47 protein-coding genes, 2 tRNA genes, 5 pseudogenes and 1 riboswitch (1 of these 55 only partly in view) are annotated in these 57,671 nt (G+C 33.2%); of the genes and pseudogenes, 24 read left to right on the forward strand and 30 right to left on the reverse strand.

The window, feature by feature from the left end; genetic code table 11:
- A pseudogene (locus tag SBL15_RS07755) lies at positions 1-35 on the forward strand (nucleoside recognition domain-containing protein); it begins 1,308 nt to the left of the window's first position.
- 11 nt (positions 36-46) lie between these two features.
- A complete protein-coding gene (locus tag SBL15_RS07760; RefSeq protein ID WP_107611659.1) occupies positions 47-919 on the forward strand; it encodes a CobW family GTP-binding protein in 873 nt (290 codons plus the stop codon).
- A gap of 176 nt (positions 920-1,095) precedes the next feature.
- Here the strand turns inward: SBL15_RS07760 and SBL15_RS07765 are convergent, their stop codons facing one another.
- Complete coding sequence (locus SBL15_RS07765) at positions 1,096-3,096, reverse strand: catalase (protein WP_053016929.1); 2,001 nt, start codon at positions 3,094-3,096, stop codon at positions 1,096-1,098.
- A gap of 438 nt (positions 3,097-3,534) precedes the next feature.
- On the opposite strand from SBL15_RS07765, the gene SBL15_RS07770 reads away from it, so the two are divergent.
- Entirely contained in the window at positions 3,535-5,016 is a 1,482-nt protein-coding gene (locus SBL15_RS07770) for an MFS transporter (protein ID WP_053016928.1), read from the forward strand.
- A gap of 75 nt (positions 5,017-5,091) precedes the next feature.
- Here the strand turns inward: SBL15_RS07770 and SBL15_RS07775 are convergent, their stop codons facing one another.
- Positions 5,092-5,805 carry a PLP-dependent aminotransferase family protein gene (locus SBL15_RS07775; protein ID WP_107525795.1) on the reverse strand — a complete coding sequence of 238 codons (714 nt, stop codon included), beginning with the start codon at positions 5,803-5,805 and terminating at the stop codon, positions 5,092-5,094.
- Here SBL15_RS07775 and ccrB (SBL15_RS07780) point away from each other — a divergent pair.
- From ccrB (SBL15_RS07780) to SBL15_RS07790, 3 genes and pseudogenes are all read left to right on the forward strand, one after another.
- A pseudogene (gene ccrB, locus SBL15_RS07780) lies at positions 5,804-7,195 on the forward strand (cassette chromosome recombinase CcrB); the annotation flags it as partial. The gene SBL15_RS07775 and the pseudogene ccrB (SBL15_RS07780) overlap by 2 nt on opposite strands.
- A gap of 473 nt (positions 7,196-7,668) precedes the next feature.
- Positions 7,669-8,007, forward strand: coding sequence for an SAUGI family uracil-DNA glycosylase inhibitor (locus SBL15_RS07785; RefSeq protein WP_053016926.1), 339 nt, complete (start codon positions 7,669-7,671; stop codon positions 8,005-8,007).
- A gap of 95 nt (positions 8,008-8,102) precedes the next feature.
- Positions 8,103-8,345 (forward strand): annotated as a pseudogene (locus SBL15_RS07790) (DUF960 family protein); the annotation flags it as partial.
- A 486-nt stretch (positions 8,346-8,831) separates the two neighbouring features.
- Here the strand turns inward: SBL15_RS07790 and SBL15_RS07795 are convergent.
- The 4 genes and pseudogenes from SBL15_RS07795 to SBL15_RS07810 form a co-directional block, all read right to left on the reverse strand.
- The gene (locus SBL15_RS07795) at positions 8,832-8,960 is read right to left on the reverse strand and encodes a hypothetical protein (protein ID WP_002449516.1); all 129 of its coding nucleotides are present in this window, start codon (positions 8,958-8,960) and stop codon (positions 8,832-8,834) included.
- A gap of 13 nt (positions 8,961-8,973) precedes the next feature.
- Positions 8,974-9,858: pseudogene (locus SBL15_RS07800) on the reverse strand (permease).
- An 87-nt stretch (positions 9,859-9,945) separates the two neighbouring features.
- Entirely contained in the window at positions 9,946-10,266 is a 321-nt protein-coding gene (locus tag SBL15_RS07805; RefSeq protein ID WP_002449352.1) for an ArsR/SmtB family transcription factor, read from the reverse strand.
- 45 nt (positions 10,267-10,311) lie between these two features.
- Positions 10,312-10,506 (reverse strand): hypothetical protein, encoded by a 195-nt coding sequence (locus SBL15_RS07810; protein WP_002441924.1) that lies wholly within the window; start codon positions 10,504-10,506, stop codon positions 10,312-10,314.
- A gap of 282 nt (positions 10,507-10,788) precedes the next feature.
- Here SBL15_RS07810 and arsD point away from each other — a divergent pair, with 282 nt between their 5' ends.
- The 17 genes and pseudogenes from arsD to SBL15_RS07895 all read left to right on the forward strand — a co-directional run bounded on the left by arsD (position 10,789) and on the right by SBL15_RS07895 (position 26,673).
- The gene (gene arsD / locus SBL15_RS07815; protein WP_317953490.1) at positions 10,789-11,136 is read left to right on the forward strand and encodes an arsenite efflux transporter metallochaperone ArsD; all 348 of its coding nucleotides are present in this window, start codon (positions 10,789-10,791) and stop codon (positions 11,134-11,136) included.
- Positions 11,123-12,847 (forward strand): arsenical pump-driving ATPase, encoded by a 1,725-nt coding sequence (gene arsA, locus SBL15_RS07820; protein WP_317953595.1) that lies wholly within the window; start codon positions 11,123-11,125, stop codon positions 12,845-12,847. The genes arsD and arsA overlap by 14 nt, the downstream gene beginning before the upstream one ends.
- 137 nt (positions 12,848-12,984) lie before the next feature.
- Positions 12,985-13,299 carry an ArsR/SmtB family transcription factor gene (locus SBL15_RS07825; protein ID WP_039984126.1) on the forward strand — a complete coding sequence of 105 codons (315 nt, stop codon included), beginning with the start codon at positions 12,985-12,987 and terminating at the stop codon, positions 13,297-13,299.
- 2 nt (positions 13,300-13,301) lie between these two features.
- Positions 13,302-14,591, forward strand: coding sequence for an arsenite efflux transporter membrane subunit ArsB (gene arsB / locus SBL15_RS07830; protein ID WP_317955667.1), 1,290 nt, complete (start codon positions 13,302-13,304; stop codon positions 14,589-14,591).
- A 16-nt stretch (positions 14,592-14,607) separates the two neighbouring features.
- A complete protein-coding gene (gene arsC / locus SBL15_RS07835) occupies positions 14,608-15,003 on the forward strand; it encodes an arsenate reductase (thioredoxin) (protein WP_002484920.1) in 396 nt (131 codons plus the stop codon).
- 146 nt (positions 15,004-15,149) lie between these two features.
- A complete protein-coding gene (locus SBL15_RS07840; RefSeq protein WP_317955670.1) occupies positions 15,150-15,425 on the forward strand; it encodes a hypothetical protein in 276 nt (91 codons plus the stop codon).
- Complete coding sequence (locus SBL15_RS07845; protein ID WP_317955672.1) at positions 15,426-16,703, forward strand: hypothetical protein; 1,278 nt, start codon at positions 15,426-15,428, stop codon at positions 16,701-16,703.
- Between the two features lie 265 nt (positions 16,704-16,968).
- Positions 16,969-17,277 (forward strand): cassette chromosome ssDNA-binding protein, encoded by a 309-nt coding sequence (gene ssb / locus SBL15_RS07850; RefSeq protein ID WP_317955674.1) that lies wholly within the window; start codon positions 16,969-16,971, stop codon positions 17,275-17,277.
- Positions 17,277-19,046: a cassette chromosome replicative helicase gene (gene cch1, locus SBL15_RS07855; RefSeq protein WP_317955676.1), complete on the forward strand. Its 1,770-nt coding sequence runs from the start codon at positions 17,277-17,279 to the stop codon at positions 19,044-19,046. Before ssb ends, cch1 begins: the two co-directional genes overlap by 1 nt.
- 186 nt (positions 19,047-19,232) lie before the next feature.
- The gene (ccrA, locus tag SBL15_RS07860) at positions 19,233-20,570 is read left to right on the forward strand and encodes a cassette chromosome recombinase CcrA (protein ID WP_317955678.1); all 1,338 of its coding nucleotides are present in this window, start codon (positions 19,233-19,235) and stop codon (positions 20,568-20,570) included.
- A gap of 33 nt (positions 20,571-20,603) precedes the next feature.
- Positions 20,604-22,229 carry a cassette chromosome recombinase CcrB gene (gene ccrB / locus SBL15_RS07865; protein WP_053031119.1) on the forward strand — a complete coding sequence of 542 codons (1,626 nt, stop codon included), beginning with the start codon at positions 20,604-20,606 and terminating at the stop codon, positions 22,227-22,229.
- A 520-nt stretch (positions 22,230-22,749) separates the two neighbouring features.
- The gene (locus SBL15_RS07870) at positions 22,750-23,100 is read left to right on the forward strand and encodes an SAUGI family uracil-DNA glycosylase inhibitor (protein WP_002505019.1); all 351 of its coding nucleotides are present in this window, start codon (positions 22,750-22,752) and stop codon (positions 23,098-23,100) included.
- A gap of 86 nt (positions 23,101-23,186) precedes the next feature.
- Positions 23,187-23,498: a DUF960 family protein gene (locus tag SBL15_RS07875; RefSeq protein ID WP_069824492.1), complete on the forward strand. Its 312-nt coding sequence runs from the start codon at positions 23,187-23,189 to the stop codon at positions 23,496-23,498.
- A 17-nt stretch (positions 23,499-23,515) separates the two neighbouring features.
- Positions 23,516-24,019, forward strand: a complete 504-nt coding sequence (locus SBL15_RS07880) for a DUF1643 domain-containing protein (protein ID WP_053031250.1) — start codon at positions 23,516-23,518, stop codon at positions 24,017-24,019.
- Positions 24,020-24,036: 17 nt separating this feature from the next.
- Positions 24,037-24,258, forward strand: coding sequence for a hypothetical protein (locus SBL15_RS07885; RefSeq protein ID WP_115289041.1), 222 nt, complete (start codon positions 24,037-24,039; stop codon positions 24,256-24,258).
- Positions 24,259-24,638: 380 nt separating this feature from the next.
- Positions 24,639-25,029 (forward strand): annotated as a pseudogene (locus SBL15_RS07890) (DUF1643 domain-containing protein); the annotation flags it as partial.
- Positions 25,030-25,590: 561 nt separating this feature from the next.
- Positions 25,591-26,673 (forward strand): site-specific DNA-methyltransferase, encoded by a 1,083-nt coding sequence (locus SBL15_RS07895; protein ID WP_135377692.1) that lies wholly within the window; start codon positions 25,591-25,593, stop codon positions 26,671-26,673.
- Between the two features lie 15 nt (positions 26,674-26,688).
- On the opposite strand, the gene SBL15_RS07900 is transcribed toward SBL15_RS07895, so the two are convergent.
- From SBL15_RS07900 to serS, 18 genes are all read right to left on the reverse strand, one after another.
- Positions 26,689-27,603: an HpyAIV family type II restriction enzyme gene (locus tag SBL15_RS07900; protein WP_317955693.1), complete on the reverse strand. Its 915-nt coding sequence runs from the start codon at positions 27,601-27,603 to the stop codon at positions 26,689-26,691.
- A 105-nt stretch (positions 27,604-27,708) separates the two neighbouring features.
- A complete protein-coding gene (gene rlmH, locus SBL15_RS07905) occupies positions 27,709-28,188 on the reverse strand; it encodes a 23S rRNA (pseudouridine(1915)-N(3))-methyltransferase RlmH (RefSeq protein WP_037552500.1) in 480 nt (159 codons plus the stop codon).
- 404 nt (positions 28,189-28,592) lie between these two features.
- On the reverse strand, positions 28,593-29,393 hold the full coding sequence (locus SBL15_RS07910; RefSeq protein ID WP_011274380.1) for an MBL fold metallo-hydrolase: 801 nt from the start codon (positions 29,391-29,393) through the stop codon (positions 28,593-28,595).
- A gap of 733 nt (positions 29,394-30,126) precedes the next feature.
- Entirely contained in the window at positions 30,127-30,918 is a 792-nt protein-coding gene (locus SBL15_RS07915; protein ID WP_011274378.1) for a two-component system regulatory protein YycI, read from the reverse strand.
- Entirely contained in the window at positions 30,919-32,250 is a 1,332-nt protein-coding gene (locus SBL15_RS07920) for a YycH family regulatory protein (RefSeq protein ID WP_107611656.1), read from the reverse strand.
- On the reverse strand, positions 32,240-34,066 hold the full coding sequence (gene walK / locus SBL15_RS07925; protein ID WP_053024884.1) for a cell wall metabolism sensor histidine kinase WalK: 1,827 nt from the start codon (positions 34,064-34,066) through the stop codon (positions 32,240-32,242). The genes SBL15_RS07920 and walK overlap by 11 nt, the downstream gene beginning before the upstream one ends.
- A 12-nt stretch (positions 34,067-34,078) precedes the next feature.
- Positions 34,079-34,780 carry a response regulator YycF gene (gene yycF, locus SBL15_RS07930; RefSeq protein WP_011274375.1) on the reverse strand — a complete coding sequence of 234 codons (702 nt, stop codon included), beginning with the start codon at positions 34,778-34,780 and terminating at the stop codon, positions 34,079-34,081.
- Between the two features lie 519 nt (positions 34,781-35,299).
- Positions 35,300-35,372, reverse strand: a tRNA-Asp gene (locus tag SBL15_RS07935).
- Positions 35,373-35,379: 7 nt separating this feature from the next.
- Positions 35,380-35,454 (reverse strand) — tRNA-Glu (locus SBL15_RS07940).
- A gap of 354 nt (positions 35,455-35,808) precedes the next feature.
- A complete protein-coding gene (locus tag SBL15_RS07945; RefSeq protein ID WP_048667871.1) occupies positions 35,809-37,092 on the reverse strand; it encodes an adenylosuccinate synthase in 1,284 nt (427 codons plus the stop codon).
- Between the two features lie 278 nt (positions 37,093-37,370).
- Positions 37,371-38,771 (reverse strand): replicative DNA helicase, encoded by a 1,401-nt coding sequence (gene dnaB / locus SBL15_RS07950; protein WP_107611654.1) that lies wholly within the window; start codon positions 38,769-38,771, stop codon positions 37,371-37,373.
- A gap of 196 nt (positions 38,772-38,967) precedes the next feature.
- Complete coding sequence (gene rplI, locus SBL15_RS07955; protein WP_107611653.1) at positions 38,968-39,414, reverse strand: 50S ribosomal protein L9; 447 nt, start codon at positions 39,412-39,414, stop codon at positions 38,968-38,970.
- Entirely contained in the window at positions 39,411-41,378 is a 1,968-nt protein-coding gene (locus SBL15_RS07960; RefSeq protein WP_317955696.1) for a DHH family phosphoesterase, read from the reverse strand. The genes rplI and SBL15_RS07960 overlap by 4 nt, the downstream gene beginning before the upstream one ends.
- 27 nt (positions 41,379-41,405) lie before the next feature.
- Positions 41,406-42,332: a YybS family protein gene (locus SBL15_RS07965; protein WP_223197227.1), complete on the reverse strand. Its 927-nt coding sequence runs from the start codon at positions 42,330-42,332 to the stop codon at positions 41,406-41,408.
- 123 nt (positions 42,333-42,455) lie between these two features.
- Positions 42,456-43,424: a homoserine O-acetyltransferase MetX gene (gene metX, locus SBL15_RS07970; RefSeq protein WP_107611651.1), complete on the reverse strand. Its 969-nt coding sequence runs from the start codon at positions 43,422-43,424 to the stop codon at positions 42,456-42,458.
- Between the two features lie 71 nt (positions 43,425-43,495).
- Positions 43,496-43,597: riboswitch (SAM riboswitch) on the reverse strand.
- Positions 43,598-43,721: 124 nt separating this feature from the next.
- Positions 43,722-44,051: an AzlD domain-containing protein gene (locus tag SBL15_RS07975; RefSeq protein ID WP_011274368.1), complete on the reverse strand. Its 330-nt coding sequence runs from the start codon at positions 44,049-44,051 to the stop codon at positions 43,722-43,724.
- On the reverse strand, positions 44,048-44,743 hold the full coding sequence (locus SBL15_RS07980) for an AzlC family ABC transporter permease (RefSeq protein WP_016930926.1): 696 nt from the start codon (positions 44,741-44,743) through the stop codon (positions 44,048-44,050). The genes SBL15_RS07975 and SBL15_RS07980 overlap by 4 nt, the downstream gene beginning before the upstream one ends.
- A 450-nt stretch (positions 44,744-45,193) precedes the next feature.
- Positions 45,194-46,480, reverse strand: a complete 1,287-nt coding sequence (serS, locus tag SBL15_RS07985; RefSeq protein WP_107611650.1) for a serine--tRNA ligase — start codon at positions 46,478-46,480, stop codon at positions 45,194-45,196.
- A gap of 655 nt (positions 46,481-47,135) precedes the next feature.
- On the opposite strand from serS, the gene SBL15_RS07990 reads away from it, so the two are divergent.
- Positions 47,136-47,948, forward strand: coding sequence for an NAD(P)H-hydrate dehydratase (locus SBL15_RS07990; RefSeq protein ID WP_317955698.1), 813 nt, complete (start codon positions 47,136-47,138; stop codon positions 47,946-47,948).
- A 102-nt stretch (positions 47,949-48,050) separates the two neighbouring features.
- Here SBL15_RS07990 and gyrA read toward each other — a convergent pair whose 3' ends face one another.
- The 6 genes from gyrA to dnaA form a co-directional block, all read right to left on the reverse strand.
- A complete protein-coding gene (gene gyrA, locus SBL15_RS07995; RefSeq protein ID WP_317955700.1) occupies positions 48,051-50,750 on the reverse strand; it encodes a DNA gyrase subunit A in 2,700 nt (899 codons plus the stop codon).
- A 97-nt stretch (positions 50,751-50,847) separates the two neighbouring features.
- Positions 50,848-52,782 (reverse strand): DNA topoisomerase (ATP-hydrolyzing) subunit B, encoded by a 1,935-nt coding sequence (gyrB, locus tag SBL15_RS08000; protein WP_317955702.1) that lies wholly within the window; start codon positions 52,780-52,782, stop codon positions 50,848-50,850.
- Positions 52,783-52,791: 9 nt separating this feature from the next.
- Positions 52,792-53,907: a DNA replication/repair protein RecF gene (gene recF, locus SBL15_RS08005; RefSeq protein ID WP_053018861.1), complete on the reverse strand. Its 1,116-nt coding sequence runs from the start codon at positions 53,905-53,907 to the stop codon at positions 52,792-52,794.
- Positions 53,904-54,146, reverse strand: coding sequence for a S4 domain-containing protein YaaA (gene yaaA / locus SBL15_RS08010; protein ID WP_172458781.1), 243 nt, complete (start codon positions 54,144-54,146; stop codon positions 53,904-53,906). Before yaaA ends, recF begins: the two co-directional genes overlap by 4 nt.
- A gap of 371 nt (positions 54,147-54,517) precedes the next feature.
- Positions 54,518-55,651, reverse strand: a complete 1,134-nt coding sequence (dnaN, locus tag SBL15_RS08015; RefSeq protein ID WP_317955704.1) for a DNA polymerase III subunit beta — start codon at positions 55,649-55,651, stop codon at positions 54,518-54,520.
- Positions 55,652-55,951: 300 nt separating this feature from the next.
- The gene (dnaA, locus tag SBL15_RS08020) at positions 55,952-57,307 is read right to left on the reverse strand and encodes a chromosomal replication initiator protein DnaA (protein ID WP_107611648.1); all 1,356 of its coding nucleotides are present in this window, start codon (positions 57,305-57,307) and stop codon (positions 55,952-55,954) included.
- Between the last annotated feature and the right edge of the window lie 364 nt (positions 57,308-57,671).

A 57,671-nucleotide genomic window follows, 5' to 3' on the forward strand; every position in this document is an offset into this window, starting at 1 on the left:
TCGTTACTATAGCCGTTAACTTGATGATTAGATAAGGAGGTTAACTATGCAAATTGTTATTATTGGAGGCTTTTTAAGCGGTGGAAAAACAACTACATTAAATCACTTAATTACCGACGCACTTGATAATAACTTGAAACCTGCCGTATTAATGAATGAATTTGGAAAAATGAGCGTCGATGGCCAGTTGATTAAACAAGACGTACCCATGGAAGAAATAGTAGATGGTTGTATCTGTTGTGCAATGAAAGCCGACGTCTCTGAACAATTACATCAACTGTATTTAGATTATCAACCTGATATCGTCTTTATTGAATGTAGTGGCGTAGCCGAACCATTAGCTGTTGTCGATGCATGCTTAACACCTGTCTTAGCACCTATTATTCAAATTAGAAGCATTGTAGGCATTGTTGATGCGACGATATATGAGCGATTTGATGCCTACCCTGAAGATATTCAGAAATTATTTCTAGAACAACTTCGTCATTGTTCGACACTTAATAAAATAGATTTGGTGGCCGTAGATAGTACGGCGGAACTTTTAAGAAAGCTTGAATCGATGAATAGCAATGCCAATATCCTGGTAGGTAGTTACGGTTCACTCTCTTTAAAATCATTGTTAGAAGTTATAAATGTTGGAGGTCACAAGAGTAAAATATTACATGGTGACATTGGGCATTGCTATATAGAACGTCCTCAGATGAAATCTAAATCTGAGTTTATTGATGAATTAAGTGCCTTACCTAACGACGTCTATCGCGTTAAAGGTTTTATACGTTTCATAGATGAACAACATATCTATCTCGTCCAATACGCTCAAGGAGAAATCGAACTCTCCCCCATCCAATTAACAGCAGACGTGCCTTTATATCTAGTAATTATTGGTAAAAACTTAGACAACATCGATATCCCATTGTAGTTTCATATTATAACTTAGTATTGTAAGGAGAAGACTCCTAAAAGAATCGGTGGAGCACCAAACCTAGAGCCGCATTAATATGAAAAAGCACTTTCTATTTTGAAATTTCAATAGAAAGTGCTTTTTATTTGCTAGAAAAGGTTATATTTTAGACTGCCTTCCCACTACTTTTATCTTTATCTGTTCCAATATCTGAAGCGTTCGAATGCATCTACAATCGCATCTGGTTTATCCGAAACAATCACACCTGGTGCATCAAATTGAATCTTACTATGATTTAATAATTTAGACGCTACTTCAGATACTACAACTGGTTTTTTATGTTTATAACTTAATTCAGCAAAATCAATCGCTTCTTCTAATAATTCATTGCCATCTGATAAGATAACCACACTATCAAAGATAGTTGAACTTGCTGTACTGTATGTTTCAGTAATACCCACTTCTTCAGTTAAATCTTTCGCATGCTGTCCTACGAAAGCGAAGTTCAGACGATTGTTTGAGAAGACTTCGGCATAGTCTTTCAATGTTTTTGCATCGATGTCACCATTAATTAATACGGCTACAGAGTGACCTAATAATGGGATATCGAATTTTTCTAATGTTAATTGGCTATCACTAGCGTCAGATTGTACTTCTTCATTATTTTCAGGAACATCAACACCAACGTTTTGGGCAACATATTCGGCTAATTGACGATCGACTTTGTTTAATTGATTGACGGCGTTTTGTTTTACCATCACTGATTTACATTTACCAATTTCAAATGAGAACCCATCAGCCATATGTTGTTGTTCCGCTTCAGTTAAGCTATTTTTATAAAGCTTAGCTTGAGAATAATAGTCTTTGAAACTTTCACTACGTTGACGTACTTTATGACCTTCAACTTTTTCTTGATAATGTTCATAGCCACCTTCTTCTTTAGGTGTGGTATGAGGTTCATTATTATTCAGACCATTTTTATGATAAGACGTTTGACCTTGGTGGATACTCATTTGATGCATCGCGTCACGTTGGTTATTGTGTACACCACTAACTGGTCTATTAATTGGAATTTGGTTAAAGTTTGGTCCACCCAATCTTGAAATTTGTGTATCTGTATATGAGAATAAACGACCTTGTAATAATGGGTCATTTGTAAAATCAATACCAGGTACGACATGTCCTGTATGGAAGGCTACTTGTTCAGTTTCCGCAAAGACATTATCCACGTTACGGTTTAACGTCATTTTACCTACACGTTTGACTGGAATTTGGTCTTCTGGCCAAATTTTCGTAGGATCTAAAATATCGAAATCAAAGTCAAATTCTTGATCAGGCGTAATCATTTGGAAACCTAATTCCCATTCAGGATAATCGCCTTTTTCAATTGATTCGTATAAATCTTTTCTATGGAAGTCGACATCTTTACCATGTAAGATTTGGGCTTCGTCCCATACTAAACTTTCTAAACCATGCAATGGCTTCCAGTGGAATTTAACAAAGTAAGATTGACCTTCTTTATTTACCAATCTAAATGTATGCACACCGAAACCTTCCATTTGACGATAGTTCTTTGGAATACCTCTATCGCTCATAGCCCAGAATACTGCGTGGGTAGATTCAGGATTTTGCACAAAGAAGTCCCAAAATGTGTCATGTGCTGAACCACCTTGGGGCATTTCATTATGAGGTTCTGGTTTTAATGCATGCACGAAGTCAGGGAATTTAATCGCATCTTGAATAAAGAATACTGGAGCATTATTACCCACTAAATCGAAATTACCTTCATCAGTGTAGAATTTAGTTGCGAAACCACGGATATCTCTTACTGTATCAGGAGATCCTTTTGATCCTTGTACTGTAGAGAAACGAACGAATACTGGCGTTGTCTTTTCAGGGTGAGTTAAAAAGTCTGCTTGTGTATACTCGCTCATATCTTCATATACTTTAAATTCACCATGTGCACCAAATCCACGCGCATGTACGACACGCTCAGGAATACGCTCATGGTCGAAGTGCATCATTTTTTCACGAAAATGGAAATCCTCTAGAAGTGTTGGACCTCTATCGCCCGCTGTAAGAGAATTCTCGTCTTCACTTACTTTCACACCATGGTTAGTTGTGATTGCTTGATTATCATTATTTTTCTTTTGTTCTTCTAATTGTTCAAGCTTTTTATTATTTGATTCTGTCATCTTTATCTCCCCCGATAAAATTATATTTTCCTGTGTCATCATTAAGTTTTTGCGTATGCCCTACGATTACTATCAAACATTTATACTATTCCCTTTACTCATTTTTTTAATCACACTTTAAACTTTATAATTTTAATATATTTTTTATTCGTATTTTTTGTTTTGTAAATTAATTTTCCTGAAAAGTGGATTACATATAGGTTAGCGAGGGAGATATTACGAATGCATGTCAGAAAAATGTAGTATATAATAGAGGTATCTTTAAAAAATAATAAAGCTACTAACTTGTATAGATAGACTCTTCTGTGAGCATTTCTCACTGTTACTTACATCCACAACGTTACACTGCATCATTATTTTTTTATCCAGTTTCACCGGTTCATATTAAACCCCTTATTACTATCGTCATATGAAATATAAAGAAAGGGATGAACGACTTTGAGTTTTTTATGGACTAAAAGAGTCAAACTGTTAGAGTTATTCGTGTTAAGCGTCTTAACCGTTTTAGGTATTGGCTCACAGTTTTTCTCCAATTTAGCATATAGTCTTAATCAAGGACTATTACAGACTGCATTTGGCTTAGGTTCCAAGCAGCTCATTATACCCTCTATTATAGGGAATTTTTCTTTTGCCCTAGGCATACCGTTGGGCCATGTCTTTACCCATAAGTTGGGTACCAAAAAGACATTTATCTTTTTCACCTCATGCTTCTTAGTAAGCTCGATTATCGGAATTGTCTCATTTGATATTTATTCACTATCTATTTCGAAAACAATCCAAGGATTTAGTACAGGAATCTTATTCTTTACGTTATTACCTAAACTATTCCAAGCATTTCCTAAACGCTATAAGAATGTATTCTTATTATTAGTTATAGTGGGATTATTTGGTGCGAATGCATTAGGTGGCATATCAGGTAGCTACTCATTAGAATTAGATAGATGGAAATGGATATTTGTCATTAACATTGTTTCAAGTATCTTATGTCTTATTCTTGGCCCAAGATTCTTAAATAATGCGGATAAAGCACCGGAGAAAGAAGAAAAAGGTATACCTTGGCATATCGTATTTTTAGTGCTAACTACAATCACCATTAGCGTACCGATGATTATGTTAACACAACAAAGCCATATCACGTTTCTAAGTTATATTTTCTTATTAATTGCCGTATTGTTTTTCGTTAATTTCGTGTACTTGAATATGAAATCTGATGCACCAATTATGTATTTTTCAACGCTATTTAAGAAGAAACCTATTGTCGGTTCAGTCATGGCAATTTCATCTCATTTAACACTCTTAGTGGGTATTGCCGGCATTAATGTTTTCCTTTTAAAAGCATTAAAATTACCGTTCGAAGTAACAGAGAAATTCTATCTTTACTTCTTTATCGGGGTTATCGTCACAGGATTTATTAAAATGTTGTTCTACAGTTCCATAGGTGCCGGTATATTAGGTACAGTCGGTGCTACTTCATTGATGTATGTCAGCATACACTGGATTGTATTAGAACATTCAGTCAACGTTAATCTACTCTACCTACACGGTTTCTTATTGGGCTTTGGGACAAGCATGACGTTACTTAGTGGCGCCATGGCAACGTTACTTGATGGCGATTTAAAATACGCCTCAAACCGTTCCGTGACGATGCATAGCATTAGAAACTTTTTATCAGCGTTATTAGTGCCAATCGTGACGTATATTTTAAAAGATGATATCCAAAAAGGCCTGCAAACATTGTATTCAGGTTATACCACACACATCACGAACAAGTTCGTCTTAACGCAAAAAATTCAAGACGTCATTATCCATTCGAATCAGAAGATATTTACGTTAATGCTTATTTTTAACATCGTAATGTTAATCTCATCTATCATTCAAATCTTCTTAGGAAAAGGACGCAGAATCACACCTAAATCTTAGAGAAGAATTAAAAATGGCACCATAACTTATATCAAAAGACCTTTATCGAGAGCAATATACTCTCCATAAAGGTCTTTATTTTAATTCTATACTTGCATAATGTTGAATTTTTTGTAGGGCATACTTAATATTTTCTTTATTTTCAAATGCGTATGATAGTCGAACGGTGTTAGCTTTACCCCCATAAATAAAACCTGGATTAAGCAATATTTTTTCTTTATTAATCAGTTCAGCAAAGAGCTTTTTAATATTAATATCTCCTCTAAAAGTTACCCAGATAAAGAAACCACCTTTAGGTATATCCCATGTCACAATATCGCTAAAAGTGTCATTTAAAATGCTTAACATATAATCACGCTTATCTTTTAAAATTGTCCTTAGTCTACTTACATGATCATCATACTCTCCAGACGTTAGTAATTCATAAACTACCATTTGCGATAATATGCTAGAACCATAATCAATTTGCATTCTAATGTCGGCTAATTGTTCAATTACTTTTTCAGAAGCAATCAACCATCCAATCCTAATAGCTGGAGCAATTGACTTTGAAAAACTACTTATATGAAGGACATTACCCGTGTTATCTAGAGATTTAATCGGTTTAAGGGGCGGTTCATCAAACCAGATGTCTCTATAAATATCATCTTCAATAATTGGCATATTATGTCGTCTACTATAAGTAATAATCTCTTCTCTACTTCTACGTGACAACGATTGACCAGTTGGGTTATTAAACGTTGGATCGATATAGAACGCTTTTTCTTTATTACTGATAGCTTGATTCATGGTATATAATACTACTCGTTTAGCTAGAAATACCTCAGATTTATTAAATATTGTCGAAGAATTGTATGAGATTAATGTTGAATTTTTTAGTCTAACTGAAAAAATAGAAATTGCGAGCTCCACAGGTAAGTTGATGCTCCAAATCTTAGCGAGTTTCGCAGAATTTGAAAGAAACGTTATTGTAGAAAACGTGTTCAATGGCCAAAGACAACGTGCTATTGAAGGTTATTACCAGGGTAATTTACCTTTAGGCTATGATAAAGTACCTGACAGTAAAAAAGAGCTCATGATCAATTAACATGAAGCGAATATTGTTAAATATATTTTTGAGTCATACGCTAAAGGTCATGGTTATCGTAAGATTGCGAACGCATTAAATCATAAAGGTTATGTGACTAAGAAAGGGAAACCGTTTAGTATTTCGTCCATTACTTATATCATCTCAAACCCTTTTTACATTGGAAAGATACAGTTTGCGAAGTATAGACACTGGAGCGATAAGAGGCGAAAAGGACTCAATGAGGAACCAATTATCGCTGATGGTAAGCATGCACCTATTATTGATAGAAACTTATGGGATAAAGTGCAATTTAAACGCAAAGAGAGTCGTAAAAAACCACAAGTTCACGGTAAAGGGACAAACCTACTGACTGGCATTGTAAAATGTCCGAAATGTGGCGCAGCAATGGCCGCAAGTAATACAACCAATACGTTAAAAGATGGCACTAAGAAAAGAATCAGATATTACTCATGTAGTAATTTTAGAAACAAAGGTTCAAAAGTTTGTTCTGCGAATAGTGTTAGAGCCGATGTCATTGAAAAATATGTTATGGACCAAATACTTGAAATTGTCAAAAGCGATAAAATTCTCAAACAAGTTGTCGAACGTGTTAATCAAGATAGTCAAATTGATATGGCTGCACTTAACCATGATATTGCTTATAAACAACAACAATTTGATGAAATTAACACTAAACTTAAAAATCTAATTCAAACCATCGAAGACAATCCAGACTTAACATCTGCACTCAAACCAACCATTCATCAATATGAAACACAACTCAATGACATTACAAACCAAATGAATCAACTCAAGCAGCAACAAAACCAAGAAAAACCATCTTACGATACGAAGCAAATATCCAACATCTTACGTCATATATTTCAAAACATAGAATCAATGGATAAAGCACAACTCAAAGCATTATACCTTACGGTCATTGAACGTATTGATATTCGTAAAGATGGAAGTCATAAAAAACAATTCTTTGTCACACTCAAGCTCAATAATGAGATTATTAACCAACTTTTCAATAATACCTCTCTCGACGAAGTGCTCATCAGCACTTCGTCTTTATTTTTGCCTCAAACACTTTTTCTTCAAATCTAATAACTATGTACTGTCCTTTCGTCATTCAATAACACTCATCTAACAAATATCTTCAACATGATACCAAGTCATGGTTCAATGTGAAGCTTATATTGATATGACGAAAGAACATCCCAAAATAAAATATGGGTGGGATAGTAAAGGGATTGGATAACTTCATGTAGGAGAAGGATTACGCAAGCGTAATCCCGAAATCCCATTATTATTTATAAATAAATAATATAAAAAGAAAAAATAAGTCGTAATTACATCTACATATCCAAATGATCTATAAATATATAGCTATATTTCTCGAAAAATGAGTGGGATAATGGGATTTCCTTGTCATACCAACAATTGTGACGACTTTCGATTGGGATACTTTCTATATTTCGGTGGGATTTCTAAGCGAAACAAATGGTATTTCAAACTTATATTATCAATAAGATGTATCACATGCACACATCCATCAAATACATTAGGAGGTCATAATAATGACACTAGAACAACAACTCAAGCACTATATAACCAACTTATTCAACCTGCCAAAGGACGAAGTGTGGCACTGCGAATCTATCGAGGAAATCGCTGATGATATCTTACCCAATCAATATGTAAGACTTGGCCCACTCAGTAACAAAATACTTCAGACTAATACCTACTACTCTGACACACTTGACGAAAGTAATATCTATCCTTTCATTCTCTACTATCAGAAACAACTCATAGCCATCGGTTATATCGACGAAAATCACGATATGGATTTCTTATACCTACACAACACTATCATGCCTCTTTTGGATCAACGATACTTACTAACAGGAGGACAATAAAATGCATAAATATATCAAACTAACACAATTAGTCATCACTATCCTAAGCGAAATCATTACATGGATGAAAGAATCAGAACGAAAGGAAAACGCTTATGAATAAATATATAACACGGGGGATTGCCAATAGATTACCTATCTCCTTACAAAAACAATTATGGCAACTCGTCTCTGAACGTGAAAACGAACAGTCCAAGGAACTAGAAGCAATAGATTACTTTCATATCTTCCAGTTCAACATGCATAATGATCAATTATATATCAAACACAAACAAGAACGTCCTGAGTACATCAAAACACATAAAGCTAATTATTCAAAAGCTATCAATTTATCTAAAAATGTTTTTAGTTAAACTTTTATATAGATTAATTATAAATGCACACTTTTGATTACAACAGAAACAATTCAGTAAAACAGTATATATAAGCTATAATTTTAAAGTTTCATATCCATTTCTAAGTGTTCTATTTTTATTTTTTACATAATTAAATTTTTAAAATATCATATTAGCCTGATGTAATTTATTAAAAAGCATCACTATGATAAAAATATAACTTTACTTCTTATCAATCTCATATAGTATGAGATGTTCAAAATTCCTTTAAGTAGCGGCTGAAAAACCGCATCATTTATGATACGCTTCTGCGTATCGGTTAATGATGCGGTTTTTAATTAACGTCTTTTTGTTATAAGTCTTAAAGAATATTAAATAAACAACATCATTTTTCTTAACTGAAACGAAAGAACGACAAATTCCATACTATTACATTGGAATTTGTCGTTCATTTATTTATTAGAAGCATATATTTTACAGACTTCTAAATTAATTGTTACAACAACAATTATTATCCTGTTGCTCTTTTTCATTTTTCTCTTTTTTTTCTTCAATTTCTACAGAACAACAAGATTGTTCCTGAGGTTTTAATTTTTTTAATACGTCTTTGACTCCCATTATCTCACCTCCTTTAAATAACGATGTTCACCATCAAACCTGTAGAAATAGCTACAACTAAAATGGCGATAACGAATGAGATTACAAATTTTTTCTTGAATAGTTTCGATAATAATACAACTTCTGGAATACTTGCACCAGCACCACCAATGATCAAAGCAACAACTGTCCCAAGCGACATTCCTTTTGAAGCTAATGCTTCAGCTATAGGTAACATTGTTTCAGGTCTAATATACATAGGAATACCTATAATAGAAGCAATAAATACGGATATAATGCCACCACCACTCGCATATTTAGTAATATATGTTTCGGGTACAAAGCCATATATAAAAGCACCAATAAATACACCGATAAATAAGTAAGGAATCATTGGATATAAGAATGCTCAAGCATCATTTAATGCTTGTTTAAAACGAGATCCATTTTTATTAGCAAAAAACCCATCGCCTTTAACATTTACACCTTTATAACTTTTAGATAAATTCATTTTTGAAAATACTAGACCCGTTAAGACACTAAAGATTGCTAGTACAATAAAATAAACAACAGCAACTTTCCAACCTAATAAGGCCCATAACATAAATATCATTAATGGATTCATTAAAGGTGACGCAATTAAAAAACTCATTGCTGGACCAAAAGGTACTTTAGAATTTAATAGACCTGCAAGTATTGGAATAGTTGAACAAGAACAAAATGGTGTCATCGCACCAAAAGCCATTCCCAAAATATAATTAATAGCTTGATTAGGTTTACTTAAAAAGTATTTTATTTTTTCTTCTGAAACTATCTGTTGGATGATACTTACAATAAAGCTCACGATGATAAATAGTATGAATAGTTCAAAAAACAACATCACAAATGTTTTTATAAATTCCATAATTGAATCTAACATGAGTATAATGCCTCCAAATTTAATTAATCAATATTTCTTGATGTATTAATCAAAAAAAATTGATTAATACATCATTAAAAAAGATACTTAAAGTATCTTACAACAAGTATCTTCATTTAAAACAACCTGTATTTGCTGCTCATTAATTTTATAATAATTCCATGTGCCATGCTTTTCAGCAATAAGAACATTTGCATCTACTAATTTTTTTAAATGATAAGAAAGTTTAGATTGTTTTATATCTAATAACTCTTCTAAATCACATACACATAATGATTTATTGAAGCTTTGGCTAATTTGATTTAGTATTTTTAATCTGATTTTATCGGCAAGTGCATTAAACATATTTTCATAAAAGTCAAATTGTTGATCTTCACTCATATCAGTCTTTGCTTTAATAACTTCCATAAAAGATCATCCTTTTTATAATATTTCATTGAGTTTATATTATCTTTATTTCAATTCTTGAATTGCTTGTTTATAGTTATTTTTTGTTGATTCGCCATACTGATTAATGTTCCCTTTAAAGAACTCCTTTTCCATATATATTGTAGCTTCTTTTAAATTGATTTCTCTTGATAGCATAACAAGATTTAAATAACTTACAAAATAACCAACAGTTAAAGTACTTGCATGGTTTACTCGCAATCAAGCACGCCTCCTTATTGTCAACGTAGTTTTATATCATTTAATACATCAATTTTTTTTGATGTATTAAATATAAATCAATATCCATATTATCGCAAGAAAAAAACTATAATTTTTACATAAACTTAGGTATTGCTCACAGAAATATTAAAATAATTTTTTTATAAATTATATTATTAAGAATTAAATTTAATGAAGTTTTTAAAGCTCAAATAAGAACATAGACATTAATCTATATAGATGTTAATCTATAATCGTAAATTAATTAATGAGGTGAGTATAATGTTAAATATTGAAATATACGAAGAAGCTATGTGCTGTTCTACTGGCGTATGTGGTCCAGAACCGGATGAAACACTAATAAAAGCGAACCAAATCAATGAATATTTAAAACAAAATCAAATAGAAGTTCAACGTTATAATATGAACAATAATCCGAATGAATTTATTAAAAATAAAGAAGTTATTCATTTAATTCAAGAAAAAGGTAATGAAGTTTTACCAATCACTTTTATAGAAGGAAATATAGCTAAAACGGGCGCTTATATTACTCAAGAAGAAGCAGATGAAATTATTACAGTTAATCAAATGAGAAATGGAGAATGCTGTGGTGGAGATGGATGCTGTTAAATACTTAAATAAATTGAACTTAGATAACATTGAGTTAACAAAATATTTGTTTTTTACTGGTAAAGGCGGCGTAGGCAAAACGACGATATCAAGTTTTATTGCTTTAAACTTAGCAGAGAATGGAAAAAAAGTAGCTTTAGTAAGTACTGATCCAGCTAGTAATTTACAAGATGTATTTCAAATGGAATTATCTAATAAATTAACTAAATATCAACCTATACCTAATCTCTCTATAGCCAATTTTGATCCGATTGTTGCTGCAGACAATTATAAAGCACAATCTATAGAACCTTATGAGGGTATTCTACCAGAAGATGTGCTTTCTGAGATGAAAGAACAGTTAAGTGGTTCGTGTACAGTTGAAGTAGCAGCATTTAATGAATTTACAAATTTTTTATCTGATAAAACTTTAGAACAAGAATTTGATTTCATTATATTTGATACAGCTCCAACAGGTCACACCTTGAGAATGCTTGAATTACCTTCTGCATGGACAGATTATTTAAATACAACGAGTAATGACGCTTCTTGCCTAGGGCAATTATCAGGATTGGATGAAAATAGAGATAAGTATAACTTAGCATTGGAAAAATTACGCAATCCAAAAGATACGACAATGATGTTAATTGCTAGACCTAGTCACTCTTCTATATATGAAATTCAAAGAGCGCAAAAAGAATTACAACAACTGTCAATTTCTAAATTCAAAGTAATCATTAACAACTATATAGAAGAAAGTTACGGTTTAATTTCAAGTCAGATGAAATTAGAACAAGATAAAAATATTAATCATTTTACTGAATGGTTAAATAACAATCATGCTTATTACGTTCCATATAAAAAGCAGAAAGAAGAAGGTATAGAAAGTTTAACTAATCTATTAAATGATGATAACTTAATTGAAAATGATGACTTTATTGTTGAAGATCATCCGCAATTCAATAAATTAATCGATGAAATTGAAAATAGTAAAGTTCAATATTTATTTACAATGGGAAAAGGTGGCGTTGGTAAAACGACAGTAGCAACGCAATTAGCTACAACGTTATCTAATAAAGGATATCGTGTTCTTTTAGCAACTACTGACCCTACTAAAGAAATTAATGTTGAAACTACAAGTAATTTAAATACTGCTTATATTGATGAAGAACAAGCATTAGAAAAGTATAAAAAAGAAGTACTAGCCACAGTGAATGATGATACACCACAAGACGATATCGATTATATTATGGAAGATTTAAAATCACCTTGTACAGAAGAAATAGCATTTTTCAAAGCCTTTAGTGACATTATGGAGAATCAAGACGACATGGATTACGTCATTGTAGATACAGCTCCTACAGGCCATACCTTGCTGTTACTTGATTCTAGTGAAAATCATCATAGAGAATTAAAGAAAAAATCAACTCAAACTACCAGTAATGTTGAAACATTATTACCTAAGATTCAAAATAAAAATTTAACACAGATGATAATCGTAACACTAGCAGAAAAAACACCTTATTTAGAATCTAAACGTTTAGTAGAAGATTTAAATAGAGCTAATATAGGCCATAATTGGTGGGTCGTTAATCAATCGTTAGTTACGCTAAATCAACGTGATGACCTTTTTAGTAACAAAAAAGAAGATGAATCATTTTGGATAAACAAAATTAAAAATGAAAGTTTTGATAATTACTTTGTCATACCTTATCGAATATCAGAATATTAATGTTATTGATTATAATAAGACCTAGAGTCTACTTTAAACCAGTTAATAATTTAGGAGTTAAGCAAGTATATAATTTATCAAGTGACAATAAAAATTATTAACGAAATAAAAGATTTCAAGTAGAAAGGGAGAAAAAATTGAATTATAGTGAAATATCGCAATACTTGAAAGTGATGGCTGATAGTAGCCGTCTTGAAATATTAGATTTGTTATCTTGTGGTGAATTATGCGCTTGTGATTTATTAGAGCATTTTTCTTTTTCTCAACCCACATTAAGTCATCATATGAAAGTATTAAAAGACAATAATTTAATTACATCCAGAAAAGATGGTAATAAAATTTTATACAAATTGAATCATGACGTATTGGATAACGTTACATCACGACTCACTCTATTGAGTTCCTGTACTGTCCCATGTATATGTGAAACAGTAGAGAAAGGTGAGTGTTAACAATGACGATATTAGCAATCACTATTTTTATATTAACGTTAATTTTTATCATATGGCAACCTAAAGGTTTGGATATTGGAGTTACAGCTTTAATCGGTGCTGTTATTGCTATCATTACAGGTGTCGTTAGCTTTTCAGACGTACTAGAAGTTACTGGAATTGTTTGGAATGCGACGTTAACCTTTGTCGCTGTTATACTCATTTCATTAATTTTAGATGAAATTGGATTTTTCGAATGGGCGGCTATACATATGGTCAGAGCTTCAAATGGTCATGGCTTTAAGATGTTTGTCTACATTATGTTGTTAGGCGCTATTGTAGCAGCTTTCTTTGCGAATGATGGAGCTGCATTAATTCTCACTCCAATCGTGCTCGCTATGGTAAGAAATCTTGGGTTTAATCAAAAAGTCATTTTTCCTTTTATCATTGCAAGTGGATTTATTGCAGATACTACATCTCTCCCATTAATTGTAAGTAATTTAGTAAATATTGTTTCTGCTGACTACTTCAATATTGGATTTATTGAATATGTAAGTCGTATGATTATTCCAAATATATTCTCTTTAATAGCAAGTATTGTGGTATTATGGTTATATTTCAGAAAAGTTATTCCTAACCATTTTGAAATTAAAAATCTTAAAACACCTAATCAAGCCATTAAAGATCCAAAATTATTTAAGTTTTCGTGGATTGTTTTGTCAATCTTACTCATTGGTTATATAATTAGTGAATTTATTCAAATTCCAGTATCGTTAATTGCTTGTTTGATTGCATTTATATTTACTGTATTGGCCTATCAATCGAGAGTAGTAAATACGAAACAAGTGATTAAAGGCGCACCTTGGAATATTGTGCTTTTTTCTATAGGAATGTATTTAGTTGTATTTGGTCTAAAAAATGTTGGTATTACTGCACTATTAGCTAATATGCTATCAAGCATATCAAACTATGGATTGTTTAGTAGTGTGATGGGTATGGGTTTCATATCCGCATTCCTTTCAGCCATTATGAATAATATGCCTACCGTATTAATTGATGCAATTGCTATTGGACAATCTGCAACTACTGGTTTAATCAAAGAAGGCATGATTTATGCCAATATCATTGGCGCAGATTTAGGACCTAAAATCACACCTATCGGCTCCTTAGCAACACTACTATGGCTACACGTTTTAACACAAAAGGGAGTAAAAATTTCGTGGGGCACATATTTTAAAACGGGTATTGTTATCACGATTCCTGTTCTTTTTATCACATTAGTTGGTTTATACGTTACACTTATTATATTTTAAAAAAGAGGTGTCAATGATGACAAAGAAAATAATTTATTTTATATGTACAGGTAATTCATGCCGTAGCCAAATGGCTGAAGGCTGGGGTAAAAAAATCTTAGGAGATGAATGGCAAGTATATTCTGGAGGTATTGAGGCACACGGTGTAAATCCAAAAGCAATCGAAGCTATGAAAGAAGTTGGAATTGATATATCAAATCATACTTCTAATTTAATTGACAAAAATATACTAAACCAATCCGATTTAGTAGTAACTTTATGTAGTGATGCTGACAATAATTGTCCTATATTGCCGCCGAATGTAAAAAAAGAACATTGGGGATTTGATGATCCAGCAGGCAAACCTTGGTCAGAATTCCAACGTGTTAGAGATGAAATCAAAACCGCCATTGAATCATTTAAAACTAGATAAACTTTAAGCGTCTCAATATAATTGGGACGCTTTTTTATTATTAATTATTTTATACTTTTTGATTTATCTCCAGGATTAGTCATTTTTCTTATCTATTTATTTATAGTTTATTGTATATTTAGAGAAAAATAGAAAGGAATTTAAGAATGTTTAAAGTTAATAAAGATGAAAAGCAGCTAGTTAAAGCAATAGTTCAATTACTTAATATAGCTTCTGAAAATTTAGAATTTAACGAAGAAGTATTCATTAGCTCAAACCAAATGCTAAGTGAGCCATTTATCACTAATAAAATATGCATTGAAATAAAAGATGATTTCAAACATGTTATCAATCAATATGGCGCACACGCTGGTTCTGTCTTAATACTTAACCGATTATTCGACGCTTTATATCAATTTTTAAAATATAATTACGATCAATAAATGCTAGATGAACAATTCGAACAGGTAAAAGAAGAAATCGTATCATATTTTATTGATAAAGAAAGCGTTACTCGTTACTTAGAATATTGCTTACTACAAGATAACTTAATTAATTTAAGTGATAAAGAAATAAAAAATATAAAGATAGCCATTACTTTTGGTGGATCAAAGGAATTTTTAAACCATCGATTTCATTTAACTCCTATTGTAAATAATATTGAATCTGTTGTTGCAAGATTAAAACAACTCCCCCAATCTAATAAGAAAAACGCAAAAACTTACAGCCAATATGAAAATATTCGATTAAGCAAATTAACTAAATATTTAGCTGATACTAGTGAATTCAATTCAAATGGTCATTTCTATAGCGATACTAAGCTTAAACGAAAAGATATTCAAATAAGCTATTATGCGACGATGAAAAGTTATATTAGCTCAACCTCATCAATAGAAATGCCTACTAAGAAAGACCTGGATAAGGATATTGATAATTTAATGAAGCATGTTGCTAAAGAACAAGATAATGACTTTACTAAAGCATTTTATACATTTAATGATACTTTACTAATAATAACCAATTGTATGGTCAATAGGTTATTACCTTCTAACACGTATTGGCAATTATTAAATCACAATAAAACGCTTTTATCTAAGTATGACAATTCTAAAGCATCACTCAATCATACTTTATCAGAAACATTTATTGACACATTACTTACTTCTAATAACTCTAAAGAACTACTCAATAAAGATTTTTCTAAAGTAGTTGAGCTACTCTCAAATGTAATACCTAAGCATTTAATTATTTTAATAAATAGTGCTACTTATAGTTTAGAGGAGCTTTTAGATGAAGATTTTCTTGATAATTATAATCATAATTTAATATTTCATTTCAAAAAGAGACCCTCTTACTATCCTTTACATCAAGTGTTTAAAGATTTTTATATTTATTACTTTAAAGGATTCAATGATTTAAGAACATTAGCAAATTACACTCGAATTTTAATAAAGGAGGAAATGTACAACAGTTATACTAGAAACAAGTGCTTTGATATATTTGAATTTAATGATTATTTACATACTAAAATTAACAACTTTAATTTCAAAGATATAAAATCTAATAGTAGTAAAGATAATACTTCTCAATCTCTAAGTATTAATCAGGATAAGCTATTTACGAGTTTAAAGCATATACATTCTAAGAGCACATTTTCATTATTTGATGACGTTAATTTTTTAAACATCTATAAATCAAAACTAATAAGTAGTCGTAAATAAAAAAATTTCAATATTTTTAATTAATAGGCTGATAACCGATTTCTTAGTAAACACTCATTAAAATTTCACATTAATCAATTAGTGATTCTAAAGCGCAAACACTCATTCAACACTGTGTTTGTGCTGTTTTTTTTAGGTTATTTACTAAAATTTCGAATGTGAAAAATTAAATAGGAAGATCAGTACTTTCTTTATATACTCTGAACATAAACAACAAGAACTAGTCATAGAAATAAAGGGCATATTAAGAAAGGATGTTTAATCAATGAAAGAAAAAAGCTACGGACAAAAATTACTATATGAAAGTGTAAAGATAGTTACTAAGAAGTTATCTCCAAATACAGAGTATTCTTTTAATGATTTAAAAAATATGGCAATAAAAATGCCACAATTTAATAATATGGATCTTTCAATTAATGAACAAAGAGAGGTTGGACGTCGTTATAGTTCATGGGTAAAAAAATGTCCTCAAGCAAACGTTATTATAATCAACCGTAAATCAAATCGTAATTTAATTTACCGTAAGGTCAGTACAAATAATATTAGCAACCCTTCGAAAGGAGGTGTTCGCTAATGAGTAATCATGACATTTTTAGACTAGGCCTATACCATTTAGATACAATGGGTTGGCATAAAACTATCCCACCTAAAAAAGATGGAGATGAGAAAAAAGTAGTGACTATGTCTAGTTGTATGGCTGTTGAAGCTAAATTTTGGCATGCCTTAGAAAATACAGAAAAAATAATTATTTCTAACGGTAAGGATAAAGAACATACATTTGACTCTGATATTTTAACAACTCGAAAGTTACCTTCCTTGATTAAATATGGTCACAGTATCAATGAAAATTATATAAAAGATTTGAGCTATGCACTACAATTAATGCGCGATGAAATGCCCACTTCTGATTTATATGATGGCTCGGGCATCATAGAAACACCCCATGGTTACATTGTAATGATAGATACCATTTATACATCTAAACAATATGATCAGTTAGCATCTTTAGATCCTATTGTCGATAGTACTTATCTATTAGAGCCTAAAGGTACATTTAAAGATTGGTTAAATATGTATATTAACGAAGTCAAAGGTCATCTTCTTCTAGAGTTAGCGGTCGTATTTGGAATTTCTGCCTTAGTGACAAGCTTTCTGAAGTACAAACGTGAAATCGAATTTGCAGGAATTATCTTTAGTTTTACAGGCCAGTCATCAACTGGTAAATCAACAGCGGCAGCTTTAGCAGTATCCGTCGCTGGAAATCCAACCAAAGGTAATCAAACACTTTTTCGAAGTTGGAATGCCACACGTAATGCACTTGAAGGTTACTTGAGTAACAATTTTGGTATACCTATTGTATTTGATGAACTCTCATCAGCAACTTTTAAAGATACAACGGGGTTATTGTACTCTATCGCTGAAGGTCAAGGGCGTCAACGTTCCAATGTACACGGAGAAGTTAAAACGCCTAAGAATTGGGGCACTTCTGTGATTTCAACCTCTGAATACAGTATCTTTACTGATTCTGCTCAAAATGATGGTTTACGAGTGAGAACTATTGAAATTAATGAAGAGTTTACTAAAGATGCAACAAATTCTGATAATATTAAAAAATCTGTAGCACTAAACTATGGTCATGTTTTACCGTTAGTAGCTAAATATCTTATAAACCGTGAAGATGAAGTCATTCAATGGTTTCAAGAGGAGCATCATTGGTTTAATGAAACATTGAAAGATGAAACAAATAATACTGGTATTCGTATGTTTAAGCGATATGCGACTATCACTACTTCTGCCAAGATTCTAAGTCGTGTTTTAGCTACAGATATTGATATTGCTAAAATAAGAGACTACTTTATTAATTATCATGCTCATACAGTCTCTGAACGATCACTGGCAGATAAAGCGATCGAAGTCATTACGCAATCTGTAGCACAAAACCGTGGTAAATTTTCTGATGACAAAGCGTTAAAAAATATGATTGAGAACCATGGACTAATTGCCTTAAAAGATGAGTATATCGAAGTCAAAATCATTGCGTCTGTATTTAAAAATATGTTGTTAGAGCATCACTTCCAAGATGTTAATAATGTCGTGAATGCACTAAGGGATAAAGGATTTATCGAATCTGACCATGATCGAATTACAACAAAAAGAACAGTCAAAGATGACTATGGCAAAAAACAGTCACTTGTCTTTTACCATTTAAAGCTAGATTCAAAATATGCGTCTATTTTTGGTCTAACTAAAGATGCTGAACCTATTAAAGCTGAAATTAACTTGTATAACAAAAAGATGCTTGAATCATGGAAAAAACAGAATGATGATTTAATTGATTTTTAATAACTTAAATGTGAAATCGTATAGGAGTGAATAAAATGGATGAGTTAATTGAAGTATTAGCTGACTTAGTCGTTGAAGAGCTACAGAACGATAATTAATCATTGCGGTCCAACGTGTTAAAAGCACGTTGGACCTTTCATTCTAATTTACTCACAAATATATATTATCTTTTTGGAGGTGTATAACATGGTAGAAGCCATTGGTTATGTACGTCAAAGTACACTCAAACAACAAAGCTTAGCTACTCAGCAATCTCTGATTTTAAATACTGCTAAGCAATATGGATGGCCTAATGTAACGTTTTATGATGATAAGAAAAGCGGTCGACATACGAAACGGTCAGGTTATCAAAAAATGGTAGAAATGATTACGTCTGGAAAATGTAAAGTATTGTGTTGCTATCGCTTGAATCGACTACATCGTAATTTGAAAAATGCCATACAATTCTTTGAAATTTGTAAAAAGCATCACGTCACAATCATCAGTGTGAATGATGGTTATTTTGACTTATCTAAGGAATTTGACCGCTTTCGCCTAAACATACTTATGAGTCTAGCTGAAATGGAGTCTAATAATATCAGTGAACAAACACGAAATGGAATCAAAGAAAAAGCGAAACAAGGTAAAATGATTACAACCCATGCACCCTTTGGGTATCAATATCATAATGGTACTTTCACGATAGACACAGTAAAAGCACCAACAATAAAAGCTGTATTCAATTATTACCTTCAAGGTTATGGTTATAAAAAAATTGCGCAATACTTAGAAGCTGATGATAACTTCATTAATCGCAAGCCTTATCAAGTGCGTAATATTATCCTCAACCCTAATTACTGTGGCCGTGTTATCAATCAATACGGACAATATGAAAACATGTTCCCAGCTATTGTCAGTACAACGATATACGAAGAAGCTCAAGTTATCCGAACTCAGAAACAAGTAAAACGTAAGCCGTCAGAAAATCAACTCAAACAAAAAATCAAATGTCCTTATTGTCATTCGACACTCACAAACATGACTGTCCGAAAACCAGATCATTCATTGCGTTACTATGTCTGTCCGCAAAATATGAATAACGCTCGCTTTGTTTGTGAATTTAAAGGAATCAACGCACAAGAATTAGAAACAAGTGTTTTAGCGACTTGTCAGGACTTCTTTCAAAATCAACAGCTCTATTCAAAAATAAACCATACTATTCAACAACGACTCAAAAGACAAAGAGATGTAGAAACTAAAACTACACTCAATCACGAGCAGCTGATAGAAAAATTAGCCCAAGGCAAAATTGATGCAGAAACGTTCAGAGAACAAACGCAATCATTACGTCAGCAATCAAAACCTATATCATCAATCAGTACGTATCAAATTCGAAAAGCTTTCCAAAACATCATTCAACAACGTTTCACGCTAAACATGTTGTACCCCTATATTGATGAAATTAATATTTCTAAAAATAAAAGCCTCGCTGGCATCTATTTCAAAAATGAACCACTGAATATTGTAAAGCAGACTATGAAATGATCGATTGTATAATTAAAGAAAGGATGGATTATAATGGATAAAATGAAGAAAAAGCTTGTAGGAGGCTACATTCGTGTGTCCACAGAGAGACAAGTAGAAGGTTACAGCATAGAGGGACAAATTACACAAATAGAGCAATATTGCCAATTTAACGGCTATGAACTCGTTGATATATATGCAGATCGAGGTATATCAGGAAAATCTATGAACCGTCCTGAATTACAGCGCATGTTAAATGATGCTAAAAATGGAAAATTAGACTGTGTTATGGTTTATAAAACAAATCGTTTGGCACGTAATACTTCCGATTTACTTACAATCGTCGAAGAACTTCATCGCCAAAATGTTGAATTTTTTAGCTTATCTGAACGTATGGAAGTCAAAAATTCAACAGGCAAGTTAATGCTCCAGATACTTGCAAGTTTTTCCGAATTTGAAAGAAATACAATTTTAGAGAACATTTACACTGGACAACGTCAAAGAGCTTTAGAGGGCTATTATCAAGGCAATCTTCCATTAGGATATAATAACATACCTGATAATAAAAAAGAATTAATGATTAATCAACATGAAGCTAACATCGTTAAATATATCTTTGAATCTTATGCCAAAGGTCATGGTTATCGTAAAATAGCCAATGCACTCAATCATAAGGGTTATGTCACTAAGAAAGGTAATCCATTTAGTATTTCAGCTGTTACTTATATTCTCTCAAACCCATTCTATATTGGTAAAATTCAATTCGCGAAATACAAAGATTGGAATGATAAACGACGTAAAGGATTAAACGATAAGCCAGTAATCGCTGAAGGTAAACACACGCCTATTATTAGTCAATCATTATGGGATAAAGTGCAAGCACGTAAGAAACAAGTAAGTGAAAAACCACAAGTCCATGGTAAAGGAACCAATATTTTAACTGGAATAATTTCGTGTCCCCAATGTTCTGCACCTATGGCTGCGAGTAACACCACAAACACACTTAAAGATGGCACTAAAAAACGTATTCGTTACTATTCGTGTAGTAATTTTCGAAATAAAGGCTCAAAGGTATGTTCTGCGAATAGTGTTAGAGCCGATGTCATTGAAAAATATGTTATGGACCAAATACTTGAAATTGTCAAAAGTGATAAAGTTCTCAAACAAGTTGTCGAACGTGTCAATCAAGAGAATCAAGTCGATGTAGCTGCACTTAACCATGATATTGCTTATAAACAACAACAATTTGATGAAATTAGCACTAAACTTAAAAATCTAATTCAAACCATCGAAGACAATCCAGACTTAACATCTGCACTCAAACCAACCATTCATCAATATGAAACACAACTGAATGATATCACAAACCAAATTAATCAACTCAAGCACCAACAAAATCAAGAGAAACCATTTTATGATACTAAACAAATCGCTGCTTTATTACAACGAATATTTCAAAATATAGAATCCATGGATAAATCACAGCTCAAAGCTTTGTACCTAACAGTTATTGACCGTATTGACATTCGTAAAGATGAGAATCATAAAAAGCAATTCTTTGTTACACTAAAACTTAATAATGAAATTATTAAACAACTTTTCAATAATAATAATCTAGACGAAGTGCTTCTCAGCACTTCGTCTTTATTTTTGCCACAAACCCTATATCTTACTATTTAGCTAATAGAACTATTGTTTGACAATAATCTTTCCTATCTTCTTTCACTTATTTTATCTAACGATTTTAGAATTCTCTTTATCAATTTCAATAACACTTATCTAATGAAACAGTCATTGTCGTAATTATTTTCATAACTACACGATGCTTATATTGAAATTGCTAAAGAACATCCCACAATGATTTTTTACCGGGAAAGGAATGGGATTTGCAGATTCGAAGAAGCAGAAGGATTGTGCAAGCACAATCCCAAAATCCCGTTATTCTTTATAAATAAATAATATATATATAAGGAAGCAGAGACCCAATCCTATCATCAATACTTATAAATAATGAGTTGATTGTTCGTCAAAATGAGTGGGATTCCGGGATTTCCTTGTTACACCAACGTTTGTAGCGGGTTTTTATATGGAATTTTCTCTTATTCCCACCGGGATTCGTAATAAATGACAAATCAAATATATATTATCCCAATGATGTATATCAACTACATCACTATCACACTATCTAGGAGGCAATGATATGAAAACAACCACTCAAGAACTCAAACAATATATAACTCGTCTATTCCAACTATCTAACAACGAAACATGGGAATGTGAAGCGTTAGAAGAAGCAGCAGAAAATATACTTCCTACTCGCTTTGTAGACCATACCCCACTTGCGCATCTTACACTTGACACTTATACCTACTATAATGATGAGCTACATGAGCTAAGTATCTATCCATTTCTAATGTATGCTAATAATCAACTCATCAGTATTGGTTATCTAGATCATTTTGATATGGACTTTCTATACCTCACAGATACTAAAAATACAATTATTGATGAACGTCATTTACTAAGAGAAGGAGGGAATGACCATGAATAATTGGATCAAAGTGGCACAAATATCTGTTATAGTCATTAACGAAGTGATTGACATCCTGAAAGAAAAGCAAAATGGAGGAAAATAGTATGCAAATCAATCGATATATCACAAGAGGCATTAGTGAACACTTATCTCTAGACCTTCAAATCTTACTTTGGAACATGGTAAAAGAACGGGACAATCAACCTCATACAGATTACCTACACATTTTTAAACTGCAAGAAGATGAGAATATACTCTCAATCACACATGAACAAGAACAACCTGCATACAAATTGGAATATCACTATACAAACTATGTAAAAAATCAAAATGCATTACCTAAGAAAGTCTACGTCATTCGTGAAGATGGCGTAGACGCTTTTTATTATGTGATGCTTTTACCAGAAGAATACTAAAGGAAGTGATTATATATATGAATACAATCAAAAATACGATATACACAGAAGCTATATTTAGCAAGGATGAAAAACACCGCTATTTACTCAAGAAAACATGGGATGAAAAGAAACCCGCTTGTACAGTGATAACGATGTACCCTCATTTAGATGGTGTATTATCACTCGATCTCACAACTGTTCTTATCCTCAATCAATTAGCGAATTCAGAACGATACGGTGCTGTATATCTTGTAAATCTATTCTCTAATATTAAAACACCAGAGAACCTTAAACATATTAAAGAACCTTATGATAAACACACAGACATCCACTTGATGAAAGCAATTAGCGAAAGTGACACAGTGATTCTAGCTTATGGTGCTTATGCGAAGCGGCCAGTTGTTGTAGAACGTGTCGAACAAGTGATGGAAATGTTGAAGCCTCATAAAAAGAAAGTCAAAAAGCTCATTAATCCAGCCACAAATGAAATCATGCACCCACTCAACCCTAAAGCACGTCAAAAATGGACTTTGAAATAAATAAAGGAGGATTATCTATGAACCATGACACTATACAGTCAGACTGGCGAACAGTTGGTAACTTCTTAGCAAAGCATAATTATGTATCAATAGTAAAAGGGCTAGTATATCATTTCACAGCAATTGAAGATGAAGAAATATTGGATAAAATCTATGCTGATTTTATGAATGACGATTGTATTACAACGGTCCTTAATAATGATTTACAGACAATTATTAACCATTATCTATCAAAATGAAAACTATATTCTAATAAAATTAGAGCATCCTTCACTTTTACGGCGAGGGATGCTCTATTAGTTTGTTTTTTACTGATTACTAGCCATAAGTTCTGCTTGTTCTATAGTCATTTTTTTTAGTAATTATCTAATAGCTACGAGCATTTTAACTTTTGTGCTATAAGAAGGAAAATAATATGAAAATTAATCGATACATTACCAAAGGGGTTATTAAAAGTCCCCCTCGATCTTCAAATCTCACTTTGAAACATGTTAAAAGAACAGAATAACCAACTTCAAACAAATCACCTGCATATTTTTAGACTACAAGAAAATGATAATAAACTATCAGTTACACATGAACAGCAACGCTTATTTACTCAAAAAATATGTGACAGTACAGTGAAAAACAAACAATTTCCATCTAACGATATATCCACGCTATAATAGTATTCTTAATATTGATTTAACAACTCAACTCATTATGACAGATTTTCAGAAATGGAAGTATTTGGTTCAATTATTTTTATAAATCTATATTTTAATATTACAACGTTTATCAATCTCAAGTATTCAGAAAATGTCTACGATAAGTATACAATTATTCAAATTATGAGGGCTATGAAAGAAGTAGACGAAATAATATTATCCCGAGGTACTCACGCTAAAAAAACAATAGTTGAAGCATGATTAGAAACATTAATTCCTCATAAAAAGAAAGTGAAACACCTCATTAATCCAGTAATAAATGAAATCATGCATCCACTTAATTCGAAAGCAAGAAAGAAATGAATATATAAATAAATAAAAAATTAAAATTAATTTTATATCAAATTTAGGTATGTTAATAATTAAAACATTATTGACAACTTGCTATTCTAATTGTAAATTGTAATTCTGTAATTACAAGAACTTTCAAAAATTATACTTTATCAAAGAATGATAAATACAGTAATCAGAAAAGAAACCAACAAATTCAAATAATGGTAATAAAAATGAGTATTTACTCCTCTATATTCACGACTTAAAATTACTAAAATCTACGAGAACGTATTATAATACTTGTTTGAATTCAAAGAGTAAAATTACATTAATGTTATATCATTTTTTCAAAATAAACTATCAATTTAACACTAAATTTTTATGAAATAGTCACTAAGTAATACACAATAGGTTTAAGCAAGTAAACAGTTTATTAAGGTAACACATTTTATCATAATACAAGCGCTATCCTATTTTAAAAATATGATATCATTATAGTTATCTTAAAAATTCTCATTTACAAACTAATACTCTAAGCATCAGAATAGTAAGAATTTCATATTAATTTTAAATAGGGAGGTAAATAAAACAATGGAAAACAATTATATTAATTCTATATTACAAGGTGATTGTATAGAAAAATTAAAATTAATTGAGTCAAATTCAATAGATTTAATTTTTGCAGATCCTCCTTACAATATGCAAATACAAGGAGAACTAACTCGTGTAAACGGAAGTAGTTTTAATGGTGTCTCTAATGAAAGCTGGGATAAATTTGATAGTATAAAAGCGTACAAAGATTTTTGTCGAAAATGGCTAATAGAATGCCAAAGAATACTAAAAAGTAAAAACTCTTCAATCTGGATAATAGGTTCATATCAAAATATTCATATAATAGGTGATTTGTTACAAGAATTAGGATTTTGGTTAATTAATGATATTATTTGGAAAAAAAGTAATCCAACTCCAAATTTTAGAGGTACCAAGTTTACTAATGCTCAAGAAACATTACTTTGGGCAACGCCTAGTAAAAAAACAAAATATACTTTTAACTATAAAACAATGAAAAATATAAATAATGGGAAACAAATGACAAGCATATGGAAAATACCAGTTGCAAGTGGTTCAGAAAGGTTAAAAGATGTTGAGGGGAATAAATTACATCAAACACAAAAACCCGAAAAATTGCTTTACAATATAATTATTTCTAGTACTAAAAAAGGTGATACTATCCTAGACCCTTTTTTAGGAACTGGGACAACGGCTACAATTTCAAAAAAACTCGGTCGAAATTATATTGGTATCGAACAAGATAAAAAATATATACACTACGCTGAACAAAGAATTAAAAATCAAGTCGTTATTGATGACGATTATGTAAATGCAGTGTTTGATAAAAAATTAATACGTGTACCCTTTAAAAAGTTAGTAGAAGAAGGTTTTATAGATAAGAATGAATATATTTATTTTAATAATACTGAAGAATATGCAGTTATCTCAGATGTTAAAGAATTATTATACAATGGAAAACATTATTCTATTCACTCATTAGCCGGGATTTTAAAAGGCTTGGAAAGAGCTAACGGTTGGAATTATTGGTATGTTAAACGTAATAATAAATATATTTCTATCGATCATTATCGTAATTTATATCGTGAAAAATACTCAAAATAAAATAGCCTATACAGGCTATTTTATTATTTTTTCTAGATTTTCATTAATTTTCTTATAATCTTTCATTTTTCTATTAGTAAAATCATTTTCTTCAATTTGTGCATTAACAAATTGTTTTAAGAGTAAAAATGATTTCTTTTCAGGAAATATAATTGGGAAAATATAATCAACCACTTTATCATTTTCAAATAATTTATTCAAAAATGATAAACTTTCTTCTTCAATAATAGTAATAAAGGCGCGCATTGTTTCTTCTGGATCTTTATCAAAATTTAATTCTGGCAAATCGGGAATATCCTTTTTCCATAATTCTAGATATTTACAAATTTTATACCACATATCAGGTAACTCATTAATATCTAATTCATTAGCTAAAAATTTAAATATTTCTCCACCATATGCCAAACAAAACTCATCATCTGATTTCTCTAATTTTTCCAATTCCGTAATATAGTACTTTTTATTTTTTACTAAACTATCATCAATAAACCACATACTGCCAATTATTTTGTATCCTCTATAGTAATTTTTTAATACGTTATATTTATCTTTAAAATTGGTAAATTGACCACTTTTCTTAGTACTATCATGATCATCTCTTATTTTCTGTTCTATAAAAATAACTTTATTACCATATTTAAAAACTTGATCCACATTCAAGTCTTTACCATTTATTGGATTTTTATAATCTTGTGGTAACTTTTCCAACCCATAATCACTAAACATCTCTCTAAATGCACTCTCTAAGGCATCACCGTACTTGATTTCTAATGATTGAGTAAAATTTTGAATAAGTTTACCTTTGGGCGTTGAAGCTCTAAAAATCCCAACATATCTTGATGGATTTCTTCTTAAATTCTTTAACAATGTTACCTTTGCATCAGTAAACAATGTATCATCTAACACTTGTTTAAAGTCATCGTAGTTCATAATTATTACCCTCCACTAAACCTTTTAAATAATTATATTTCTATTCATATTATAGTACTATCTACTCAAAATTTCATTTGAACTTCTATTATTTCAAAAACCGCATCATTTATGATATGCTTCGCCTCGCATAATCTTAAATGCTCTGTATACTTGTTCGATTAAGACGACGCGCATCATTTGATGTGGGAAAGTCATTTTGCTGAATGAAAGTGCGTAGTTGCTGCGTTTTAAGACGTCTTCATGTAATCCGTTTGATCCGCCAATCACAAAGACGAAGTCACTTTGTCCTTGTGTCATGCGTCGTTGCATTTCCTCAGCTAAACCTTCTGAGGACAACATTTTACCTTGTATTTCTAAAGTGATGACTGTGGCTTGCGGCTTTATTTTAGCTAATAAGCGTTGACCTTCTTTTTCTTTCACTTGTTCTATTTCTTTATCACTCATATTTTCAGGTGCTTTTTCATCGGGTACTTCAATAATTTCAATTTTGGAATATGCACCTAATCTTTTTTCATATTCTGATATAGCCTGTTTCCAATATTTTTCTTTTAATTTACCCACAGCTAAGATTGTTATCTTCATAAAATCCTCCATAGATGTTAATAGTTATCCTACTTATCCACAAGTTATCAACTTGTTAACAGAATTCCCTCTAATTATAACAGTAATGTATACGAATTACGGTAAAATCTTTTAAAATATCCCCATTTCATGTGATTATCCTTGTATATATGTGGATAAGTCTGTGAATAATGTGAGTATTTCTGTGTGTATTATACACAAAAGGGGATAACTTCCCTCAATTTTGGGGATAACTTTAAGTAAGTCTTAAATATTTATTCACAGATTTAGGCTAAATCTTGTTATTATAAGGTTCCTTTTGAATAATCATGTATAGTCCAAATTATTAGATAATTAACTCAATAAATAAAAAAACAACCTACTCACAAATACTAATTTTGTAAGTAGGTCGTTCGTCTAAATAATTACAATGTATATATCGGTGTAGCTTGTGCTTTATCTGTATCACATAATAGCACTTCTTTTTCAGTATCTATATCATGTTCATTTAGAACCTGACTAACGCTCATACGTGCTAAATCTTTCATGTTGTTATCCTGTGATAAATGTGAAAGATAAATGCGCTTCGTATTACCTGTAATAACATCAGTCATCGCTAGTCCTGCATCTTCATTAGACACATGTCCCATATCGCTTAAAATACGTTGCTTCGTCTTCCAAGGATAACGACACATGCGTAACATATCCACATCATGATTACTCTCAAACATAAAGGCATCACTGCCTTGAATCATACCTTTCATTCTATCTGACACATAGCCTGTATCTGTAATCATCGTAAATTTCTTATAATTATTATGGAAAATATAAAACTGTGGATCAATTGCGTCATGAGATACATTAAATGATTCAATATCAAAACCTGCAATAGATTTTGTTTCATAAGGATTAAATATGAATTTTTGATCCATTGGAATTTTACTATCTTTCTTCTCAATTGCTTTCCAAGTGTTCTCATTCGCATAAATCGGCAAACCATATTTACGCGCAAGCACACCTAATCCTTTAATATGGTCACTATGTTCATGAGTAACTAGAATGCCGTTTAAATCTTTTATATTTCTATCAATTTGGCTAAATAAATCTTCCATTTTCTTGCCAGTGAGTCCAACATCTACTAATAGACTGCCCTTATCACTTTCAACATAAGTGGCATTCCCCGTACTACCACTCGCCAATACACTCATTCGTATCAAGCGACTCATCCTTTCTACTTCCGACAACTTACTCTATATTTTAGAGTGCCTTCAGTCTAATTCCTTATATTTTGCACTCTTTAATTAAAAAAATGAAGTTTCGAACAATCCACATCATTCGAAACAATCCAGTCCTCTAAAATACCTTTATATTATACTATACCAATCCAAAAATTAAAGTTCCAATTCCATGTTTATGTACAACACTAACATAGATAAATAAAATAAGTGCATGAGACCATCGTAGCCTCACACACTTACTATACTTTCCACACCAAATATCATTTCTTTCTAATTAAGAACAGAGAAGGTACAGAGAAGGGTAATCTATTGAAAATAACCATACACACACTTACATACGCAGTTCTAAGATAGATAACGAAACATAGTTGCGGAGACTCCTAGGGGAGCAGTAATTTTAATGAACCTAAGTGCAATAGCACTTAGGTAAGTAGCTCTAAAGATGGATAATAAATGGCGTTGCGCGACTCCTAGTTGAAAAGAAAGTGTCGAGTGACTACAGGCACGAGCCTTTCCCACAGGAAAGCGTCGCAACAAAAGAATATTATCCATCTAAGAGCTGCTTTAGAGACGGCACCCCAGGAACGCGAAGCAACTTATGTGAGTGATTATCTATCTAAGAACTATTTTACAAGACCGCGGCTCGACCCATCCCCCCTAGGCAAGCATCACAACAGAATGAGTAAATATTCATCTAAGAATTTCTTTACAACCCTGCTCCCTAGTTATCAATCACTTTAGGATTTGATGATGTCGCTTCAACATAATACGTTTTCACGTCTTCTTTACCTTTATGCTTCACTTTAATTTCCCAGTTCGCCTGCAATAATTGCACATTCGTTTCTCTCACAACCGAGTAATATCCTAGTCTTGCATCCATCACTTCATCGCCTGATTTCAAGTAACGATTAAAGTATAATGTTTCTACTGCTTTACGTGGTGTAATAACCTGTTTCTTAGGATTATTATCACTCTTCGCAGGTTCAATATTATTCATTACCGATTGTTCATAACTTGTCGCTTTACCATCATTGATATTAAAGCGTAGACGCGCTTTATTATTGTTCATCAATGGATACCCTTCATAAGTCTGTTCATATGTCACAGTATCAGATGTAACATCACCAAGTTGATACATCTTACCATTGTAAACATTGCTCATGATGTAATCTTTTAAATCGCTTAAATTACTATCACTTACATTAACTGTGCTATTAATCTCACCTGTTAACGTATTACCAGAATCTTCCGCTTCTAATGATGACTTACCCTTCGCATAACTTTCGAAGTCTTTAGACTTAGCAGTAATCATCTGCATCTTCGTCCCGCTTACATCTTTATTTAAAATATCCTTCGAAATTTTAATTTCTTCTTGCTGGAATTTAACCTCATTATCACTTTCAGATTCGTTAATTTGAGACTTCGTCACCTTATTCACGTAAATCAATACGAGTAGGATATTAACTAGAATAAATACGAAAATAAACAATGTCTTCGTTCGTTTCCAATTCATTTATTCAAGCCTCCCATCCTCATAAGCGTACCAATCGCCGTCGTATTGAACATACCATGTTGGCACAAACTCACTATTACGTTGCACTTCTATATCATCTTTATCAGGTTGATCATCTTCTTTATAACCAATGACCATATTCGTTACCTTTTCAAAATCAATCGTATGATTATTTGCGAGTGAAGAACGAACACTTTCAACACTATCTAGCGACTTCGTTTTACCTTCTAAAGGTACACTAGAACGCAATAGCGCACGTTTGTAGTCATAAATGCCTTTATCTCCCCATGTGACCTCTATATCATTTAATTGCTGATCATTGAATGTTGGGTGCCCATTGAGGAAGAGTTGGTACGTTAATTCACCCGATGAATTATCTGTATTGAAAAGACGGAAGTCATCATTGAAGAATCCACCATGTCCATTTATATATTCAAATGTACTTGGAATCGTTGAATCCATATCACTTGAGCTAGATTCATCTTCAGATAAATTTTTATAATGGTATTTCTTACTTTCATCATTATAGTTCGCTACGCCAGTGTTATTATTGTACGTTGTCGAACCACTCTTACCGCTTCGAATAATCACTGAGTCGTCAAATAGAATCGCATTCATCGTTTCGACTGGAATCGTATCATAAACCATACGGTAAGAACGCATGTCTTTCGGACGATTTGGCGCAAATATATGCGTTGCTTTATCAATCGTATCTTTATTTGTGATTACCTCTGAATATTTCTGCATTTCTTTATTCAAATGATCCATCACTTTAATAAAATGATTAGCTTTCGTAGTCAATGTTACTTTCATGACTTCATGACGATCTTCACTAATCGCATACAACTCTAGATTCTCTTTAGGATTTTGACTTACGATAATACGATTAAATTTGAAATTTTTAGGTAACTTCGCTGATGAATTCAATACTTGACCTAAATATGTCGTTAGCGGCATATCATAAGTAAAATCTAGCACAGTAAAGTGGTCATTTAACATGGGAATATTTAAATTATAGTCTCGATGAATATGTTCCACTTTACTGACTTCATGATTCTTCAATGTACCTGTTACTTGAGACAATTGAGCACGAGATGGTGCCAGCCCTTTAACCTTATCGCCTTTAACTTCTACAATTTGATACGGAGATATCACATTCTCAATATTGGCAGACATGGGCTTACCAATCGTCTTAGTATTGCTCTTTTTACTATCTGTGCTATCAATATTATTTAAATCTGGTGAGAAATTCCACACCATAAACGTAAGCACAACACTCATCATGACTAATAGGAAAAGAATAATGGATTTAATATGCTCTTTACTCTTCATCCCAATCACCGTCGTCTATAACTTCACATGGAAGTGTAATAAATATCGATGTGCCTTGTCCTTCAACGCTATTCGCCCAAATTCTTCCATTATGCGCTTCTACAATCTCTTTCGAAATGGCTAGTCCTAAACCAGTACCACCCATTTTACGTGTACGCGCTTTATCTACACGATAGAAACGATCAAAGATTTTATCCACTTTGTTAATAGGGATACCTATACCATTATCTTTAATACGAATCGTCATACGATTGTATAAAGCATTTTGTTTCACGTGGAACTCGACGCGTTTTTCACCACGAGAATATTTCATCGCGTTAGTAATAACGTTATCAAACACTTGTGTCATCTTATCTGGATCAATTTCAGTAAAGATGGTTTCAGAAGGAATTTCACGTACAAACGTCGTGTCTTTCGCTGCCATTTCATGACGATTAATAATCTTATTAATGAACATGTTGAAGTCGACAATTTCCTTCGTAATTTGTTCGGATTCGTTATCCATTTTCGATAATTGCAGTAAATCATTAACAAGACGAATCATTCGTTCTGTCTCTTCACGTGTTACCGATAAGAAAGACGGTGCTAAATTATCATCTTTCCAAGCACCTTCTTCAAGTGCCTCTATGTAACTGTTCATCGATGTTAAAGGCGTACGTAATTCGTGTGATACGTTCGCAACGAATTCACGACGTTCACGTTCAACTTGTTGTTGTTCAGTAACGTCATGTAATACGGCGATGTAACCTGTCACAAATCCAGTTTCTTGAACAATCGTACTGAAATTCACACGTGCGATAATACCTTCATCTTCATTCATATCTAGTAAGAAGCTATCGTTATTCTCTTGAATTTCATCTAATGAGAATTCGTCTTCTAAATTCAATACACTTAGCATGTAATAACCGATTAAGTCTTCCTTAGACATACCTAACATTTTTATCGCCATATCATTGACGATACGCACACGACCACGTCGGTCTGTTGCGATAATACCGTCACTCATATGCGTGATAACTGAGTCTAAACGACGTTTCTCACTCTCAGTATTCGCTTGTGCCTCTTGAACTCGCTTAGACAAGTTGTTGAAGGCTAAAGCTAATTCACCGATTTCGTCATTACCATATATCTTAACGCGTTGCGTATAATTACCTTTAGACATCTCTACCGTCTGATTACGCATGTCCGTAATCGGCCTTGTAATCGTCCTTGCGATAAAGAAACCGAGTATAACGGTAATGAAGAGGGAAATCGCAGTACCGATAATGAATATTTGGTTAATATTATTCAACTGATTATATACATCATTAATATTCGATTCTATGTAAATATTACCAATCGTCTCGTTGCCATTCTTTACGGGTAAGTTGTAAATCCAAATTCGCTCTTTACCGCTACCATAGTCTTTTAAAACATTGTGACTATTAGATTCACCTAGCGATAAGGCTTTTTGAACGGAGTTATCATTAACTTTCTGATTAATCATATTATGTGATGATATCTTCGCTGTAGCCATGATAATTTGATCTTTATCAATAAAACGAATTTCTTCAATTTCTTGACGGTTGGCATACTCGTTTAATAAACTTTGAACTTCTTTTTGAGCGTTAGAGGGATCATCTCTGTATATCCGCTCAATGTTAACTTCAAGCTGTGTCGCATACTGTTTAATATTCTTCATGAAGTTATTTGTCAGTTCTTTTTCTAAACTATTAGTGAAATACAGACCGATGATCTGCATTCCAATAATAATCAATAACACATAAACAATAACAAGCTTGGTGTGAAGGGATTGTAACTGTTTCAGCCACTTCATAGTTGCAAGCCCCTAATCATGTTGTTGGAGGAAGTATCCAACGCCTCTACGTGTCACAATATATTCAGGGTGTGATGGATCATCTTCAATCTTCTCACGTAAACGACGAATCGTTACGTCTACTGTACGCACGTCGCCGAAGTAATCATAACCCCATACAGTTTGTAGTAAATGTTCACGTGTCATGACTTGACCCATATGTTTAGAAAGGTAGTGGAAGAGTTCAAACTCTCTGTGTGTTAATTCAATATCTTCCCCACGTTTTTTAATTGAGTAAGCATCTGGGTAAATGACAATATCTTTAATTGTAATTTCATTTGTCGTACCACTTACTTCTTGAGCTGGTTGTGAATAATGTCGACGTAAGTTCGCTTTCACACGTGCGATTAATTCACGTGTGCTGAACGGTTTCGTAACATAGTCATCCGCACCAAGTTCAAGACCTAAGACCTTATCGATTTCAGAGTCTTTCGCAGTTAACATAATAATCGGCATTTCGAATTTCTTACGTACTTCACGGCACACTTCCATACCGTCACGACCAGGTAACATGATATCTAATAATACAATGTCTGGTTCTTCCTCGTAGATTAAATCTACTGCATCATTACCATCATAGGCACAGTAAACATCATATCCTTCTTTTTTCAAATTAAATTCTAAGATGTCCGCAATTGGCTTTTCGTCATCTACAACAACAACTTTTCTTGCCATATCTATAAACCTCATTTCTCAAATTGTAGTTCTATATTTTATTATTCGTTCTTATGAATTAGTAAAGATTAAACTGTGATTTGATGCGTTTTTAATAAGTTTATAGCGCATATTAATCTACTATATAATTTACCATTAATATTCATGTAATTCTATTTTCATATTTAAAATTATAGAATAATATTCGTTTAAAGTTTACCACTCTAATTTAATATTACAAATAAGTTGAACCCTTTGAATACGGGACCAAAGTCGTAGTGATGCCTATTCAACCCATTATTACAGAATGATGATACGGCTCAATGGTTTAGTAGCAAGCTTTCTATTTTAAACATAAGAATAATATTAAGATTCTGTTGCGACGTCATACTTTTGTAATGCTAAAGAATGTATTACGATATTTAGCTTTTAGTATATTTTTTGATTTTTTGAAAAGGATATCTAAAAAGTTTAAAATGTGGATTTTCATGAGTAGTAAAATGAAGGCAAAAAAATGCCTATCCTTTTGGATAAGCAATACGGTCTCGACGGGAATCGAACCCGCGATCTCCTGCGTGACAGGCAGGCGTGTTAACCGCTACACTACGAGACCTAAAAAATGGTGACTCCTACGGGACTCGAACCCGTGTTACCGCCGTGAAAGGGCGGTGTCTTAACCGCTTGACCAAGGAGCCGTTCTTAAGCACAAGATAGATTATAGCACAGGCTTTATTTTGAAGACAAGACATTTTTTACATAATTTTAATATTTTTTTATAATTCCTTAATTTTTTGGATAAACGTTGTAATAACAATGGTTTTAAGGTTACAAATGCTATATTTATCGCTCTTTTTACACTCATGTTTCTAAAAAAATAGGCATTGAACGAATCAATGCCTACAAATAAATGATATTGCCGGAATGATAGACGGGCTACAGTGAGCAGATTTTTCGGCAGAAATACTCAAAGCTCGACAAAACTTGAGAAACAATTTTGCTCACTTTTCGATTCTGCTCAAAACCTAAACGCTCACTTTCGCACCTTTCTTTTACCACAATTGTTCTAATAGGTTTGTTTGGTCACGATCTGGGCCGACAGAGAAGATTGAAATACGTACATTACATAATTCAGAGATGCGTTCTAAGTATTTACGTGCATTATCTGGTAATTCTTCTAATGTACGGCAACCAGTGATATCTTCTTCCCATCCTGGTAACTCTTCAAAGATTGGTTTACAACGACGTAATTGATCTAAGTTAGCAGGATATTCTGTAATTTCTTCTCCATCTAATTCGTAAGCAGTACAAATCTTCACTGTATCAAGACCAGTAAGTACGTCGATAGAGTTAATAGATAAGTCTGTAATACCACTAACACGACGAGAGTGACGTAATACAACTGAGTCAAACCAACCTACACGACGTGGACGTCCTGTTGTTGTACCGTATTCACGACCAACTTCTCTAATATGATGTCCATCTTCATCAAATAATTCTGTAGGGAATGGACCATCGCCTACACGAGATGTATATGCTTTACATACACCAATCACTTTAGATACGAAAGTTGGGCCTACACCTGTACCAACTGTTACATTACCTGCAACAGGGTTACTTGAAGTTACGAAAGGATATGTACCATGGTCAATATCTAACATGACACCTTGTGCACCTTCAAATAAAACTTTTTCTTCAGCTACAAATGCATCGTCTAAGATTTTAGAAGTATCTGTAACAAACTCTTTTAAACGTTGACCTGCAGCATAGTATTCATCAAAGATTTCATCGAAACGTGGGCAAGTTTCATTAAACATGCCTTTGAAGTATGCATTTTTAACTTCAATGTTTTCTTTTAAACGTCTTTCAAATGTTTCTTTTTCTAATAAGTCAGCCATACGGATACCAATACGTTGTGCTTTATCCACATAAGCTGGTCCGATACCTTTCTTAGTAGTACCGATTTTATTATCACCACGACGACGTTCTTCATACTCATCTTGTGCTAAGTGATATGGAAGAATGACTTGCGCACGGTTAGAAATACGTAAGTTTGAAGTTGATACACCACGTTCATTTAAACCGTCTAATTCTTTTAATAATGCAACTGGATCTACAACTACACCGTTACCTATAACTGCAAGTTTATCTTTATAAAATATACCTGATGGCACTAAATGTAATTTATAAGTTTCTCCACCAAATTGAATCGTATGACCTGCGTTATTACCTCCTGAAAAACGTGCAATAACATCTGCTTGTTCCGCTAAGAAATCTGTAATTTTACCTTTACCTTCGTCTCCCCATTGTGTCCCAACAACTACGATTGATGACATGTGAGCACCTCCAAAGTTTTCTCAATTAACCATTAAGTATTCTATCAATACGAACCTCATAATGCAAATAAAAATCGAACATTAATTTTAGCGTATATTAGTTCTACACTCTAAAGTCAATTTATTTAACAAAACTGTTAAAACCTTGATAATACAACGATTTAAACTCATTTATCAAAAAATCATTACACATACTTACGCTCGAAATCTATCATCAAAACAAAACAAAAACCGTACATTAAATAAACAACGCAATTTAATGTACGGTAAAATATTTTTTATGACATTTCTGCATGTGCATAATCAATGTCTGTAAATTTATTATATTGTTTCATGAAGTGTAACTTCACAGTACCAGTCGGACCATTACGTTGTTTAGCGATAATGATTTCAATTTCACCATTTTCATCATTCGATTGTGGTTCGAAATTTCCACCGTCATCGTCATCATCGCCTTCACCGCGATTATAATAATCATCACGGTATAAGAAGGCAACGATATCTGCATCTTGCTCGATAGAACCTGATTCACGAATATCACTCATCATTGGTCGTTTATCTTGACGTTGTTCCACGCCACGAGATAACTGACTTAATGCAATAACTGGACATTCTAATTCACGAGCAATCGCTTTTAAAGTACGTGAAATTTCAGATACTTCTTGTTGTCTGTTATCAGAAGCACGTGAACCACTACCTTGAATTAACTGTAAATAGTCAATCACAATCATGTCTAAACCATGTTCTTGTTTTAAACGACGGCATTTAGAACGTAAGTCTGTAATTCGAATACCAGGTGTATCATCAATGAAGATCTTGGTACGTGATAATTTACCGACTGCTATTGTAAATCGATTCCAGTCTTCTTCTGTCATCGTACCTGTACGTAGTCGATTGGAATCCACATTACCTGAACTACAAATCATACGTGTTGCTAATTGGTCTGCCCCCATCTCAAGTGAGAAAATGCCGACAGTATAATTACCTTCATGTGTCGCTACCTTTTGAGCAATGTTAAGAGCGAAGGCAGTCTTACCTACTGAAGGACGGGCAGCTAAGATAATTAAGTCATTTCTGTTAAATCCAGCTGTCATTTGGTCTAAATCACGATAACCCGTAGGAATACCCGGAGTTTGACCACTATTTTGGTCGAGCTCTTCAGCTGTTTCATAAACTTGTCCTAATACATCTCTAATATCCTTAAATCCATCACTCTGACGATTAGAGGATAATTCAAGAATACGTCGCTCGGCATCACTTAATATCGCATCTAATTCAAGTTCATTATCATAACCATCGTTGGCAATACTATCCGCAGTTTGAATTAATCTGCGCTTCAATGCATGGTTTGCGACGATATTTGTATAATACTGAATGTTACGTGTCGTTGGTACATTATTTGAGAGTTCCGCTAAATATTGAGGACCACCAGCCTCGCTTAATGTACCTTCTTTCGTTAATTGATCCATTAACGTTACGACATCAATTTCATCACCATCTTCATTTAAGTTCATCATCGCTCTGAAGATGTGTTGGTGGGCACCTCTATAAAAGGACTCAGGAAGGAGCACTTCCTGAGTCGAATTAATCAATTGTGGATCTAAAATAATTGCACCTAAGACAGATTGTTCAGCTTCATTATTATGTGGCATTTGCTTTTGCTCATACATATTATCCATTAATCATTACACCTCTAAATCCATCTTAATTTTCACAAATCATAGTGCAACATTGTTATTTGAAAATTTTTAGTCATTAGTTCACGCAGCGTAGTTGAATGACGCTCAAATACATAGTTTTTAATGAACTTAAGTGCTTCAGCACTTACGTAAGTAGTTCTAATGATTAGAAACAAAGAACTACTTTACCCGCTTCTTACTTCTCTACAGTGTGAACACGAATTTTACCTTCAACTTCTTTGTCTAATTTAACAGGTACATTTGTATAACCTAATGCATGGATACCTTGAGGTAAATCCATTTTACGTTTATCAATTTTAATATCATGTTGTGTTTTAAGTGCTTCAGCAATTTGCTTAGTACTTACAGAACCAAACAATTTGCCTCCTTCACCAGTTTTAGCACTCACTTCAACTTCAATTTCTTCTAATTTTGATTTTAAGGCTTTAGCGTCATCAATTTCTTTTTGTCTATCCGCTTCAGCACGTTTATTTTGTTGTTCCAATTGTTTCAAATTACCTGGAGTTGCTTCAACAGCATAATTATTTTTAATTAAAAAGTTATTTGCATACCCTACTGGTACATCTTTAATTTCGCCTTTTTTACCTTTACCTTTAACATCTTGTGTGAAAATTACTTTCATGCGTCTTCACTCCTAATCATTTGTTCTGTAATTGCTTGTTGTAATTGTTCAATCGCTTCTTCAATTGATAATCCTTTCAATTGTGTTGCAGCGTTAGTTAAGTGACCACCGCCACCTAAGGCTTCCATCGTTAATTGAACATTAATAGAGCCTAATGAACGTGCTGAAATACCGATTAAGTTATCTTCACGTTTAGCTACTACATAAGAAGCTTCTATACCTTCTAAACTTAACAACTCATCCGCAGCTTGTGCAACTGTAACAGGATGATAAATTTTTTCGTTAGAACCATGTGCAATTGCAATGCCATTATCTTGAACTTCAACCGTTCGAATAAGTTCTGAACGATTAATATACGTATCGACGTCATCTTTTAAGAAGTGTTGCGTTAATATCGTATCTGCACCATGGGCACGTAAATAGCTTGCCGCGTCAAACGTTCTAGAACCTGTACGCAATGTGAAGTTACGTGTATCAACAATGATACCTGCATACATAACAGTAGATTCTAAACGTGTTAAACGTTGTTCTGTTGGTTGATATTCTAATAACTCTGTTACAAGTTCTGCAGTCGAGCTTGCATAAGGTTCCATATATACTAATAATGGGTTAGAAATAAAGCTTTCTCCTCGTCTATGATGGTCAATCACGACTTTACGATTAGCTTTATTTAGAATGTTCTCATCTAATACCATTTCTGGTTTATGCGTATCCACAACGACAATTGTAGATTTAGATGTCATCATATCCCATGCTTCATCTGATGTAACAAATCGTTCTTTCAACTCAGGTTTCTTATCGATTTCATCCATCACTCGGCGTAACGTTGGATCAATATCTTCCTCGTTTAAGACAACATAGGCCTCTAAATTATTCATTAATGCGAATCTTGAAACCCCAATTGCCGCACCTATAGCATCTAAGTCAGGACGTTTATGTCCCATAATGATAACTTTATCGCCTTCAGTTAATATATCCTTTAATGCGTGAGAAATAACACGCGCTCTTACACGTGTACGTTTTTCCATCGGGTCAGTCTTACCGCCATAGAATCGCACGTTTCCGTTCATATTCTTGATAGCTACTTGGTCACCACCACGACCTAATGCTAAATCTAGACCAGATTGTGATAATTCACCAAGATCGATTAAGTTCTCTGTACCTTCTCCGACACCGATACTTAATGTTAATTGAGCACGGTAACCGACACTCTTTTCACGTAATTGGCTAAGAATTTCAAAGTTAGATTCTTCGATTTCGGCTAATATCTTTTGATTTAAATACGCTACGAACTGGTCAGAATTATATCGTTTAAAGTAAATGTTGTATTCTGATGCCCAACGACTAATCACTCGTGTTACCATTGAGTTGATTTCAGAACGTTGCGTGTCGTTCATATTTTGCGTAATTTCATCGTAGTTATCTAAGAATAACGTTGCGATGATTGGTTTCGATTCTTCATATAACTCATTAGTTTGTACTTCATCTGTAATATCGAAGAAATATAAACAACTTTCTTCTTCTGAATGTCGAACGTGGTAATGATATTGACCATGTTCGATTTCAACTTCTTGTACCTTTTCAAGCTGCTTTAAAATATTCGGAAAAACTTCATTGACTGGTTCTGAGATGACATTCGTTTCTAAGTGTTCAGACATGTACTGGTTAATCCATTCAATATGGTCATCAGCATCAAGCACGACCATACCAATAGGTAATCGTTTAATTGCTCTGTTACTTCCAGCCGAGATGTGACCACTTAAGTTATCCACATAATTATCCATTTTCAATAAGGCTTGTCTGACTAACACGATGCTAATAATAATCATCACGACTAAAATAGCTGCTGCAATTGTAGCGACTAATGGTTTAAAGATAAACCATACAACTACAAGTGCAATCGAAGTGAGTACCATTAAAATAAATGGTATCAGTAGAGCCTTCTTAGTGGATTGACGGTTCATTATTCCACCTCTATTCACTTTTTAAAGTCATTTTTTAATCATTCGTTTTAAATTAATTCCTAAATCAAGTACGCCAAGTAATGCAATGATATGTGTTGCTGGTGTAATAATTGTCCCCACAACCATCAGCAATATCGTTACAGCGTTTGGTATACGTTTTGCTTTACCAAAGAAATGAATTACACTCAATCCTTGGATATACATCAGTAATGATAACACAACTTCGAAATTTAACACGATACTTTGGAAAGTACTTGGTTCAGTAGCGAACATTACACAAAGTAAAACAACCATATATACCCATAGTAATGAACGGTTAAGCTGCCAAGCAAATAAAGGTTTAAAAATTGGTGTAGCTACTTTAAATTTACGAAGAATTGGAAATGTAATAATTAAATTAATTAAGACTAAAATAAAGACCGTAATGATAATAAAACTCGGAAGTTGAACTGCCGTTTGACGGAAACCTTCTTCTAAGATTGTTTTATAATCTGCTTCAACACCTGTTGTTACAACAGCATTATGCATTGTATCTTTAAAAGGCTTAATTAATGTCGTAGCGCTAGGTATCTTTTTAAACGTTTGTAATAACATAAATGCGACTAAAGTAAATATACTTAAATATGTTGTAGCTATAAATAAGATGCGTTCTTTAGAGGCACGTTCTTTCAATAATTGGCCAATAATAAAGCTAAGTATTAAAACTAAAATCATGGCACTTAATACAAATGTATTACCCAACAATGTGGTAAGAATAACTGTGATCAAAGCTCCAATTCCAAATGATGGAATAGACTTATTCCATAAAATAATACCTGGAATTGTAGCGAATAAACATAGAATTAATCCAAGTACTGGTAATACATACGTAACTAAAGCAACCATAACAAGTGCAATTGTTCCTATAATTGTTGCTTTAGGATGTACTTTTGAAAACAAATTCGCCACTCCTATACTATTTTGACTATAACTTCTATTTTAACCTCTAAGCAAAATTAAAACAAATTGTGAAGATTGAGGTATAGCATAAGACTATAACAATGTGTTTTTACTTCCATAGCGACCTACCCGCTTCGTCTATTTCCGCTTAAATTTCGTCACTTTAAGAAAATGATACAAGTTAGGTGCCCAATCATTAAAATTTAATAAAAAGCCATCATGACCTACATTATCTGGAACAAAGAAATGACGATGATATTTAAATCGCTCCCCTACTGCCCTCACTTGATCATCTGGATATAATAAATCATCCGTAAATCCCATTGTTAAGACCTTAGTATCTAGAGATTGATAAACATCATCTACATTCGTACGTCCGCGATCAACATTATGGCTATCTAAAACATTTAGCATTGTTAAATAACATGACAAATCATACGTTTCTTTAAATTTATTACCTTGATGTCGTTGATAACTCACCACTTCATCTGGTGAAAAGCGTTGGTCGTAACTTTTAGATGAACGATACGTTAGAAAGCCTAATTGTCGCGCAATACTAAGACCTTCTTTGCCACCAAGATGAATCGCTTCTCGTGCAATTTCATTGAAAGCACGACTATATGACGACGTCTTATCAGTTGCTGCTAGAATAACCGCCTTATCCACTTCGAATTGGTGATTATATAGAAGCTCCATGACTTGCATACCACCTAGACTACCACCAATTAAAATATTAATCTTGTTGAAGCCAAGTGCGCGTATGCCCAATTCAATAGCTTTTACAATATCTCTCAAAGTTAAATGCTTTGGAAAATTTGGATTAGTTAAAGGAGAACTTGAACCAAAAGGACTACCAATAACATTAAACGTTAGAAATTGATAATCATAAATCGGCATATAACCACCGTCTATAATTTCACGCCACCAACCAGGCTCTTCATCTGTGCCATATGTTAGATGATTACCAGTAAGTGCGTGACACACTACAACAAGCGGTTGACCAGCATAGCCTACATGTTCATAACGCAATTGTAAATTATCAATCATTTCACCTGATTCAGTTGTAAAGGGTCCTAGATTTAATGTTTCTACTGTGTAATTGGTCATGCGGTTACCTCCTTTTAAATAAAAAAATCGCCTATACTCTATTCTTAAAGTATGAGGCGATTTGTCTCCATTACTTATCATTCGAGTATCTCGTTGGTAGTAGCACCGTGCGTATGCATCGTCGGTTGCTGAAGTTTCTTAGGGCCGTGTCCCTCCACTTCTCTTAATAAGTTTTTTATCTCTATTCATTTACTGCGTATTTATAAAATAGTATCAATGTACCATTTATGTTCTAGACTTTTATTGTATCTAATTGTATAACCAACTTCAATTGTTAGTTGTTGGGTTCTGCCTTTTCTAAAAGAAGAAACGTAAACCTGCTATAAGAACAATACCCACTAATATTGTTGTCGTAAGACTTCGTGTAAAAAGCGCAACAAAAACAGTTGGAATTGTTACTAAAACAAATGGGATATTGAGTGTATATCCTGCTACGCCCTCTTGTTGCTCGATAATGCCATCTAATATAAGGGCTGTAAATAATGTAATTGGTATAAACGATAACCATTTAATTACCGTTTCTGAAAGTTGAATACGTGAAATCATTAAGAATGGGACTACTCGAATAATTAAAGTTACAAGTCCACACAACACGATTAATATAAACATGTGCCAAGATGTTGTCATTTATCCATCACCACCCCTAATGTTGCTGCTAACATAGATGCAATTAAAATTGCGACGTATGACGGCATGAACCAGCTTAAACTGAGCATCATCACGATGACAAATACGATAAGTACTATGTAAATTCTAAGTTTAGATGAAGTAATTGATTCAAATTGTGCCATTGTTAAAAAGATAAACATCGCGGTAATCGCAAAATCAAGACCTAACATATCTGGATTAGATATGTATTTACCGAGTAACGCACCAACAATACTTGCTAGTGCCCAAAATGAATATGCAGTTAGATTCAATCCATGTAACCAACGATCGTTTATCTTCTCCCCTTTTAAATGAGGCGTGATTGCAACACCAAAGGTTTCATCTGTCAAAATTGAAGACAAGCCTAGTCGATTCCAAATACCATAATCTTTATAATTAGGTGCTAACGTCATTGAAAGTAGGAAGAAACGTGAATTGACAATCAATGTTGTAAGGACAATGGCAGAAATCGGTGTTCCAGTAGCCACAAGTGCACATATAATAAATTGTGCTGCACCAGCATAAACAAGCAAACATAATAATAGTATCTCGATGATACTAAAGTGTTGTGAAGCCGCCACTATTCCAAATGATAGTCCAATTCCAACGTAGCCTAATAAAGTAGGTATACATTCTTTAACGCCCTGTTTAAATGTCACATGTGATGTCATCTTTGTAACCTCCTTTATTCTTTTTATTTTTATAAAGTAATATACTAATAATTTTAGTCTAATATACGGATGCTAGAGTGGCAACAACATTAGACACAGGGTTGTGTGATGTTAGACTGAAAGACCACTTAGAAGTATTGATTTGAAAGGATTTTAAATGTGTCTGTTTTTTGTCGACAACGGTTGATTTACCTCTTAAAAAGTAGTCTAAATTAGCCCTTTTCACTTCATCCCTTTATTAAGAAAAAGTGGAATTTTATGCAATTAATTATTAGAAATATACTAAGAGAATATGGACTAAATTTAATATAATAGAATCTCATATGTAAGGACGAAAAAAAACTGAGAAAAGCTCGGTAAGAGCATTTTCTCAGTTTAGTCGACTACCGCGAATTTGCAATGTAGCCTTAACATATTCATTTTAATCTGTACTTCTTACTAACTAATGAATTAGCCATTAACTGGACGGATTTCAGTTTTACCACCCATGAATGGTACTAATGCTTCTGGAATTGTGATTGAACCATCTGCATTTTGATAGTTTTCAACGATAGCTGCAAATGTACGTCCTACAGCAAGTCCACTACCGTTTAAAGTATGTGCTAATTCTGGTTTAGAAGCGGCATCACGTTTGAAGCGGATGTTAGCACGACGCGCTTGGAAATCAGTACAGTTTGAGCAAGAACTAATTTCTTTATAGTTGTCATAACTTGGTAACCATACTTCTAAGTCGTATGTTTTGCTAGCACTGAAACCGATGTCGCCAGTACATAAGATAACACGACGATATGGTAAACCTAATTCTTCAAGAATTGCTTCAGCATTTTGTGTCATATCTTCTAAAGCGTCCCAAGAATCTTCAGGTTTTTCGATACGAACCATTTCAACTTTGTCGAATTGGTGTAAACGGATTAAACCTCTTGTATCTCTACCAGCTGATCCTGCTTCACTACGGAAACAAGCTGTTTGAGCAGTGAATTTTTCTGGTAATACGCCTGGTTGGATGATTTCATCTCTGTAGAAGTTTGTTAATGGAACTTCTGCAGTTGGAATTGTGTATAAACCTTCTTTTTCAACTTTGAATAAATCTTCTTCAAATTTAGGTAATTGACCAGTACCAAACATTGTATCTGCGTTAACTAATTGAGGTGTCATCATTTCAATATAACCATGTTGCGTTGTATGTTTAGTAAGCATGTAGTTCATTAATGCACGTTCTAATAATGCACCATCTTTAGTTAAGTATACGAAACGCGCACCTGAAATTTTTGCAGCACGTTCAAAGTCTGCCATTTTTAATTCTTCTACTAAGTCCCAGTGTGCTTTTGGTTCAAAGTCAAATTCACGAGGTGTACCCCATTTTTTAACTTCAACGTTTTCTTCATCAGAATCCCCTTGTGGTACATCTTCAGCAATTAGATTAGGGATACGGATTAAGATATCTCTAACTTTATTATCCACTTCGTTAAGTTTAGCGTCGTTTTCTTTGATTTCGTCACCAAGTTCACGCATTTCTTTGATTACGTCGTCTGCATTTTCTTTGTTACGTTTCTTTTCAGCGATTTCTTCACTTACTTTGTTACGACGTGCTTTCATTTCTTCAGTTTTACCGATTAATTGACGACGTTCGTTATCTAATTCTAATACTTCGTCAACTACTTTAGGATCATCTCCACGTAATTCAATTTTGCTCTTGACTGTGTCTGCTTGTTCTCTAAATAGTCTAATGTCTAACATGTAATACTCATCCTTCCCAATTTTTGAAAAATTTAATTTCGGATAACATGCATATTTTCAATAAAAAAAGACCACATCCCCTTTACAAGGGACGTGGTCTACGCGTTGCCACCCTATTTAACAATTTAACACTACATATGTATCAAATTGCACTTTCCTTAAAATAACGGTTATTACCGATTGTTCACAATTGTAGGTAGATTCGCATAACAATCAATTACTTGTTCACACTCAACACAAGCTCTCTGAAATTAATTGATTATGTTACTTGTCCCACGAACAATAACTTATTAAGTTATTTTTAATATAGCAAACTCCTTTATAATTAGCAAGTAAATGGTAAATAATATTATATTCATGCTAGTCGTAAACACCCTCTATTAACCAACATAATCACTTCCCATCATTTATTACAAAATAATCTTCATAATAGTGTTGACGAAAGTCATTCACAGGTATAATATTTTCTATTGTATTTAAAAAGGTCATAAACAAACATTCAAATTTAAAACTCAACAAGCGAGTTAGTTGTTGATGCTTTCGCTACGCATCTCATCGTCACTTAAAATTTGAGTTATATATAGAATTGACAATAATCACATTTTTACAATTTAGTATTATACGTTCGAAACGTCTTCAAGGGAGGGTTTAATTCATGGAAACATTAACAACAGTTAATATTCCGAAAAGAAAAGAAGAGACACATAAAGGTGACTATGGAAAGATTCTACTGATAGGTGGAAGTGCCAATTTAGGGGGCGCAATCATGTTGGCTGCGCGTGCGTGTCTTTATAGTGGAAGTGGATTAATTACAGTAGCTACACATCCTACAAATCATGCTGCACTTCATTCTCGTTGCCCAGAAGCGATGGTTATCGATATTAACGACACTAAAATGTTAACTAAAATGATTGAGAACACAGATAGTATTTTAATTGGACCAGGCTTAGGTGTCGATTTCAAAGGTAATAACGCAATTACGTTTTTACTACAAAATATTCAGCCACATCAAAACTTAATTGTTGATGGTGATGCTATAACGATATTTAGTAAATTAAAACCTGATATCCCAACTTGCCGTGTTATCTTCACGCCACATCAAAAGGAATGGGAACGTTTGAGTGGCATCCCTATTGAAGAACAAACTTATGAACGTAATAGAGAAGCTGTAGATAAGTTAGGTGCTGCAGTTGTACTGAAAAAACACGGTACTGAAATATTCTTCAAAGACAAAGAATATAGACTTACCATTGGTACACCGGCAATGGCGACTGGTGGCATGGGAGATACCTTAGCTGGTATGATTACAAGCTTTGTTGGACAATTTGATGATTTTAGAGATGCGATCACAAGCGCAACTTATACACATAGTTATATTGGAGAGAAATTATCTGAATCTATGTATGTCGTACCACCTTCACGTCTAATTAGTGAAATTCCATACGTTATGAAAGAATTAGAAAACTAAATTAAATATAACAAATAAGACTTCCCTGGTATTAGGGAAGTCTTATTTGTTGAAGAAATCAATATTGTTGTAGCTTTCTATAATTGATTAGCCTTCTATTCTTTAGTTTTCGTCATCTTCATCATTGTTTGATGCATTTTCAATGTCTTCATTTACACGATCCATGAAGTCTTGTCTAACTTCAATACGTTCATCTGTTGCATCTTCATCAGATGAAACTGTAGTTTCTTCGTCCGCTTCAGTATGAAGTGCGTTACCTGGTGTATCATCATCAATTACTTCTTCACTAGGACTTTCAGTACTTTCTGCATTTGATTCACCATTTTCAGTTTGGGCAGCCTCAGTCGCATCTTCATCTTCTGTTTTATCAATAACTTTAGCAACTGTTGATACAAATTGATCATCGCCTAATTTCATTAAGCGAACACCTTGAGTTGCACGACCATTTTGAGAAATATCTTCTACTTCTAAACGAATGATAACACCACTATTTGTAACAATCATTAAGTCTTCTTCGCCATTAACAGTTGTGATACAAACGATATTACCATTACGTTCAGTAATCTTCGCAGTCTTGATACCTTTACCACCACGATTTGATAAGCGATATTCGCTCACTGGCGTACGTTTACCATAACCATTTTCAGTGACGACTAACACTTCATCTTCGCTATCGGCATGTGCAACATCTAGACCTACAACGACATCATCTTCACGTAATGAGATACCTCTTACACCTGCAGCAGTACGACCTAATGGACGTAAACTTGTTTCTGCAAATCTAATTAATGAAGCATGAGATGTTCCAATCAAGATATCTTGGTTACCATCTGTAAGACGTACTGCAATTAATTCATCGTCTTCTTTGAATCCAATCGCAATCTTACCGTTCTTATTGATATGTGAGAAATTGCTTAAAGCAGAACGTTTCACAATACCATTTTTAGTTGCAAATACTAAGTAACTATCTTCATCTTCAAGGTTTCTAACAGCAATCATCGTACTGATTGTTTCATCATTATCTAATTCAATCGCATTGATAACTGGAATACCTTTAGATTGGCGAGATAATTCTGGAACTTCGTATCCTTTAAGTTTATAAACACGACCTTTTTTCGTGAAGAATAGAACGTGGTCATGTGTACTTAACGTTACAAGTTGGCTTACGAAATCTTCTTCCAATGTATTCATACCTTGAACGCCGCGTCCGCCACGGTGTTGTGAACGATACGTTGAAACTGGTAAACGTTTAATATAGTTATTATGGCTTAATGTGATGACGATTTGTTCTTCAGGAATTAAATCTTCATCTTCTAAATCATCTAAGCCACCTAATTGAATTTCTGTACGACGTTCGTCACCAAAACGTTCTTTAATATCAGTTAACTCATCACGAACTAATTGAAGTAAAACTTCGTCGTCGGCTAAGATTTCTTCAAGTTCAGAAATATAACCGAGTAATTCGTTGTATTCATTTTCAATTTTATCTCGTTCTAAACCAGTTAAACGTCTCAAACGCATATCTAAAATAGCTTGCGCTTGACGTTCAGACAATTTAAAACGCTCTTGCAATGTTTCCATAGCGACTTTATCTGTTTCTGATTCACGAATTGTCGTAATAATCTCATCGATATGATCTAACGCTATACGTAAACCTTCTAAGATATGTGCTCGGTCTTTCGCCTTTTTCAAGTTGTATTCAGTACGACGACGTACAACTGTCTTTTGATGTTCTAAATATTCAACTAAAGCTTGTTTTAAATTGATTAATTTTGGACGTCCATTAACAAGTGCAATCATATTAACACCAAATGAAGTTTGTAATGGTGTCTGTTTATATAAATTGTTTAAAATAACATTGGCATTTGCATCTTTACGAACATCGATTACTACTCTAACGCCAGTACGTAAACTTGTTTCATCACGTAAATCAGTAATACCTTCAATTTTCTTTTCACGAACAAGTTCTGCAATCTTCTCAATCATACGCGCTTTATTAACTTGATACGGGATTTGAGTCACTACGATACGTTGGCGACCGCCACCTCGCTCTTCAATTTCCGCACGTGCACGCATTTGAATTGATCCTCGACCTGTTTCATAAGCACGTCGGATGCCACTTTTCCCTAGAATTAAACCAGCTGTTGGAAAATCAGGGCCTTGAATATCTTCCATAAGTTCTGCAATCGTTACATCTGGATTCTTACTTAAATGTAAAACACCGTTGATGACTTCAGTTAAATTGTGAGGAGGAATATTTGTTGCCATACCTACAGCGATACCTGATGCACCATTAACTAATAAGTTAGGGAAACGAGAAGGTAAGACTTCCGGCTCTCTTTCAGTACCATCATAGTTATCTAGAAAATCGATTGTATCTTTGTTAATATCACGCAGTAATTCTAACGTAATCTTAGTCATCTTCGCTTCAGTATAACGCATGGCAGCGGCACCATCGCCGTCCATTGAACCAAAGTTACCTTGACCATCGACAAGTGGATAACGATAACTGAATGTTTGTGCCATTCTGACCATGGCATCATAGATTGATGAGTCTCCGTGAGGGTGATATTTACCCATTACATCCCCAACAATACGTGCTGATTTTTTATATGGTTTATCAGGTGTCATACCTTGTTCATTTAAGCCATATAAGATACGACGGTGTACAGGTTTTAAACCATCACGTACATCAGGTAACGCACGTGAAACGATAACGCTCATTGCATAGTCTAAGAATGATTCGCGCATCTCGCTGGTTATATTTCGTTCATTTATTCTTGATTGAGGTAAGTCAGCCATCAAGATATCCTCCTTCTATAATCAATTCACTTAAAATAGCAAGACTGCAAGCCATTATGCTGTACAGTCTTCAAGATTTTCAATACTAGACGTTAACTTAGAAATCTAAGTTCGCATATACTGCATTGTCTTCGATAAATTGTCTACGATTTTCAACTACATCACCCATTAACATTTCAAATGTTTGGTCTGCTTCAATCGCATCTTCTAATTTAACTTGTAACATCATACGGTTTTCAGGATTCATAGTCGTTTCCCATAATTGATCCGCATTCATTTCTCCTAAACCTTTATAACGTGATATTTGCCATTTAGGTGTAGGGCTTAATTCTGATTTCAATTTATCAAGTTCACGATCATTAAATACATAATATTTTTGTTTGCCTTGAGCTAATTTATACAATGGCGGTTGTGCAATATACACATATCCCGCTTCGATTAGTGGTCTCATGAAACGATAGAAGAACGTTAGTAATAAAGTTCTAATATGCGCGCCATCCACATCAGCATCTGTCATGATTACAATTTTATGATAACGTGTTTTAGAGATATCGAACTCGCCACCAATACCAGTACCAAAAGCTGTAATCATTTGACGTATTTCATTATTGTTAAGAATACGGTCTAAACGTGCTTTTTCAACGTTTAAGATTTTACCTCTTAATGGCAAGATAGCTTGTGTTTTAGAGTCACGACCTTCTTTTGTAGACCCCCCGGCAGAGTCACCCTCTACTAGGAAGATTTCACTTTCTTCAGGTTTCTTACTTGAACAGTCTGCAAGTTTACCTGGTAAGCTTGAAATTTCTAAAGCTGATTTACGACGTGTCACTTCACGTGCTTTCTTAGCTGCGACACGTGCGCGTGATGCCATAATTCCTTTTTCCACAACGATACGTGCAACATTTGGATGTTCATATAAGAAACGTTCAAAATGCTCGGCAAACAATCTATCAACAATTTGACGTACTTCAGAGTTACCTAATTTCGTTTTAGTTTGTCCTTCGAATTGAGGATCACCGTGTTTAATTGATACGACGGCTGTTAAACCTTCACGTGTATCTTCACCAGACAATCTTTCTTTATCGTCTTTGATAATCTTACTTTGTGTTCCATAGCTATTTAATATACGCGTTAAGGCACGTTTGAAACCATCTTCATGCGTACCACCTTCATAAGTATGGATATTATTCGCATAAGATAATAAGTTCGTTGCATAACCGCTGTTATATTGCATAGCGATTTCTATTTCTACATCATCTTTAGTTTGATGAATATAAATAGGTTCTTCATGAATAGGCTCTTTATTTTCGTTTAATAGTTCAACGTAAGATTTAATACCGCCTTCATAGTGATATGTATCTTCGCGTTGCTCTACATCTTCACGCTCATCTCTTAAAGTGATTGAAATACCTTTGTTCAAGAATGCAAGCTCTCTAATACGCTTTTGTAGCGTTTCATAGTTATAAACAGTTGTTTCAGTGAATATCTCACCATCTGCTTTAAAGCGAATGACTGTGCCTGTTTTATTAGTGCTACCTACTTCTTTAAGATCAAATTGAGGTACACCTTTTTTATATGCTTGATGATAGATTGTATCGTTACGATGAACGTATACCTCTAAATCTTCAGACAATGCGTTAACAACTGAAGAACCTACACCATGTAGACCACCAGATACTTTATAACCGCCACCGCCAAATTTACCACCAGCATGCAGTACAGTTAAGATAACTTCAACTGCTGGACGACCCATTTTTTCTTGAATATCAACAGGAATGCCTCGACCATTGTCAGTTACTTTAATCCAATTGTCTTTTTCAATAATAACTTCGATTTGATTTGCATAACCAGCAAGTGCCTCGTCGATACTGTTATCCACGATTTCCCATACTAAGTGGTGCAAACCTCTTTCTGAAGTTGACCCTATATACATACCAGGTCTTTTACGAACGGCTTCTAACCCTTCTAATACCTGTATCTGTCCAGCACCATAGTTATCTGTGTTGTTTACATCTGACAATGTATTCACCATCACTTTCTATTACTTTATAATTTCACCTTGATTGATTCGATAAAGCTTAGCATTATTCATAATTTCATGATCTATGCCGTCTACAGATGTTGTTGTTACAAAGGTTTGTACTTTATGTTGAATCGTGCTTAATAGATGTGTTTGTCGAGAATCATCTAATTCGCTTAACACATCATCCAATAATAAGATTGGATATTCTCCAACTTCAATATTCATTAACTCTATTTCTGCTAATTTAATGGATAATGCAGTCGTACGTTGTTGCCCTTGAGATCCATATGTTTGTGCATCCATATCATTTACATTAAAGCCCAAATCATCTCTATGTGGTCCAAATAAACAGACGCCTCTATCCATTTCTCGCTTAATATTGTCATTCAATAGCGTAATCACTTCGTCCAATAACGTCTGTTCATCTTCGCTCATATCACTGAGTTTAATACTTGGTAAATAAGTTAATGACAACGTTTCTCTCTCATTCGTGATACCCGCATGAATCGGTTTAGCCAATGATTCTAATTCTTTGATGAAATGCTCTCGTCTCAACGTTACATTTAAAGCATATTGTGCAAATTGTTGGTTTAAGACTTCTAACATTGTAGTGTCTTGCTTCTGGCCCAATTGCAGTTGCTTTAAGTAATTATTCTTCTGTTTGAGAATACGCTGGTATTGAGCCAAATCATTTAAATATACTGCAGATATCTGACCTAATTCCATATCAATAAAGCGTCTTCGTATCTGAGGGGAGCCTTTGACAATATTTAAATCTTCTGGCGCAAAAAGAACCACGTTAAGATGTCCAACATACTGAGTTAGTCGACTTTGTTCTAAGTGGTTCACTTTTACTTGTTTACCTTTTTTAGTTATAAACATCGTTAGTGGCATCGTTCCATGTCTATAATTTAGTACACCCTCTATTTTAGCATACTCTGAGTTAAACCGTATAAGCTCCTTATCATTCGATGTACGATGACTTTTGGCTAAAGCTAATGTGTAAATTGATTCAAGCAAATTCGTCTTCCCTTGTGCATTTTCTCCGATCAGAATATTCACATCAGGATGACATTCGAGCGTAACTTCTTCATAGTTACGATAATTTTCTAATTGGAGTGTTTTAAGTTTCATTGTTCACCTTGATGAATAATGATTACAGAATCAATTTCAGGGATATCTGGGAAATCAATTCGATCTTGGTTAGCTAGTTTTTTACCACGACGTGTTTCGCGCTCGCCATTAATTAGAACTTCAACATCTTGTAAGAACCATTTAGCTTGTCCACCTGATTCAATAATGCCTTCCGTTTTAAGAAATTGGCCTAACGTAATATCGCCTTCAACTACTACTTCTTGAACCAAAATAATCACTCCGTTTCTTTATGTGTCATTAATATATTATACCTTTTTTAGGTTTAAATTTCATTTAAAATGGAATGTGAAACCGTTTACTTCACAATATCTTTTTACATATTTAATTTTAGTAGGAAAATTAGTTATATTTTTCAATTTGAAGCGGCTTTTTTTAAGAAATTGAAGATTACAATTGAGGTTGTATAGAGAATAGCCTGATTTTTAATTTTAAGGGCCATTTTAGCTTGATGATATATTATTTAGAGTTATACACTAGTGAATAACTTTTGTGTCTATATTAAAGGCTGAATGAGCTTAAATTAAATAAAAGGAGTTACGACAGAATTTCTTTTGAATTCGTCGTAACTCCAAATTAAAAGCTTTTAAAACTAATACGTTCTTATTGGTAAAATTAATTGTGTAACAGAATCATCTTCTTTTGGTTTAAGGATGAATGGTTTCATCGTACCAAAGAATTCAACTTCAACTTCATCATTATCTATCGCTTTTAACGCATCCATCATATAACGAGAGTTGAAAGAAATCTTCAAGTTGCCACCCTCTACATCCGTTGCTGTAACTTCTTCTTTTACAGTACCAATCTCAGGTGACGTAGATGATAATTCTACAACATCATTACCCGTACTTAACTTAATAACATTGTTGCCACCTTCTCGTGCCAATAAAGAGGCACGATCAATTGCGTGATAGAATTCACCGTTGTCTAAGCCTAATTTAATTTCGTAATTCTCAGGGAATAAACGTGTTGTATCAGGATAATGTCCTTCTAATAAGCGAGAAATATAGTTTACATTTCCAACTTTAAATAAAACTTGATTTGAAGCAAAGAAAATATCAATCTCTTCATCGCTATCACTCATAATTTTATTTAATTCTGATAAAGCTTTACCTGGAATGATGACATTTTTGTTTTCAGAGTCATCTTCTAATTTTAACTTTCTTACAGCCAAGCGGTGTGAATCGGTCGCAGTGCATATTAATTCATTATCTTGTATAAGCCAGTTAACACCAGTAAGTACTGGGCGTGTTTCTGAGGTGGACACTGCGAAATTTGTTTGTGCAATGATATTTTTTAATACTTTTACTGATAATTGGATTGCATCATCACGTGATACTTGAGGTAATAATGGATATTGATCAGGATCTAAACCACTTAAGTTAAATTCAGAATGTCCTGAAGTAATCAGTGTTTGAAATTGTTCATTTGTTGATAATTTAACATCTTTACCTGGTAGTTTTTTAATAATATCTACGAAGAAACGACCAGGAAGTACAACTGAACCTGTTTCAGAAATAGTGACAATATCCTCACCATCTACTTGTTTAGGGATTGTAATTTCAATAGATATCTCAGAATCTGAACCAGTAAGAATGACTTCGTTATCTTTAGCATCGATTTTGATACCCGTTAAAATTGGTAATGTTGTTCTTGGTGAGATGGCTTTTAATGTGTCATTTAATTGATTAATAAAATAATCTCTTCTAATTGTGAATTCCATCATTAACTTAAACTCCTTCCAGTCGTTTATATATAATTATATAGGTTTTAAATTCATAGTAATAGTAGTAGGGCTTGTGGATTAGTGGATATGTTAAGAAAATCCTTTTGTGCCAAAGTTATACACATGTGGATAAACTGTTGATGCTGTGTATTACTTTTAAACATTATCCACAATTACGAATAAAATGTTTATGACGTTTATTATTAATTAATGCTTTTTATACCATAATAACTTGTCACTATTTTTATTTCCCACTTTATCATTTCATAATCTGTTGTATAACAGTTTTCAACTTTTATCTTATTGGTTGCGAATTTCTTTTTCTAAATCTTCAACTTCTTGTTTAAAAATTGTATCGGCTTTAATATCTTTAGCGATTTTTTCGTGCGCGTGAATCACTGTCGTATGATCTCGACCACCGAATTCTTCACCAATCTTAGGTAATGAAAAATCAGTAAGTTCTCTTGATAAATACATCGCGATTTGACGTGGATAAGCAATTGATTTTGTACGTTTTTTTGCGCTGAAATCTTCGATGCGAACGTTGTAGTAGTGTCCAACGACTTTTTGAATATCTTGAATTGTAATTTTTTTAGATTTAGGAACTTGAATAATATCTTTGAGCGCTTCTGCTGCTAATTCAGTCGTTATAGGTCTTCCTTGAAGTTTAGAATAGGCAAGCAAACGTGTGAGTGCGCCTTCTAATTCACGGATGTTTGATTGAATTTGATTAGCAATATAATTTAAAGCTTCAGCAGGAATTTCTAAATTCTCTTCTTCGATTTTTTTCTGAAGAATCGCCATACGTGTTTCATAATCAGGGGGAGTAATATCAACGATTAATCCCCATTCGAAACGTGAACGTAAACGGTCTTCTAATTTTGCAATTTCTTTAGGTGGACGGTCACTTGAAATGACAATTTGCTTCTTATTTTGATGTAATTCATTAAATGTATGGAAGAACTCTTCTTGCGTTTGTTCTTTATTCTGAATAAATTGAATGTCATCAATCAGTAACACGTCGATATTTCTATACTTCTCTCTAAAGGCTTCAGGTTCATTGTTACGAATTGATTTGATGAAGTCATTTGTGAATTTTTCACTTGAAGTATATAGTACTTTAGCATTTGGTTGATTGCTAAGAACATGATGACCGATCGCATGCATAAGATGTGTCTTACCAAGACCAACGCCACCATATATAAATAGAGGGTTATATGCTTGTGCTGGTGCTTCAGCAACTGCAAGACTTGCTGCATGTGGAAATCTATTGCCAGGTCCAATGACGAAAGTATCAAATGTATTGTGAGTATTGAATTGATCTGTGCCTTCATGACCATCTTCAATGATTTGACGTTGAGGTTCGCTTGGCGTGTTAGATTTACGACTTGTCTCATCAAGTTCAGCTAATTGTTCAGCAGTGAAAAATTTGGGTTCAACTTCATAACCAATAATATCTTTCATAATTGTTTGGATTACTTCTTTGTAGTTTGAATTTAACCATTCTGCGTAAAATTCATGAATTACAAAGATGATTGCAACATTATCACGTATTTCTTTGAGTTCTGTATCTTTCAAAAAAGTATTAAATGTCGATTTAGATATTTCTGATTCAGCAACTTCTAATACTTTTTTCCAAATTTCTTGTTCTGACATAAAATAAACTCCATCTTCTTTTAAATTTAGGACTTATACACAGATATTTAGACAAGTGGATAAAAATAATCACAGCATGTTAATAATTATCCACAAGTTAATAACATTCAGTGGATAACTTTATGTATGCTATGATTTATTCACACTAAATACGTATATAAAATCAATAAATAAATCCTTTAAAAATAATGAGTTAGACGACTTATCCACATAATTATACTTTTTAACTTAGAGAGATGTCAAATAGGTGTGAATATGTTGTTAAACTTGGTATAAATCTGTTAATAGTGAATATATTATCCACAGAAATTTGAATCTCGTATGTGTATAAGTGGATAATTTTAAAAACTCAACTTTATGTACT

The organism is Staphylococcus sp. NWU MKU2 (genome assembly GCF_033283605.1).
In the GTDB taxonomy this organism is placed as follows: domain Bacteria; phylum Bacillota; class Bacilli; order Staphylococcales; family Staphylococcaceae; genus Staphylococcus; species Staphylococcus haemolyticus.

Bases quoted from the DNA above. Each gene is read 5' to 3' on its own strand.
- SBL15_RS07760 (WP_107611659.1), top strand. From the start codon at position 47: ATGCAAATTGTTATTATTGGAGGCTTTTTAAGCGGTGGAAAAACAACT.
- SBL15_RS07765 (WP_053016929.1), bottom strand. From the start codon at position 3,096: ATGACAGAATCAAATAATAAAAAGCTTGAACAATTAGAAGAACAAAAG.
- SBL15_RS07775 (WP_107525795.1), bottom strand. From the start codon at position 5,805: ATGAATCAAGCTATCAGTAATAAAGAAAAAGCGTTCTATATCGATCCA.
- SBL15_RS07785 (WP_053016926.1), top strand. From the start codon at position 7,669: ATGACACTAGAACAACAACTCAAGCACTATATAACCAACTTATTCAAC.
- SBL15_RS07795 (WP_002449516.1), bottom strand. From the start codon at position 8,960: ATGGGAGTCAAAGACGTATTAAAAAAATTAAAACCTCAGGAACAATCT.
- SBL15_RS07805 (WP_002449352.1), bottom strand. From the start codon at position 10,266: ATGGAAGTTATTAAAGCAAAGACTGATATGAGTGAAGATCAACAATTT.
- arsD (WP_317953490.1), top strand. From the start codon at position 10,789: ATGTTAAATATTGAAATATACGAAGAAGCTATGTGCTGTTCTACTGGC.
- arsA (WP_317953595.1), top strand. From the start codon at position 11,123: ATGGATGCTGTTAAATACTTAAATAAATTGAACTTAGATAACATTGAG.
- arsB (WP_317955667.1), top strand. From the start codon at position 13,302: ATGACGATATTAGCAATCACTATTTTTATATTAACGTTAATTTTTATC.
- arsC (WP_002484920.1), top strand. From the start codon at position 14,608: ATGACAAAGAAAATAATTTATTTTATATGTACAGGTAATTCATGCCGT.
- SBL15_RS07840 (WP_317955670.1), top strand. From the start codon at position 15,150: ATGTTTAAAGTTAATAAAGATGAAAAGCAGCTAGTTAAAGCAATAGTT.
- SBL15_RS07845 (WP_317955672.1), top strand. From the start codon at position 15,426: ATGCTAGATGAACAATTCGAACAGGTAAAAGAAGAAATCGTATCATAT.
- ssb (WP_317955674.1), top strand. From the start codon at position 16,969: ATGAAAGAAAAAAGCTACGGACAAAAATTACTATATGAAAGTGTAAAG.
- cch1 (WP_317955676.1), top strand. From the start codon at position 17,277: ATGAGTAATCATGACATTTTTAGACTAGGCCTATACCATTTAGATACA.
- ccrA (WP_317955678.1), top strand. From the start codon at position 19,233: ATGGTAGAAGCCATTGGTTATGTACGTCAAAGTACACTCAAACAACAA.
- ccrB (WP_053031119.1), top strand. From the start codon at position 20,604: ATGGATAAAATGAAGAAAAAGCTTGTAGGAGGCTACATTCGTGTGTCC.
- SBL15_RS07870 (WP_002505019.1), top strand. From the start codon at position 22,750: ATGAAAACAACCACTCAAGAACTCAAACAATATATAACTCGTCTATTC.
- SBL15_RS07875 (WP_069824492.1), top strand. From the start codon at position 23,187: ATGCAAATCAATCGATATATCACAAGAGGCATTAGTGAACACTTATCT.
- SBL15_RS07880 (WP_053031250.1), top strand. From the start codon at position 23,516: ATGAATACAATCAAAAATACGATATACACAGAAGCTATATTTAGCAAG.
- SBL15_RS07885 (WP_115289041.1), top strand. From the start codon at position 24,037: ATGAACCATGACACTATACAGTCAGACTGGCGAACAGTTGGTAACTTC.
- SBL15_RS07895 (WP_135377692.1), top strand. From the start codon at position 25,591: ATGGAAAACAATTATATTAATTCTATATTACAAGGTGATTGTATAGAA.
- SBL15_RS07900 (WP_317955693.1), bottom strand. From the start codon at position 27,603: ATGAACTACGATGACTTTAAACAAGTGTTAGATGATACATTGTTTACT.
- rlmH (WP_037552500.1), bottom strand. From the start codon at position 28,188: ATGAAGATAACAATCTTAGCTGTGGGTAAATTAAAAGAAAAATATTGG.
- SBL15_RS07910 (WP_011274380.1), bottom strand. From the start codon at position 29,393: ATGAGTCGCTTGATACGAATGAGTGTATTGGCGAGTGGTAGTACGGGG.
- SBL15_RS07915 (WP_011274378.1), bottom strand. From the start codon at position 30,918: ATGAATTGGAAACGAACGAAGACATTGTTTATTTTCGTATTTATTCTA.
- SBL15_RS07920 (WP_107611656.1), bottom strand. From the start codon at position 32,250: ATGAAGAGTAAAGAGCATATTAAATCCATTATTCTTTTCCTATTAGTC.
- walK (WP_053024884.1), bottom strand. From the start codon at position 34,066: ATGAAGTGGCTGAAACAGTTACAATCCCTTCACACCAAGCTTGTTATT.
- yycF (WP_011274375.1), bottom strand. From the start codon at position 34,780: ATGGCAAGAAAAGTTGTTGTTGTAGATGACGAAAAGCCAATTGCGGAC.
- SBL15_RS07945 (WP_048667871.1), bottom strand. From the start codon at position 37,092: ATGTCATCAATCGTAGTTGTTGGGACACAATGGGGAGACGAAGGTAAA.
- dnaB (WP_107611654.1), bottom strand. From the start codon at position 38,771: ATGGATAATATGTATGAGCAAAAGCAAATGCCACATAATAATGAAGCT.
- rplI (WP_107611653.1), bottom strand. From the start codon at position 39,414: ATGAAAGTAATTTTCACACAAGATGTTAAAGGTAAAGGTAAAAAAGGC.
- SBL15_RS07960 (WP_317955696.1), bottom strand. From the start codon at position 41,378: ATGAACCGTCAATCCACTAAGAAGGCTCTACTGATACCATTTATTTTA.
- metX (WP_107611651.1), bottom strand. From the start codon at position 43,424: ATGACCAATTACACAGTAGAAACATTAAATCTAGGACCCTTTACAACT.
- SBL15_RS07975 (WP_011274368.1), bottom strand. From the start codon at position 44,051: ATGACAACATCTTGGCACATGTTTATATTAATCGTGTTGTGTGGACTT.
- SBL15_RS07980 (WP_016930926.1), bottom strand. From the start codon at position 44,743: ATGACATCACATGTGACATTTAAACAGGGCGTTAAAGAATGTATACCT.
- serS (WP_107611650.1), bottom strand. From the start codon at position 46,480: ATGTTAGACATTAGACTATTTAGAGAACAAGCAGACACAGTCAAGAGC.
- SBL15_RS07990 (WP_317955698.1), top strand. From the start codon at position 47,136: ATGGAAACATTAACAACAGTTAATATTCCGAAAAGAAAAGAAGAGACA.
- gyrA (WP_317955700.1), bottom strand. From the start codon at position 50,750: ATGGCTGACTTACCTCAATCAAGAATAAATGAACGAAATATAACCAGC.
- gyrB (WP_317955702.1), bottom strand. From the start codon at position 52,782: ATGGTGAATACATTGTCAGATGTAAACAACACAGATAACTATGGTGCT.
- recF (WP_053018861.1), bottom strand. From the start codon at position 53,907: ATGAAACTTAAAACACTCCAATTAGAAAATTATCGTAACTATGAAGAA.
- dnaN (WP_317955704.1), bottom strand. From the start codon at position 55,651: ATGATGGAATTCACAATTAGAAGAGATTATTTTATTAATCAATTAAAT.
- dnaA (WP_107611648.1), bottom strand. From the start codon at position 57,307: ATGTCAGAACAAGAAATTTGGAAAAAAGTATTAGAAGTTGCTGAATCA.